Genomic DNA, 57,671 nt, shown 5'->3' with positions numbered 1-57,671 from the left:
CGGAGTCAAGCTCTGGACCGACGGTGCGGTGTGGGTGGGCAGCGCGGCGACGTCGTTTCCCTACCTCGACACCGAGGCCACGCGGCGCGCCGGGATCGACCCGGCGACCGCGGGCGGCGCCGGTTCGCTGAACTACACCCGATCCCAGCTCGACGAGATCCTGGACAGGGCGGCGCCCGCGGGCTGGCAGATGTCGTTCCATTCCAACGGCGACCTCGCCGTCGAGTTGGCGCTGGACGCCTACGAGGCGGCATTGCGGCGCCACGGACTGACCGGTACCGACCATCGGTGGCGGATCGAGCACCTGGGCGGGGCGACACGAGCGCACTTCGACCGCGCCGCGACACTGGGCGTGCACGTGTCGCTCTCGCCGTTCCAGTACTACTTCTGGGGCGAGTTGCTCGACGGCGACATCTTCGACCACGAACACGGCAGCCGATGGCAGCCGACCGCCGACGCGCTGGCGTCGGGGGCGTGCGTGTCCCTGCACAACGACGGGCCGGTCTCGCCACCGTCGCCGCTGATCAACATCCAGACCGTCGCCTCCCGACGCACCCGTGCGGGCACCGTGCACGGCGCCGATCAGGCGATACCGCTGGATGCCGCGATCCGCGCGCAGACGATCGACGCCGCCCGCACCCTGCGCCGAGACCACCTGATCGGGTCCATCCAGGTGGGGAAGCTGGCCGACTTCGTCGAGCTGTCCGATGACCCCTACGAGGTGGACCCGGCTCGACTAGGCGAGACGGTCCAGGTCCAGGGCACCTGGGTGGGTGGGCGACGGATCGACCTCGACGCGTTCCTGGCCGCCGTACCCCACGGGGACCCCACCACGAACCCGCAGCTCGGGCGGTGCTGCTGAGCGTCAACCTGTGATCGACCGCATTGTCGCGACCCCACCCACGGCCCCACTGGCCCCGCAATCGAAACGGTTGGCTTGATCCGGCGTCGGCGCGAACACGCTTCGACAACACCGAGGACACGGCCATGGCCCTGCGGGCGATCGGGGGAATGATCGAACATGACCGGCACTTCCCGGCCATCGGCACTACGTGGAGGTTCGTGCGATGTGGAACGCGATTGTTCAGATCTGTGGATTCTTGTTCATCGGCGCGGTGGTCGGCGTGCTCGCCAGAATGCTCAAACCGGGTAAGGAGAACATGAGCATGGGCATGACCCTGGTGCTCGGCATGGTCGCGGCCCTGATCGCGGGCGTGATCGCCAGCCTGATCGGGGTCGGCTCCATCACCGAACTCAACTTCTGGGGCTTCGTCCTCGCGGTCATCGCCGCGGTGGTGCTGCTGTTCGCGGCCGAGTCGATGGGTGCCCGCAAACACCCGCCGGTGGCCTGAGCCGACTACCTCAGCGCTGGTTCGTCGCCCGCCGTCGCGGTCGGGCGACGAGTTCCAGCGCGAGCAACACGACCACGGTGACCACGGCGATCAGCACCGCCACCAGCACCGTCGGGTAGTCCCAGAACAGCAGAACCGCCGCGGCGACGATCAGCACCACACCGCGCACAGCGTTGCGGTTCGACGCGAGAAACCCCGATACCGGCCCGAGTTCGCCACGGCGCAACCGCTCCCCCAGCCGATCGGCGGTGGCGCGTACCCAGGTCGCCGGCGCCGACGGACCGACCAGGAAGGCACCGAGTCCCACCACCACGGCCAGCACCGCGAGCACCCGCATACGCACCCGCAACGGCCCGACGACGGTATCGAAGACCGCACGGGCCGCGTCCGGTGAGGCCGTTCGGACATGGTCGAGATAGATGCCGCGCCCGATCAGCAACGCCACCGCCAGCACGACCATCGACACCAGCACGCTCGCCGCGACGGCGAGGATCGCCCGCCGTCGGGAACCTCTGCCCGCCACCAGGATCGCGAGCGCCGCGCAGATCGGGGCGGCGATCGCCAGCACGATCGCCGACCGATCGAGCAGACGCACGACCCGCTGCGCCCGCGCCAATTCGTCCGACTCGAGGACCACGAATTCGGTCGGCGCGGCGGCGACCTTGTCGGCGAGGACGAAACCTCGGCTGTCCAGTTCGTCGACGACCCGATCCAGCATCTGGTCGAGCGAGATCGACACCACGCCGGTGGTGTCCACCTGGATCGCACCCTCGTCGACTCCGGTGACCGCCGCGACCAGTAGGCGGTGCGCCTGCCGGTTCGCGGCGGTCCACAGTGCGGAGAAACCGTCGCTGCGCACCAGGGTGGTCGCCGCGTCCCGGACCAGGTCCTCGGACTGGGCCGCGAGCAGCGCGGGGACACTGCGCACCGCGGCAGTCGCCAGCGGCCCGCGATCCTCGGCGTCGCCGACGCGTTGCAGGAGCTCGGTGGCGGCCTGCTCGACATCGACGCGGGCCATGACCGCCCTGGTCAGCGCGTCCGCGACCGACGTCTGGATCGCCGGGTCCGCGGCCAGCGGGGCGACGGTGTCCACATAGTGGTCGGTGTCGAGAACCTCCGCACGGAGGAACCCGGCGACAACCGCGGCCAGTGTGAGCAATCCTGTGGCGCACACCAGCAAGATGACGGCTATCCGTCGCATCCACCCACTTGAACCAGCTGCCATCTGCCCGGCTTTCTCGCTGACATCGAGTCAGATCATCGTATCCCCACCATGATGGCGAGAGCCGCAATCACACAGCGATCGATCCCGAGCGTTCTCCGTAACGACAGGCCCCGCGGCGGCCGTCGAGCAGCGCTCGCGGCCACCGCGGGGTCATGTCGACACGGCGCGGTCAGGTGGTCCGGCGCGCGAACTCCCGATCGGGGGCGTTCGCGAACGACTCGGCCGGATCGCTACCGACGATCGCGTCCTCGAACTCGCCGACGGTTCCGGGCCACGCGTTGGTGATCGTGCCGTCCGCGCGTTTCCACCACGCTCTCGCCACACCGTCGCACCAGACGGTCCGGGCCAGCCCGTGATCCAGCCGATCGAGGTAGCGCGCCATCGCCGATTCGGTCACCTCCACCGGGGCACCCCGGTCGGCGCTCAGCGCCAGACACCGCATGATGTAGCGGGCTTGGTGATGTTTGACCGAGGGGTTGCTGTTGGACGGGGTGAACGAGTGCGGCCCGGCGATCATGAACAGATTCGGGAAGCCGGGCACCGCGAGCCCGTAGAAGGCGGTCGGTCGTCCCGCATCCCGCCACCGCTCGTGCAGATCCACCCCGCCACGGCCACGGATGCGCACCCCGGCAAGGAACTCCGACGCCCGGAAACCCGTGGCCCACACGATCACATCGGCGCGACGTTCGGTGCCGTCGACCGTACGGATCCCCTCCGGGCCGAGCCCGTCGATGCGGTCGGTGACCAGTTCGACGTGCGGCTGGGTCAATGCCGGATAGAAACCACTGTCGAGCAGGATCCGCTTCTCCCCGATCCGGTAGTCCGGGGTGAGCGCGGCACGCAGCGCGCGATCGCGCACCTGGCGCCGGAGGTGGGCCCGCGCCACGAGTTCGGCCGGTCTCGCCGACCACCCCGCGCGCATGATCGGGGCCAGAACCAGATCGGCGGCATGGTGGATCCCCGCCCGGTACAGCTCGTGCAGACCGGGCACCCGCGCGAGCGCCCGCCGCGACAGCGGACCGAACGACGCGGCGGGCTTGGGCAGCACCCACGACGGGGAACGCTGATACACGGTGACACCGGCCGCGACGCGCGCCAGCTCGGGAATCATCTGCGCCGCCGAGGAACCGGTGCCGACGACCGCGATCTGCCCGCTCAGGTCCGCGCTGTGATCCCACCGCGCGGAGTGGAACGCACGGCCACCGAAGGTCTCCGATCCCGGCAACCGGGGAACCGAGGGTCGATGCAGCTGCCCGAGCGCCCACACGACCGCTTCGGCGCGGATCAGCTCCCCGGTGCTCGTGGTCAGTGTCCAGGTGCGGTCGGTGTCGCTGTAGTCGGCGGCCACCACCGCGGAATCGCAGCGTAGGTGCGCACGCAAACCGTTGCGGTCGGTGACCTCCCGCATATAGGTCAGGATCTCGCGCTGATCCGGATAACGCACGCGCGCGTCTCGATAGGGGTCGAAGGCGAAGCAGTACAGGTGCGCGGGCACATCGCAGGAACAACCCGGATAGGTGTTCTCCCGCCATACCCCACCGACTTCGGGCCCTTCTTCGAGAATCAGGAAGTCGCGCACCCCGGCCTGCTTCAGCTGCGCGGCCATGGTGAGCCCCCCGAATCCCGCCCCGACGATCACCACGTCGTGAGTGATCACCGGCCTGGACACGGGCGCGGCGTCATTGGGGCCCGCGAAACCGGCGGGTACATCTACTGTTGTCATCGCAGAGTTCTCCAATTTTCTGCATCTGCTCTGTGGGCGGTGGCGACCGCCGTACAGAGCTGTTTTCGGGTGTCTCCCCGTGCTCGCGGGGGGACACCCGATCCGGTGTTCCGGGAGAATGCGCGCTCAACGCAGCGGCACGACCCCGGGTGATATTCGCGGCGCCGCGGTCGATCGCGACCTTTGCGCCTCGACCGCCACGGTGGCCCACGACCGAGGGCCGGGTGGGCCGTGGTCGACCACGAATTCACCACCCGGACAATCGAATTACGCCAGGACAAACCGATAACTCCTTCCACGCTCGGGAAACCGCCACACACGATTCGCTTGCGTCCGGGCTCGGGAGCTCTCTCCGACACGGGGTACACGCGACGTATCCCCGCCCATCAGCAACGGCAATCATCCGGCAATCGCCTCGTCAGACAGGCGGTCTCGGTCGAGGCGGGGTGTCGTCAGGCTTCGGTACAGGCGATGAATGGCATCCCGCCCGCACCGCTGGCACATCGCTGTATTAAGAGGAAGGCATCCGGTAAACTCGCGGCGTATCGATATCGACGGATCGTGGGCGATCGAACCCGGTCGCGAGCAATACCTTGATCGGCGCTACGTGGATTCTTCCCGCGTAATCCGCCATCCCGACCGTAATGCGTGACCGCACCGTTATCGCGGCCCCTCGATGCGAAACCTGGAATTAGGCGAGAGAGTGTCGACGGGTCCGCATGCCGGAGTTTCACCGCAGCAAGGGGCTGACATGACCGAGCGCAATCCTTCCGCCTATCAACCCGTTCCCGACGACGAAACTTTCGCGCGGCAAGCCGCTGCCGGGGGAATCTCCATGCTGGCGGCGATCATGCTGTTCATCACCGCGGCGGCCTCCATTCTCGAGGGCATCGCCGCGATCGCCGAAGACGAGTTCTATGTCGCCGGTATCAGCTACATCTACGAATTCGACGCGACCACGTGGGGCTGGGTCCATGTCGTCCTCGGCGTGATCGCCATCATCTGCTCGATCGGCCTGATGTCGGGTGCCGCGTGGGCGCGCTACACAGCAGTGGGCATCGCGGCGCTGGTGATCATCGCGAATTTCCTGTCCCTGCCCTACTATCCGGCATGGTCCATCCTGATCATCGTGATGAGCGTCGTGGTCATCTGGGCCGTCACCGCCTGGCAGCCGACGCACCGCCACGGCCGAACATGACGCCGAAGACGTTTACCGATGCGCTCCGTCGCCGAACGCGCCGTGACGGCCCGCGCCGTCGGCGAAGCGGGTCGCGCCCGCGAGGGTGTCACGGGCGATCGAGAGGATCCCGTGCTCGAATTCGTTGGCCAGCGCGGCTGTTTCGGACAGTCCGTCCTGTTCGAGCAGCGACAGGCGGTCCTGACGTAGACAGGTCTGCGGGAACGCCGCCAGTTCGCGCGCCAGTTCCTGAGCCGCGGCGGTGGCCTGTCCGGTCGGCACGACCCGGTTCACCAGGCCCATCCGCAGCGCCTCCTCGGCCCGCACCGGTCGTCCGGTGAGAACGAGGTCCATGGCGTGGCTCGTCCCGATCAGCCGGGGCAAGCGCACGGTGCCGCCGTCGATCAGTGGCACGCCCCAGCGGCGGCAGAACACGCCGAACACCGCGTCCTCGTCGGCGACCCGCAGATCGGCCCAGATGGCCAGTTCGAGACCGCCCGCGACGGCATAGCCGCTCACGGCGGCGATCACCGGCTTGGACAGCCGCAGCCGCGAGACCCCCATCGGCGCGTCGCCTGTCGGCTGGAAACGATTCGGGTCACCCGCGGCCACCGCCTTGAGATCGGCTCCGGCGCAGAAGGTTTCCCCTTCGCCGCGCAAGACCGCGACCGCCGCGTCGGGGTCGGCGTCGAACGCCCGGAACGCGTCGGCGAGCGCCTCTGCCGTCACCCGGTCCACGGCATTGCGGGCCTGCGGCCTGTTGATGCTGACAGTGGTGACGGGTCCGTCGCGTTCGACGGTCACGGTGTGCTCGGTCATGTCGGCCCTCCTCGGCCCCGGGTAGCCGACAAGGTCACGGCTACAGTCACTCTCGATCCACGCATGAATACACTATGCGGGTCGATGGGTCCCGCGAATCGGCGTGTCCGCGAAGGTGCGGTCGGCGAATCGATCATCTGCGGCTATGTTCTCCCCATGAACACCTCAGACCCCGCGTTATCGGCACCACGCGCCGGTCGTCGGCTCTCCTACCCGATGTTCGCGCTGGTCGTGATCGTCTACCTCGCGATCATTCAACTCGGCGGCCTGCTGATGAAGTCACTCACCGGGGCCGAGGACATGTTGTCCACACGGTCGGTGTTCTACGGCATGATCATCCCGCTCGGTGCCGCGCTGGTTTTCACCTACGGCGTGATCGCCTATCTGGGCTGGCTGCGGCCGGTCCTGCACGATGACCACCCGACCCGGTCGTGGGTGCGGATCGTGCCGATCGTGTTCGTCGTCGCGATCATCTTCGGTATCAACTACAGCGCGCTGGCGGACAAGGGTCTGCTGTACGTGCTGGTGCTGCTGATCGCCACCCAGTTCGTCGGCTGGGGCGAGGAGGGCGTATTCCGTGGGATCGGCGTGCTGGTGCTGCGCGATCACGGACTCACCGAGGGCCGGGTCGCACTGTGGTCGAGCATCGTGTTCGGCGCGGTGCACCTGACCAACGGCATCACCCACGGTGTCAGCGCGGTGCCGCAGGCGATCATGGTCAGCCTGGCGGGCTACTTCTTCTACCTGACCCGGCGGGTGAGCCGCGGCAACGCGATCAACTCGGTACTGCACGGCCTGTTCGATTTCACCCTGATCAGCGGGACGATGATCATGGCCGATCCGACGTTCTATCCCGGCACGCTCCTGCCGATTCTGCTGTACCCGGTGCTTGCCATCGTCCTGGTGATCAAACGGCGCAGCATCGAACCCGCCACCCTCGCGACTTCGTGACCGGCATCGTCAGGCCACGACCACGCGCTGCGCCACACCCACGTATTCACTCAGCGGGCGGATCAACGCGTTGGCCGCACCCTGTTCGATGATGTGCGCTGTCCAGCCGGTGATCCGGCTCATCACGAAGATCGGGGTGAACACCTCGATATCGAATCCGAGCAGGTAATAGGCGGGCCCGGTGGGAAAATCGAGATTGGGCTTGATGCCGGTGGCCTCGTCCATCGTGCGTTCGAGGATCTCGTACATCCGCACCCAGTTGCCGCCGTCGGTCGCGGCCGCGATATCGAGAAACGCCTTCTTCATCGTCGGCACCCGGGAGTCACCGAACTTGTAGACCCGGTGCCCGAATCCCATCACCTTTTCCTTGTCGGCGAGCTTGTCGCGCAGCCACCGCTCGGCCAGCGCGGGATCAGCGATCTCGAGCATGTCGTGCATGACGGCCTCGTTCGCGCCTCCGTGCAGCGAGCCCTTCAACGCGCCGATGGCGGCGGTGACGGCGCTGTAGATATCGGACAGGGTCGAGGTGACCACCCTGGCCGCGAAGGTGGAGGCGTTGAAGCTGTGCTCGGCGTAGAGGATCAGCGAGACCTCGAACGCCTTCACCAGCTCCGGCGCGGGCACTTCTCCGAAACACATGTTCAGGAAGTTCTCGGCGTAGCCGAGGTGCGAGTGCGGCTCGATCGGATCGAGGCCGTGGCGACGGCGGTGATCAGCGGCGACGATCGTGGGCAATACCGCCAGCATTCGCAACGATTTGGCCAGGTTGGCCTCGGCCGAGTTGTCGTCCTCCTGCGGGTCCTCGGCGCCCAGATAGCTGATCGCGGTGCGCACCACATCCATCGGATGACAGTTCTCGGGCAGCTTCGCGATCAACGACAGCAGCGACCGATTGGCTCGGCGCGAGGCCCGCTCCCGTTGGGTGAACAACGCGAGCTGGGCGACATCGGGGAGTTCGCCGTGCCAGAGCAGATAGGCCACCTCCTCGAAGCTGCAGTTCGCGGCCAGGTCCTGCACCGCGTACCCGCGATAGGTCAACGAGTTCGTTTCCGGGACCACCTTCGAGATGGCGGTGGTGTCGACGACGACACCGGCGAGTCCTTTGTAGATGGCCGGAACGGCGAGATCCGTCATCACTGGTCCTTTCCCAGGGCGAAATTGAAGATGTCGGAGTCGAATTCGTTGTAGCGCTCGTACTGCAGCAATTCGTAGAGGCGGCTGCGGTGCTGCATTCGGTCGAGCAGACCGGCTTGGGTGCCGTGGTCGAAGATCTCGCGCAGCCCGGCTTCGGCGGCGAACATCGCCAGCCGCAAGGTGGAGACCGGATAGATGACCGCGTTGTACCCGATCTTCTCCAGCACCTGCGCGGAGATCAGCTCCGACTTGCCGAACTCGGTCATATTGGCCAGCAGCGGAATATCGACCGCGGCCCGGAATCTCTCGAAATCGGCCGGGGTGCGCAGTGCCTCGGTGAAGATCAGGTCCGCGCCGGCCTCGGCGTAGGCCTTCGCTCGGTCGATCGCCGCGTCGATGCCTTCGATCCCGGCGGCGTCGGTGCGTGCGCAGATCACGAAGTTCGGGTCGCGTCGTGCCGCTACGGCCGCGCGCAGCCGGCGCACCATCTCCGGCACCGGCACCACGGCTTTGCCGTCGAGGTGCCCGCAGCGCTTCGGATTCACCTGGTCCTCGAAGTGGGCTCCGGCGATCCCGGCGTCCTCGAGCAGGGTGACCGTGCGCGCCGCGCTCATCGGTTCACCGAAACCGGTGTCGGCGTCGATGAGGACCGGCAGGTCGGTGACCCGGGCGATCTGCCTGCCGCGCTCGGCGACCTCGGTCAGTGTGGTCAGCCCGATGTCGGGCAGGGCGAGTTCGGCCGAGACCACCGCACCCGAGACGTACACGCCCTCGAAGCCGATCTCCTGGATCAACCTGGCCACCAACGGATTGAACGCACCGGGCAACCGCTGGATCCGGTCCGAAGTCAGACCGGCCCGCAACGCGATGCGCTTGTCGGCGGCCGAGGTCGACGCGGCGAGCAGCCCGGTCATCAGAACAGCCCCTTCGGCAGCTGCGGCGCGCGGGCGATGACCTCGTCGGAGACGGTGAAGTTCAGCCGGCCGAGTTCGTCGGCGGTCAGCTCCGGCGTGCGCTGGGCGAGGTCGAGGAAGCGATCCTGTTCGGCCTGCTCGATCACGCCCTCGGCCAGGGTGCGGAACTTCGCGATGTACTGCTCGCGGGCGAACGGACGCGCGCCGAGCGGATGCGCGTCGGCGACGGCGAGCTCGTCGACGATCACTTCGCCGCTCTTCAAGGTGATCTCGGCGCGCGCGCCGAAAGCCTTCTCGTTCGGGTCGGTGGAGTGGTAGCGACGAGTCCACTCCGGGTCCTCGGCGGTGGAGATCTTGCGCCACAGCTCGACGGTGTCGGGGCGCTGTGCGCGCTCGGGGGCGTAGGAGCGTTCGTGGTGCCAGGTGCCGTCCTGCAGGGCCACCGCGAAGATGTACATCACCGAGTGGTCGAGGGTCTCGCGGGAGGCGGTCGGGTCGAACTTCTGCGGATCGCCCGAGCCGGTGCCGATCACATAGTGGGTGTGATGGCTGGTGTGCAGGACGATGGTCGCGATCTGGTCGAGATCGCCGACCCGATCACGCATCCGGCGGGCCAGGTCGATCGGCGCCTGACTCTGATACTCGGCCGAATGCTCCTTGGTGTAGGTGTCGAGAATGCCACGTTTGGGCTCGCCGGGGCCGGGCAGCGGCACCGTGTACTCCACCTTCGGCCCACCCAGCAGCCAGGCGATCACACCGTCCTCGCCCTCCCAGATCGGTGCCGGGGCGCCCTCGCCGCGCAGGGCGCGATCGACCGCTTCCACGGCCATCTTCCCGGCGAAGGCCGGTGCGTAGGCCTTCCAGCTCGAGATCTCGCCCTTGCGGGACTGCCGGGTGGCGGTCGTGGTGTGCAGGGCTTGGCCGATCGCCTGGTAGATGGTCTGGGTATCGAGGCCGAGCAGGGTGCCGATGCCGGCGGCGGCCGACGGGCCCAGATGGGCGACGTGATCGATCTTGTGTTCGTGCAGGCAGATCGCGCGAACCAGGTCGACCTGGATCTCGTAGCCGGTGGCCAGACCGCGGATCAGGTCGGCGCCGCTGCGGCCGGTGTGCTGGGCCACGGCCAGGATCGACGGAATATTGTCGCCCGGGTGCGAGTACTCGGCGGCGAGGAAGGTGTCGTGGAAGTCGAGTTCGCGCACCGCGACACCGTTGGCCCAGGCCGCCCATTCCGGCGAGAACCGCCCGGGCACCCCGAATACGGCGGCGCCGGGGCCGTAGGGATGGGCCAGGGCCTGGGCGCGGGCGTTGGCCACCGGGCGGCGGGTGATCGAAGCCGCGGCGACCGACGCGTTGTCGATGATCCGGTTGACGATCATCTCTTCGGTCCGGTCGAGCACCTCCACCGGATCGGCGGCAACCTCGGCGATGTGCCAAGCCAGGTGCTCCTCGCGGGGGAAGTCCTCGGCGGAGCGGTGCGTTCGGACGAGATGGTGCTTCACTGCGGGGGCCTCCAGGCGTCGAGTATTCACCAGTACTTTTCGCACGTTACACAGATCTACGAGCAGGCAAAATGGCTTACAGATGCCGAAATTTGTGGAAGCGACTCTGCGAAGTTGTAAAAATTGCGAAAGGCGTAGGTGCTAGATTCGGGTCATGCAGAAGACGTATGTGGGCGCACGGCTGCGCACGCTGCGCGACCGACGCGGCCTCTCGCAGACCGCGATGGCGAAACTGCTGGAGCTATCGGTGAGCTATATCAATCAGCTCGAGAACGATCAGCGCCCGCTCACCGTGCCCGTACTGCTCAAGCTGAACGCCACCTTCGACCTGGACGTGGGATTCTTCGCCACCGACACCGACGCGCGGCTGCTGGCCGATCTGCACGAGGTGTTCGTCGAAGATCCCGACACCTCCGCCATCAGCAATGCCGAACTCGAGGACCTCATGGCGCGGGTGCCCGCCGCCGCGCACCTGCTGGTGAATCTGCACCGCAAGCTGCGCGGCGCGACACAGCAGCTCGAGCAGATCTCCGCCGGTCTGGAGGGACCGGTCACGGGCACAGCGGCCGCCACTCCCTATGAGGACGTGCGCGATTTCTTCTACGATCGCCGCAACCACATTCCCGAGCTGGATCTCGCCGCCGAATCCCTGTTCGCCGAGAACCGGCTCAGCATCGGCGGATTGGACCTGCAACTGACCCGACTGCTGCACGAGCGGTACGACGTCACCGTCACGATCCGCTCGGACGCACCGACCGAGCCCGGCTCCAAGCGCGTGTTCGATCCCGCCGCACGCCATCTCACCCTCGCGCGCAGACTCTCGGCCGGTCAGCGCGCCTTCCAGCTCGCCACCCAGCTGGCCTTCCTGACCCACGGCGACACGATCGAGGCCATCACCGCCACCGTGCGCATGCCGGCCGAATCCCGTGACCTGTTGCGGGTCGGTCTGGCCAACTACTTCGCCGGAGCGCTGATCCTGCCCTACACCCGGTTCCGCGACGCGGCCGAAGAGTTGCGCTACGACATCGAGCTGTTGTCGTCGATGTTCGAAGTCGGTTTCGAGACCGTCTGTCACCGGTTGTCCACGATGCAGCGCGCCGGTCAGCGGGGTGTGCCGTTCTTCTTCGTGCGCACCGACCGAGCGGGCAATATCTCGAAACGACAGTCCGCCACAGCTTTTCACTTCTCCCGCGTCGGCGGCAGCTGCCCGCTGTGGGTGGTCCACGACGCGTTCGCCACACCGGGGCGTATCCGTACCCAGATCGCCCAGATGCCCGATGGCCGAAAATATCTGTGGCTGGCCCGCACCACCGACGAGAGCACACCGGGATTCCTTTCCGCCACAAGAGATTTCGCGATCGGTCTCGGGTGCGATATCGCCTACGCCGAGAAACTCGTGTATTCGCACGGGTTGCCGTTGCACGACGACGCCACCGCGGTCCCGATCGGCGCCGGCTGCAAGGTGTGCGAACGCTCCCGCTGCGCACAGCGGGCGTTCCCGCAGCTCGGCCGCGCTATCCACGTCGACGGCAACCGCGCCGCCAATACCCCCTACACACCCGCCGACCTTCCTACCGCCGAGCGGAGTTGAGCGAGCGCACCTTCGGCCGCTGCCCGTGGCCACCACCGTGCGGGCAGCAGTGGCCACAGAGCACGCGTCCCCACACGCGCGAGGTGGACCCCGATCACCGCCCGGGCAACGGCGCCGCTCCCACGCCGTACCCCAGATCGGTCAGCACCTCACTGGTCGCCTTGGCGAAGTTGAGTGTGATGAAGTGCAGGCACGGCGCCCCTTCGACGATCAGACGTTGTGCCATCTCGGTGGCGATCGCGATGCCCTCGGCCCGCACTGCCGCCCGATCAGGTTGCGAGCCGGTTCCCGCGGCCCGGCGCAGGCGTGCCATAACCGGCTCGGGCAGCCCGCGACCGCACAGTTCCTCGGCACGAGCCACCGTCCGCAACGACGTGATCGGCATCAGCTCGGGAATGATCGGCTTGGCGCCCTGCTCCGGGTCGAGGGCGGCGACCCGATCCCGCAACCGCAGATAGTGCTCGACGTCGAAGAACATCTGCGTGATCGAATACTCCGCACCCGCGCGGAGTTTGGCCACCAGGAACCGCGTGTCGTGGTCCAGATCCGGCGACCGGTGATGGCCCTGCGGAAACGAGGCGACCCCGACGTGGAAATCACCCAGGTCCCGGACGATCCGCACCAGTTCCTCGGCGTAGTCCACGCCTTCGGGATGGCGCGACCACGGACCGAGCGGGTCTCCGGGCGGATCACCGCGCAGTACCAGCAGATTCCGGATCCCGGAATCGGCGTAGGAACCGACCAGCGACCTCAACTCGGCCACACTGTGCCCCACCGCGGTCAGGTGCGCCACCGGCAGCAACGTCGTCTCCCGAGCCAGGTCGCCGGTGATGCGGACCGTGCGGTCCTTCGTCGAACCGCCCGCCCCGTAGGTCATCGACACGAACGCGGGATGCATACGCTCGAACTCACGCACCGCCCGCCACAACCGGGACTCGCCGGCAGCATCACGTGGCGGATTGAACTCCACCGAGAACGGCACACCCGCACCCCCACCGACGTGAGTGAGCAGGCTCTGTGCCACCGAATGGCTTGGGCCGCCGTCGGTTTCGCGACAGTCGGGTCGCCTGGAATCAGTTGTTGTCATCGCTTGCTCTCCTCGTCCCGCGTCGAACCCGCCGAGACAGGGCGCTCAGGCCGACTTCCCATCCTCGAGGCCCTGATACAGCGGGACACTCCGAGCCGACTCGGACACGTGGTGGATGCGACCACAGCGGAACTCCATTGGCTTGCAGGCGAACAGCCGTCACCCATCGCGCGCACGCTACCGGTCGCCCCCGTGTCGACACGGGGGACAGCGCGGCGGTACGCCCGGTCCACGAGGCGACGACCGCCGGACACGGCGTGTCCGGCACAGCGGCAGGTCTTCGGACTCGCAGGCGCCGACCTATCCGGTCGATCTACCGGCCGTCGCTTCCCGGACACAGGTCCAGTGCTGATGACGGCTTTCGTTCCTGCTCACCGCTGCGGGACAGTCCCGGATTCCCACCGGGTTCCCTCTTCACCGCACAACGGTCCGTTGCGCGAAATGTCGACACCGGCGGCGGCGCGGGGGCTCCCGTCGTCCTCGCCACCGGCGAACCAGCTGCCGATCCAGCATACGGTCCCACCGACCGCTGTGGTGCCCCGGCCCGGCTACCGCGCCACGCACATCGCGACCACGACTATCATGATCGGGCAGCTGGTTCACGTTCACCGTGCCGAGTCGGAGCCCCGACTCGCGGCGATCGTGTCGAACCGGACGCCGGACCCTCGGCGACCGGTGAGAGGGAACCCGGTGGAATTCCGGGACTGTCCCGCAGCGGTGAGTGGGAACGACCGCCGTCATCACGCACTGGGTGAACACCCGGGAAGCGACGGCCACTAGGTCGGCCGAACCAGGCCGGTGCCCGCGAGTCCGAAGACCTGCCACTGTGCCGGACACGCCGTGTCCGGCGGCCACCGCCTCGTGGACCGGGCGCGCGGACCGACCTCTCCGACCTGCCGGGAATCCCGGCACCGGTGCCGCGACGCGCCACCCGGGTCGACGGTCGACGCTCCCCCGGGTAAGTCGGCGGCCGTCCGCACCGCACTGGAGACGATGACCGTGGCAGTCCCACACACTCCTTTCACCGCGACCGTTCTCGGTCTCCCCCGGATCGGGCCGAATCGGGAACTCGAACGCGCCGTCGAGGACTACTGGGCCGGAACCATCGATGCGGACCGGCTCCACGCCGCCGGCCACGAACTGCGACTGGCTCACCTGAGCGTGCTGGCCGCGGCGGGCCTCGACTCGATTCCCGTCGGCACCTTCTCCTACTACGACCAGATGCTCGACACCGCGGTCATGCTCGGCGCACTGCCGTCACGGGTTCACGACATCGCGGATCCCCTCGACCGCTACTTCGCCGCCGCGCGTGGTACCGACGCCATCGCCCCGCTCGCGATGACCAAGTGGTTCGACACGAACTACCACTACCTCGTGCCCGAGATCGACCGCGAGACACGGTTCTCGCTGCATCCGGAGAAGCTGCTCAGCGAACTGGCCGAAGCCGTCGAACTCGGGATCCCGGCGCGTCCGGTGGTCATCGGGCCGCTCACCTTCCTGCAGCTGGCCGAGCACGCCGACGGTCGGGCGCTGGACCGACTGCCCGAAGTGCTTCCCCTCTACCAGGATCTACTCGGCCGACTCGCCGACGCCGGAGCCACCTGGGTTCAGTTCGACGAACCGGTCCTGGTCACCGACCTCACGGTCGGCGAGCTCGCCGGGCTTCGCACCACCTACGCGGCGCTGTCCAGTACCCAGCACCGGCCCGCCCTCCTCGTCGCCACCTACTTCGGGCACCCCGACAGCGCCCTGGCCGCCCTCGCCGACATGGGAATCGACGGCGTCGCAGTGGATTTCACGGCAGGTACCACCGTCGACGCCATCGCCTCGGTGCCCGCGCTGACCCGTAAGCTGGTGGTGGCCGGCGTCGTCGACGGACGCAACATCTGGCGCACCGACCTGGACGCGGCGCTGAGCACCCTCGGATCGCTGCTCGGCAGCGCCGGCTCCGTCGCGGTATCGAGCTCGTGCTCCCTGTTGCATGTCCCCTACTCGCTCACCCCTGAAACCACCCTCGACGAGCGACTGCGTTCGTGGCTGGCCTTCGGCGCCGAGAAGGTCACCGAGGTCGGCATCCTGGCTGCCGCGATCACGCACGGCACGAACACCGTCGCCGCCGAACTGCGTGCCGCGCGGGCCGCGACCGAGTCCCGGCGCACCGATCCGCGCCTACACGACAACGCGGTCCGGGCCCGGCTGGCAGCGCTCACCCCGGGCGACACAACCCGTGCTCCAGCAGCCGAACGGCTGGTGAAACAGCGTGCGCACCTGAACCTTCCGCTGCTGCCGACCACCACCATCGGTTCCTTTCCGCAGACCTCGGCGATCCGCTCGGCCCGCGCGGCGCTGCACTCGGGCGAGATCGACGACGCCGAGTACGTGCGCCGGATGCGGTCCGAGATCGATGACGTCATCGCGTTGCAGGAACGTCTCGGCCTGGACGCCCTGGTACACGGGGAACCCGAACGCAACGACATGGTCCAGTACTTCGCCGAACTCCTCGACGGATTCGCCGTCACCGAGCACGGCTGGGTCCAGTCCTCCGGAACCCGCTGTGTGCGCCCGCCGATCATGTACGGCGACGTCGCCCGGCCCGCGCCCATGACCACCGACTGGATCGGATACGCCCAGTCGCGCACCGACAAGCCGGTCAAGGGGATGCTCACCGGGCCGGTCACGATCCTGGCCTGGTCCTTCGTCCGCGACGACCAGCCCATGGCCGACTCCGCCCGCCAGGTGGCCCTGGCCATCCGCGACGAGGTGGCAGATCTCGAGACCGGCGGCGCGCGCATCATCCAGGTCGACGAACCCGCGCTGCGCGAGCTGCTCCCGCTGCGCGCCGCCGAACAGTCGCGGTATCTGGCCTGGTCGGTCCAGGCCTTCCGGCTGGCCACCTCCGGTGTCGCCGACACCACCCAGATCCACACTCACCTGTGCTGTTCGGAGTTCGGCGAGGTGATCGGCGCCATCGCCGAACTCGACGCCGATGTCACCTCGATCGAGGCGGCGCGCTCGCGCATGGAGGTGCTCGACGACCTCGACGCCGCGGGGTTCGATCTCGGTGTGGGGCCCGGCGTCTACGACATCCACTCACCCCGGGTCCCCTCGGTCGAGGAGATCACCGATGCTTTGCGGGCAGCGCTGAAAGCTGTCCCCCGCGAACGTCTCTGGGTCAATCCCGATTGCGGTCTCGAGACTCGCCGGCCCGCCGAGGTGGAAGCCGCGCTGCGCAACCTCGTCGCCGCCGCGGCCGCGTTGCGCTGACCGTGGACTCCCACCACCGATCACCCTAGTGCTCAACATGATTCGATCGGCGCGCAAGCGGCGGATCGACGGCGACGCGCTGGCCACGAAAATCGCCTTCCTCGAGTCGAATCCGGCTGGCGACCGGCCTCAGCGCAGCACGCTGACGCTCGCGGCGGACCGGTTGGGGCCGGTTCGGGATATCATCAGCGCGGCGATCGTCGAGGGAACACCGGTGTGAATCCGGGGCTGACGCGCAACGGTAACGGCCTGACCAGGCCCGAGCCCGACCACTCGGCGACTGTCGCACCATTTTTTCAGGCTCCGCGATCGAGCCCTGACGAAGGAGTTCACGCGCGATGCGCCTGGCCTTACGGCACTTCTGTGTCTTCTTATCGCTCACTTCGACCCTGGCTGTCGCCGGGTGCGCGACCAGCGAGACCGATCCCGCGCAGGGTTCGAACGCCGGTTTTCCGCTCACGATCCAGAACTGCGGGCACGCGGTCACCATCGCCGCACCGCCACAGCGTGCGGTGTCGTTGAATCAGGGATCGACCGAGATCCTGCTGTCGCTCGGGCTCGCCGATCGCCTGGCCGGTACCGCGACCTGGACCGACCCCGTGCGCGCCGACCTGGCCGAAGCGAACGCCACAGTGCCTCGGCTCGCCGACAACAAACCCTCCTTCGAGGTGGTGCTCGGTGCCGAACCCGACTTCGTCTCCGCGTCCTTCGGCGGCACCCTCGGTCCCGGCGGCGTCGCCGAGCGCGACCGCTTCACCCAGCTCGGCGTCCCCACCTACCTCTCGCCCACCGACTGCGACGGCAAGTCCGCGGTGAGTGTGAACTCCGACGGAGCACGCACCGAACCCCTGCGCATCGACTCGGTGTATACCGAGATCCGGCAATTGGCAGCGATCTTCGATGTCGAAGAGCGGGGCGAGGCGCTGATCGCCTCGCTGCGGCAGCGCCTCGAGGCGGCGACCGCCACCGCCGGCGCGCATGCCGCGTCGACCATCGCGTTCTGGTTCTCCGACCTGCGCACCCCGTACATGGCCGGGTGCTGCGGGTCCTCGGGGATCATCACGAACTCGGTCGGCGCGAAGAACGTCTTCGCCGATACCACCGACGAATGGCCACAGGTCAGCTGGGAAACCGTCGCCGACCGCGACCCCGCGGTGCTGGTGCTGGCCGACCTGAGCCGGCGGACCATCGAGGGCGACGCGCTCGAGAGCAAGATCGCCTTCCTGCGGTCGCATCCGGTGACCTCGCGGATGACAGCGGTGCGCGAACAGCGATTCGTCGTCGTCAACGGCGCCGACCTGAATCCGTCACTGCGCACGGTCGACGGCGTGGAGAAACTCGCCGCGGCGCTGGCGCAGTGGGGACCGGTCCGCTGAGCGGGCTCGCGCCAGGGCGAAGTACCGCCGTCATGGCGATCGGGCTGGTCGCGGGCTGCGCCGTGTTGGCGATCTCGATCGCCCTCGCCCTGACCATCGGCCCCGCCGACCTCTCGGTGGGCGAGGTCTACGCGGTCGTGGGCGAACATCTCGGATTCGGCCGAGCCGGGGTGAGCCGGATCAAGGACGGCATCGTGTGGGAACTGCGCCTGCCCAGGACCCTGCTCGCCGCCGTGTGCGGGGCGGGACTGGCCCTGTGCGGGACGATCCTGCAGTCGGTGCTGCGTAACCCGCTCGCCGATCCGTTCGTGCTCGGCATCTCCTCCGGCGCGTCGACCGGCGCGGTGCTGGTGGCGGTACTCGGGCTCGGCGCCGGCTCGATCTCGTTGGCGGCGGGCGCCTTCGGCGGGGCCGTGGTCGCCTTCGCGCTGGTTCTGATCCTGGCGGCGGCGGCAGGCGGCGGTACCGCGCGGATCGTTCTCGCCGGTGTGGCGGGCACCCAGTTGTTCTCCGCTCTCACCTCGTTCATCGTGGTCTCCAGCGCCGACGCGGAGCAGACCCGCGGGATCCTGTTCTGGTTGCTCGGCTCGCTCGCGGGCGCGGACTGGGCCGATGTGGTGGTGTGCGCCACGGTGACCGGCGTCGGTCTGGTGATCTGTCTGAGCCGTGCTCGCGCCCTGGACGCGTTCACCTTCGGTGCGGCCTCCGCTGCCGCGCTCGGCATACCGGTGCGGGCGACCAGGGCACTGCTGCTGGGGGTCACCGCGTTGACGACGGCGGCGCTGGTGAGCGCGGCCGGTGCGATCGGGTTCGTCGGGCTCGTGCTCCCCCACGCGGCCCGCTTCGTGGTCGGGCCGCGCCACAGCAGACTGCTGCCCACCGCGGTTGTCGCCGGTGCGGTGTTCACCGTCTGGGTCGATGTCGTCGCGCGAACCGTCTTCGCGCCCACCGAGATTCCCGTCGGCGTCGCCACCGCGTTGATCGGCGTGCCCGCGTTCATCGCGCTGCTGCTGCGGAATCGAGCGATGGCATGACCTTGCGCGCGCAGGAGCTGCGCTGGACCCGCGGCGGTCATCTGATCCTCGACGGCGTCACCGTCGAGCCGGTCGAGGGCGAGACCATCGGCTTGCTGGGACCCAATGGATCGGGCAAGTCCTCGTTGTTGCGGCTGCTCAGTGGTATCGGACATCCCGACAGTGGCCGGGTGCTGCTCGACGACACCGACATCGCGAGACTGCGCCGGCATCGGATCGCTCGCCGCATCGCGGTCGTCGACCAGCATGCCGACACCGAGGTCGATATCACCGTCGAGGACGTCGTCTCCCTCGGGCGCATCCCCCATCGTGGTGTGTTCGGTGGTGATGCCGCCGCGGACGCCGCCGCGATCCGGGAATCGCTGTCCCACACCGGGATGACCGACAAGGCCGGCGATCGCTGGCACACCCTGTCCGGCGGTGAGCGCCAACGCACCCAGATCGCCCGCGCCCTCGCCCAGCGACCCCACGAACTCCTGCTCGACGAACCGACGAACCATCTCGACATCCGCCATCAGCTCGACATCCTGGCCCTGGTGGCCGCACTCCCGATCACCAGCTACATCGCGTTGCACGACCTCAACCTCGCCGCGATGTTCTGCGACCGGGTCCTGATCCTGGACGAGGGGCGCGTGGTCGCGATGGGGCGTCCCGCCGAGGTGATCACCGCCGAACTGATCGAGCAGGTGTATCGGGTGCGGGCACAGGTCAGCACCGATCCGGACCACGGCTACCCCGTCGTCTCGTTTCGGCCCCGGCGACCGGGACCGTCGACCCGAACCGACTTCACGCCCTGATCACCGGCACGAATCCAGTATTAAAATATTGATCTACATCTGATATATTCTTGGCAGGATTCACGTCGAAGGGAACTATTCGCAGTGACGACACGCCCCACCCGGCCCCGCCGCACCACGCTGGCCGTGCCCGGATCCAGCCAGAAGATGATCGACAAGGCACGCGATCTCACCGCCGATTCCCTGTTCCTCGATCTGGAGGACGCGTGCGCGCCCGCCGCGAAGGCCGACGGTCGCAAGATCATCGCGACCTCGCTCAACGAGGGCGGCTTCGGCGCGAAGACCCGCACGGTCCGGGTCAACGACTGGACGACACCGTGGACCTACGCCGACGTTGTCGAAGTCGTCGGTAACGCGGGTGCGAATCTGGACTGCCTGATGCTGCCGAAGACGCGCAACGCCGGCGATGTCATCGCGCTGGATCTGCTGCTCACCCAGGTCGAGAAGGCCGAGGGCCTCGAGGTCGGCAGAATCGGCCTGGAGATCCAGATCGAGAACGCGCAGGGCCTGCTCGCGCTCGAGGCCATCGCCCTCGCCAGCCCACGGATCGAGACCATCGTCTTCGGCCCGGCCGACTTCATGGCGTCGATTCAGATGAAGACGCTCGTCGTCGGTGAGCAGCCGCCCGGCTACGACGTCGGCGACGCCTACCACCACATTCTGATGAGCATTCTGATGGTGGCCCGCGCGCACGATCTGCAAGCCATCGACGGCCCGTACCTCGCCATCAAGGATCTCGACGGACTGCGCCGCGTCGCACAGCGTTCGGCCGCACTGGGATTCGACGGGAAATGGGCACTGCACCCGAACCAGATCGACGCGCTCAACGAGATCTACAGTCCGCGTCAGAGCGACTACGACCACGCCGAGAACATCCTCGACGCCTACGCCTGGCACACCTCGGGCGCGGGCGGTCATCGCGGCGCGGCCATGCTCGGCGACGAGATGATCGACGAAGCGTCGCGGAAGATGGCACTGGTCGTATCGGCGAAGGGCAGGGCGGCCGGGATGGCGCGCACCGAGATCTGGCAGCCCGCCGAATGAACTGTGTGCGTTGTCCACCGAGTAGATCCGGGGCCGAAGATGACCACCTCATCCGCTGAACACGACGAAGCTCACCACATCTCGACAGAGCAGTTCCGCACCGCGTTCCGCGGTCATCCGGGTGGGGTGTCGGTGATCACCGCCGACGCGGGCCACGGCCCGGTGGCGTTGACGGCGACTTCGGTCGCCTCCGTCAGCGTCGATCCACCCGCGCTGATGTTCTCGGTGTCGGAGAAGTCCTCGAGCGCGCCCACCCTGCGGGCGGCGGACACGGTCGTGGTGCACCTGCTCGGGGCGGACCAACTCGCGCTCGCCGAACTCGGAGCCACCAGCGGCATAGACCGATTCGCCGACCGGTCGATCTGGAAGCGGCTCCCCACCGGCGAACCCTATTTCCCGGCCGCGCGCGCCTGGGTGCGCGGCCGGATCACCGCACGCTTGGATATCGGCAGCCCACGCAGTTCGAGTGTGCTCGTGGTGGCGGCCCTACAGGTCGACAGGAGCGGGCCGCCGCACGCCCACGATCCCGCGCTCGTCTATCACGATCGTGTCTGGCACCAACTCGGATCGCACTCCCGGATCGCCGGGTAGGCGTTCGCTATCCGGACGAGATCCCGAGTTCGGTGTCGGCCAGTCGCGCGCTGAGCAGTTCGGCGGCGGCGCGGAAGTGCTCCTCGGTGACGGTGCGCGCGGCGATCGCGTCACCTTTGGCCAGGGCGGATACGAGTTGTTCGTGGTCTTCCACCGAGCACGGTACCTGTTCCGGGAAGAGCTCGAAGAAGCGTCGCGGGACCATCCGTCCGGCATCGCCGAGCATCCCCTGCAATCGGGGAGATCCGCAGGCGCGGTTGATCTCTCGATGGAACAGCCAGTTCAGCGTGGCGACATCGTCGCCCGCCTGGGCGGCGATCCGGATCTCGCGGTGCAGTTCACGCACCCGCAGCAGTTGGCGCGGCGTGATCTTCTGCGCCGCCCATTGCGCGGCCACACCGGACAGGGCCGCCATGAGGGTGAAGTTCTCGAGCGTCGTTTCGGCGGATACCCCGATCACGATCACACCGCTGCGTTGCGCGACCCGCACCAGGCCCTCTTGCGCCAGCACGAGACACGCTTCGCGCACAGGCGTGCGGCTGGTGCCGAACTCGGCCGCGGTGGCGTCGAGATCGATGCGGGCGTCGCGAGCGAGTTCTCCCGCCAGGATGCGTTCGCGTAGCGCGTCGGCCAGCCGTTCGCGTTCGGTGCGCCGGGTCCGGTCGACCTCATCGACCTCACCGACCGCCCACGGCCCCTGCCCAAGCTCGGTCATCGGTCACTCCTGTCTCGAGTCACGCAGAATATCGCGTTTCGGGCCTGCCCGGCCCGGCCGCCGCGGCACACCACCACACCACGGCCCACTCTCGGAGCCACACAGCGCACTCGACAACCTCGCCGATGAGGGGTTGACAATCTCCTCCTACGGCTTAAATATATCAGTCACACACTGATATATTTATTGAGAGGCTCCCGATGTCCACACCGAGATCCGACCGTATGACGCTGGTGGCCTTCATGCAGGCATCGAACGTGTCAGTCTTCTCCGGTTCGTGGCGCTACCCGAGCACGGCGCCCGACTACCTGGATCTGCGCTACTACCAGCGCATCGCACGCACGCTCGAAGACGGCTGTTTCGATCTGATGTTCTTCGACGACCGACTCGCGATACCCGCGATCTACGGCGACTCGGTGGCCGATGCCGTCAAATACGGCGCCCGCCCGATCAAGCTGGATCTCACCGCGATCCTCGGCGCGGCGGCCGCCGCGACCGACCGTCTCGGCCTCGGCGCCACCTACTCCACGACCTATTACGAGCCGTTCCACGTCGCCCGCACCTTCGCCACGCTCGATCACCTCAGCGGAGGCCGTGCCGCCTGGAACGTCGTCACCTCGGTCAACGACGCGGAAGCCCAGAACTTCAGCGTCGACGCCCATTCCGAGCACGACCGGCGATATGACCGGGCCGAGGAATTCATCGACGTGGTCACCAAGCTCTGGGACTCGTGGGAAGACGACGCCATCACCGGCGACAAGGAATCCGGCATCTTCGCCGACCCCGAAAAGGTCCACGCACTGCACCACCGGGGCGAGTTCTTCACCGTCCGCGGGCCGCTGACCGTGCCGCGCACCCCGCAGGGCCGTCCGGTCATCATCCAGGCAGGCCAGTCCGGGCGCGGACGCGACTTCGCCGCGAAGTGGGCCGATCTCATCTTCACCGGTGATCCGAGCCAGAAGGCCGCCGCCGAGCACTACCGCGAGCAGAAGGAACTGGTCGCGGCGGCGGGACGCGAACCCGATTCGGTGCGCCTGCTGCCCATGGTCTACGTGATCGTCGGCGAGACCGAGCAGATCGCCAAGGAGAAAGAGGCGATCTTCCTCAACGAGCTCGTTCATCCACTGGCGTCGCTGACGCTGCTGTCGGAGGTCACCAACCACGACTTCGCCGGCCACTCCCTCGACGATGTCGTCACCGACGAACTCATCGATTCGGTGTCGGGCATCCGCGGCCTCGTCCAGGGAGTCAAACGCCACCTCGGCGATCAACCGCTGACCCTGCGCGTACTGGCCAACCATCGCGCCACGCTGTTGCAGGGGCCGCGCTTCGTCGGCACCGGCGCGCAGATCGCCGAACAGATGGGGCAGTGGTTCGAATCCCGTTCCTGCGACGGATTCGTCGTCGCCGCGACGCACTTCCCCGGATCATTCGAGGACTTCGTGCGGATGGTCATCCCCGAGCTCCAGCAACGCGGACTCGCCCGGTCCGAATACAGCGGCACCACCCTGCGCGAGAACCTCGGCCTCGAACGACCGGCCTGCGCGTTCACCGCCGCGACCCACGAAGTGCCCGCCGGTGTCTAGCGCGACTCCCGCACCGCGCAGCCGGATGCTCGAGGGCATCCGGGTCCTCGACATGGCGACCCTGGCCGCGGCGCCCTTGGCCGCCACCTATCTCGGTGAGTTCGGCGCCGAGGTGATCAAGATCGAACAACCGCGCGGCGGCGACGCGATCCGGGGCTGGGGCGCGCAGAAGGACGGAGTCGGCCTGATGTGGAAGAGCATCGGCCGCAACAAAAAGTCGGTGACCATCGACCTGCGCACCCCCGAGGGCCAAGACCTGGTCCGCGATCTGGCGCGCGGCTGCGATGTCATCGTCGCCAACACCCGCCCGCACACGCTCGCGCGGTGGGGCTTGGACTACGCCACCCTGCGCGGCGTGAACAGCCGCATCGTCATGCTGCATGTCACCGGCTACGGCCTCACCGGCCCGAAATCGACACGACCGGGCTTCGGCACCCTGGGCGAGGCCATGAGCGGATTCGCCCACACCACAGGAGAATCCGACGGGCCGCCCACGCTGCCCTCGTTCATGCTCGCCGACGGCGTCGCGTCGCTGAACGCCGCCTATGCGGTGATGATGGCGCTCTACCACCGAGACGTGCACGGCGCCGAGGGCCAGCTGATCGATATCAACCTCATCGATCCACTGGCCCGATTGCTCGAGCAGTCCGTGGTCGCCTACGACCAGACCAGCGCGATTCCCCGGCGGGCGGGCAACAAATGGGATATCTCCGCCCCCCGCAACACCTACCGCACCGAGGACGACCGGTGGCTGGCCATGTCGGGCAGCGCGCCGACCATCGCGCTTCGCGTCTTCCGCGCGATCGGGCGGGCCGACCTCGCCGAGGATCCCGACTTCGCCGATCCGCAACGTCGCCTGGCCCGCTCCGCCGAAGTGGACGACGTTGTCGCCGAATGGGTCTCCCAGCGCACCCTCGCCGATGCCATGGCGGTGTTCGAGGATTTCGAGATCGCCGCGGCGCCGGTGTACGACGTCTCGGAACTGATCGACGACGAGCAGATGCGCTATCGCGAGGTCTTCGTGCGCGTCGAGGACGCGCAACTCGACACCATGCTCGTCCAGGCCCCCGTGCCCCGCTTCTCCGACAACGCGGGCATCATCGACGGGCTCGGTCCCGAGCTCGGCGCCCACACGGCCTCGGTACTGCGCGAACTACTCGGCCTGTCCGACAACGAGATCGACACGTTGCGCGCACGCGACATCATCTGACCAGCCGCCGTTCAGGAGAGAAAGACATGATTACCTTCCGTAGACGTTCGGAATTGGCCACGCCGGCAACCAACGACCGGATGTTCGCCAAAGCGGCGGCCTCCGATGCCGACCTCGTCTTCCTCGATCTCGAAGATGCCGTCGCCCCGGCGCTGCGCGAACAGGCCAGGGCCAAAGCCGTCACCGCGCTCAACGACCAGGACTGGGGATCGACCGCACGCGCGGTGCGCATCAACGGCATCGACACCAGATGGGCCTACGCCGACATCATCGAGCTCGTCACCGGAGCGCGCGACAACCTCGACACCATCATCGTGCCCAAAGTGACTGCCGCGCGCGATGTCTGGTGGGTCGATGTCCTGCTCACCCAGATCGAGGCCACCATCGGCCTCACCGAACCGATCCGCCTCGAGGTTCTCATCGAGGACGTGGCCGGCGTCGCCAACGCCCAGGCCATCGCGACCGCGAGCCCGCGACTCGACGCGCTGATCTTCGGAGCCGGCGACCTCTCGGTGTCCCAGCGCGCGCGGGTCGACACCAACTTCAAACCCCGCGTCAGCTACCCCGGCGATTTCTGGCACTACGCCAGGATGCAGGTGCTCACCGCCGCGCGCGTCGGCGGAGTCCTCGCCATCGACGCGCCCTACCCGGACTTCAAGGACGAAAGGGGATATGCCGAGGAGGCCGAACACGCCGCCGCGCTCGGCTTCGACGGCAAATGGGCCATCCACCCGGCGCAGATCGCCATCGCCAACGAAGTCTTCGCCCCCACCCAGGCGGAAATCGAACGGGCACAACGCAACCTGGACGCTTACCGCACAGCAGAGGCGCAGGGACTCGGCGCGACCAGCGTCGACGGCCAACTCGTCGACGCCGCGCACGTCAAGCTCGCCATGGCGGTTCTCGCACAGTCGCCTCGGGCCTAGGGCTCGCATTGTCTACGGACGCGGCAATTGTCATGCGAACACAGACCCCTGTGGTCGGACTGCTCGACAGCGACCCCACCGATCACCTCGTGACCTGGGTTGTCGGCGCCCCGGACACCGTCGCACTCGAACACGCTGTCCGGATAAACGCCACGGACCTTCGCGACGCGCAGCAACAGTCGATCCGCGCTCGCGCGGCATCCGACCCCGGGCCCCCGCTGGTCCTCCTCGATATCGAGGTCCTCATCGATATCTCCGCCGAAGCCGCGCGAGGTCACCTTCACTGCGCACACCACACCGTTTCCACACCGGGTACCACCGATCCATCGATCACCAGCTACGTCGGGACGGTGCGGGGACTATACGACCTGATCCGCGACCTACACGCGCTGGCGATCGCGGACGGGGTTGTCCTGATCCCCCTCGCCCCGGACCCGACTGTCGATCTTGTGACCAGCCGCCTGCCACTACTGTTCACCGCAGCCTGATATCGCTGAACTCCGTTGCGGCCCAACGGAATCACGCTGGACTCGACAGGGAAGAGTCGCCGAACCCGGGGCTCAGCGGCAGGCCGATCAGCCCGGCCCGGACACAGCCATCGGGCAGCTGGTTCCGGGCCGAGAGTTGCGTCGCGGCGGCGAAAGGGAGGCCAGTGTGCGGGCTGGACGCCGCGGTTCCCGTCCACGATCAGGCAATGCGGCGACGGCGCGGCGCGTCGGCCTCGGCGAGCAGCGCGGCGTGGCTCAACTCGATGATCCTGGATAGTGCAGACGAATGGACCCGGCGCATTCGACCGTGATAGAGACTCGTCATGTCGTTGTCACCGTCAGTACTTCTTCTCGCCGCGTTGCCTTCGCCTGATGTGAGCTCGCCTGGGTGTTCACGACGGTGACCGATATCGACGCCGATTCGACGCACTCGACCGAGCAGACTCGCCTCACCACCACACCTCGCCGTCGGGTGGAGTATCGCTCCGATCTGGATGGGTTACGGGGGCTCGCGATCGCGTTGGTCGTCGTCTTCCATGTGTGGTTCGGGCGTGTTTCCGGTGGTGTAGACGTCTTTCTGGTCCTGTCGGGGTTCTTCTTCACGGGCTTGCTGCTGCGTCGGGCGGAGTCGGCGGAGCAGGCCTGGGCATGGTCGGTCGTGCGCCGCACGCTGCGACGACTCGTCCCGGCTATGGCGGTGGTGCTGGCGGCGGTCGTCGTCGCGACAGTGGTCTTGCTGCCGTATACGCAATGGTCGACGGTGGCGGCGCAAATCCTGTCGTCGCTGTTCTACTACCAGAACTGGCAGCTGGCGCTGACCTGGTCGGACTACCTGGCCGCCGATCCTTCGGTCAGTCCGCTGCAACACCTGTGGTCGATGTCGGTGCAGGGGCAGTTCTACCTGGCCGCGCTGCTGACGGTCGCGGCGGCCGCATGGCTGTGCGCGCGACTCGCACAGCCCGCTCGAACTCGCGCGGCCGTCGGCGTGGTCGTGGTCGCCGTGTCGGTGGCCTCCTTCGTCTACGCCGCCGATGGCGTCGCCACGAATCAGGGATGGAACTACTACGACAGCTTCGCCCGCGGGTGGGAGTTGCTGGCCGGTGCCGGGCTCGCCGTCGTGGCGCCTTCGCTGGTGTTGTGGCGGCCGGCGCGCGTCGTGCTCTCGGTGTTCGGTGTTCTCGGTGTCGTGCTGTGCGGGTGGCTCGTGATCGACGGCGCCAACCGGTTCCCCGGCCCCACCGCCCTGCTGCCGGTCTGCGCGACAGTCGCGGTGATCCTCTCGGCGACGCGACTGCGGTTCGCCGACTGGCCGTGGCCGAACCGGCTCCTGGCGCACCCGATCATGGTGTGGCTCAGCGATATCGCCTATCCCCTGTACCTGTGGCATTGGCCGATCCTGATCTTCTTCCTCACCGAACGCGGAAACACCCACGCCGGTCTGGTGGGCGGCATCGGGGTGATCGGGTTGTCCGTCGTGCTGGCCTGGGGGACGCACCGCTGGATCGAGCAGCCACTGCGCTCTTCGCCGGGCGGCAGCGACGACGCCGGGGACACACGAGCGCGAAACCTCGTCGTGTGCGCGGTCGCGGTGTTGCTGGCGGCGACTCTGACCGTCACCGCCGGATGGCAGTTCGCGGTGATCCAGGTCAAGCCACCGGTCGCGGACGGACAGCTCGATCCGGAGAAGTACCCGGGCGCGGAGGCGTTGGCCTCCGGCGCCGCGACGCCCGACGAACCGATGCGACCCACCGTTTTCGCGGCGCCCACCGAAGTCCCCCCGCCCACCGGGGACGGCTGTATCGCGGACTGGGACACCCGCGAGGTCGTCACCTGTACCTATGGCGACGTGGATGCCGATCGAACCCTGGCACTGGTCGGGAGCTCCCATGCCGAACACTGGCTACCCGCACTCCAGGTACTCGCCGCCGAACACTCGTTCCGCATCCAGGTGTACTTGAAGATGGGCTGCCCGCTCACTCTCGCCGAAGAACCGACGTACAAGGGCGAGCCCATCCCCGATTGCCGGGATTGGTCGGCCGAGGTGATCGACCGCCTCGATGCCGACCGGCCCGACTGGGTGTTCACCACCGGCACCCGGCCCCGAGACCAGGGCGGCGACGAGACGCCCGCCGACTATCTCCACGTCTGGGCGGCACTGTCGGACCGCGGTCTCAACCTGCTCGCCATCCGCGACACCCCGTGGTTGCGCCGCGGAACCATCCGATACAAAGCCACCGATTGTCTGGCCGGCGGCGGGAACCGCACCAGCTGCGGCATGCGCCGCGAGGACGCGCTCGACCCGATCAACCCTGGGCTGGCACCTGCGTCGACCTTTCCCAACGTCTTCCCGATCGACCTGACAGACGCGGTGTGCGAACCCACACTCTGCGCGGTAGCCGAAGGCAATATCCTGATCTACCACGACGAACACCACCTGACCGCGAGCTACTCCCGATCCCTGGCCGGACCACTCGGACGGGAGCTGCAACCGATCCTCGGGTGGTGGTGAGACGATCGAGAGGAGATCCACCGGTGGCACGTGACGGACAACGTCGCCTTGCCTGGCTCGGCGTGCTCGCGGTGTCCATCCTCGCCCTCGGGTATCTCGCTGCGGAACTCTCGGCGCCGGCCGAGACGGTGGCAGTGGAGGCCGCGGCGATTCCGCGAACCCCGATGCGCATCAGTTACGGCAACTCACCGGAGACTTTCGGCGACCTCTATCTGCCACCGACATCGAACACCCGGCTGCCCGTGGTGGTTCTGATCCACGGCGGCGGATGGGCGCACAACCGCACCCTCGCACAATTCGACGCCCATGCCCGAGCGCTGGCAGACGACGGCGTCGCCGTGTGGAACATCGAATATCGCCGGGTGAACGCCGGCGGCGGATGGCCGACCACGCTCACCGATGTCGATGCCGCCGTCAACGCGCTGGCCACTGTTGTCGCACCACGCCTGGGCAACCTGCTCGACCTACAGCGGGTTCACCTCGCTGGGCACTCGGCCGGCGGCCACCTCGTCGCCTGGACAGCCGGACACCGCTCCACCGAACCACCCCGACATCCCGCGATCCGCATCCGCAGCCTCACCCTCATGGCCGCGGTCCTCGACATGGAGCTGGCCGTCACCGAGAGTCGGGATTCCTTCGTCCCGAAACTCCTCGGCGGCACACCCGCGGAGGTGCCCGACCGCTACCGCGACGCCTCCCCTATTCACCACCTCCCACCGAAAGACGTTCGGATCACGGCATTGCACGGCGCGAACGACCGAGTCGTGGCACCGTCGCAAAGCCACCGCTACGGCGAAGCCGTCACCCGCGCCGACGGCACCGCCGAGGTAAGAATCCTGCTCGGTATCGGGCACGGTGAATTCGCTGACGCCGGGTCTACCGCATGGAGCGCAGCGCACGACGCCATCATCGGCCACGTCACCGCCATCGGCTGACAACTCGGCTCGCCAACGGATAGCCGTGCACCCTGGCCGAATAGATTCACCATCGACGCTCCGATGCGCCCCGACCTGACCGGAAGTGGATCCTGCCGAGCGCCTCGATTCCGGATCAGCCGAGTTTGTACACGGTGGTGCAGTATTCGCGCACCAAGTCGACGTCATGGCTGATGAACACCACTGCCAGCGGCCGGCTGTCCATGATGCGCAGCAAGAGTTCGAGCACGGCGTGGCCGGTCTCTCGATCCAGCGCGGAAGTGATCTCGTCGCAGACCAGTACCGATGGCTCCGCGGCCAGTGCTCGGGCGATCGCGACCCGCTGACGCTGTCCCCCGGAGATCTGGCGTGGATACCGGTGGGTGAAATCGGTCGGCAGTCCGACTTCCAGCAGCAATTCCTGGGTGCGAGCCCGCCGGGTCGCCGCGTCGGAGATACCCCGCAACCGCAGCGGCCGTTCGATCGCCTCTCCCACCGTCCGTACCGGATTGAGGGTGGACAGCGGATCCTGGGGAACCAATTGGATCGCACGCCGGTCCGCCACTTTCCGATTGCCGGCACGCAGTGGCAGGACACGACCTTCGAGGTGCAAGGTCCCCGATGCCGTCCGTTCCGCTGCCTCGGAATGCAGGCCGGTCAGCACGCGGGCCACCGTGGTCTTGCCGACACCGGACGGACCGGTCAGTGCCGTCACCACGCCAGGGCTCAGGTCCAGGTCGAGGTCGGCGAACACCACCCGCTTCCCGATCGAGGCGCGCAGACCTCGCGCGATCAACGTCGCCGCCGAATCAGGCGTGCCCGCGCGGATCTCCTGGCGCTCGGACGAGGCCGCCGGTACCGCACCGACGTCGATCACCTTGTCGCAGAAGGACTCCAAGAACGACACGTTGTGCCCGGTCAACACAATCGTCACGTCGCGATCGGTAGCCCAATCCCGCAGCCGCGCGGCGACCTGATCCCGTCGGTCTTCGTCGAGCCCGGCGAACGGCTCGTCGAGCAGCAGGACGCCGGTGCCGCGGAACATGCCGCGCACGAGCGCAACCCGCCGCTGCTCTCCGCCGGACAGCTGACCAGCACGACGCCCGAGGTAGTGCGCGGGAAGGCCGAGGCGCTCGAGCATCGCGATGGCGGCCGGGTGATCGGCTCGCGGCGTCATCTGGGTGACGAGCCGGTTGACCTTCATGGTCGCGGGCAAGGCCGCGCCCGGATCCTGACCGACGAAGGTGATCTTGTTCCGGCGGAACTCGCGCAACGCTTCGGGTTCGAGCGTGAGCGCCTGCTCGCCGAACACGCTCGCCGTGCCCGCGGCGTGGGTGACACCGGGCGGGAGGTAGCCCAACAGCGCCCACATCATCAGTGTCTTGCCCGACCCCGATGGTCCGGTGACAGCGGTGATGCCGCCGGCGGCGGCGGTCAGGGAAATGCCGTCGACGAGTGCGGTTCCGCCGGGGTCTCGCAATACCAACCCGTCGACCCGTGTCGCGGGAGTTGCCGCTACCGCTGCTTCACTCATTCGTTCGCCCGCTTCCCGGCCGCGGTCCAGACACCGATCATCCGCTGCATCCCGAAGGCGAGGGCGATGATGCCCAAGCTCGGCGCCAGCACCGACCACGGATTCAATTGCATACCCGGGCCCACACATTCGCGCACCATCGTCGCCCAGTTGCTCTCGCTCAGCGTGGTCGGAAGCTGCAGGAAGGCCGCGGTGCCGACCAGATAGATCGACTCGACGAACCGCAATCCGAACTGGGTGGCGACGGTCGAGCGGAGGTTGGGCAGCGTCTCACGCAGGATCAGGCTGGGCAGCCGTTCACCGTTGGCTACCGCGACTTCGACGAAACCGGTCGCCGCGAACGGCGCGGCCGCCGCAGCGAAAACCCTTGCGCTGTAGGGGGTTCCCAGTACGAGCGCGATGACGACGAGCCCGTAGGCGCCGAGCTGGGGCCAGGTCAGCATGAGGATCAGCGTCGCCAGCACCGGCGGCAGCAGAATCAGCAGATCGGCACTGCGTTCGATCCACTCGCCCAGCCCAGTGCGCAACGCGGCCGCACATCCGATCAACGCTGCCAGCGCGGTGACCAGCACCGCCATCACCACGGCGAGTAGCAGCAGGTCCCACCCGCCGTTGAGGAAGCGGCTGAGCACGTCCCGGCCCAGCTGGTCACCACCGAGCAGCGCTTCACCGCTGGGCCCCGCGAACGGGAAGGTCACCGGCCGATCGACCGGATGCGGCGCCACCCACGGCCCGACCACGGCCGCGACGACGACAACGAGCGCGGGGGCGACTCGCGCCGACACACGGAGCCGGTTCATCTGCGCCCCTGGATCACCCAGGCGCGCAGCAGATCCGCGACCAGCAACATCACCATGATGCTGGTCGCGGCGAGCGCGACGATCGTCAGTGCCAGCGTGGCGTCTCGATCGGCGACCGAGCCCGCCAGCACCGATCCGATGCCCGGGTAGTTGAAGATCGTCTCCACGACCAGCGTTCCCGCCAGCAGCGGGCCGATGGTGGTCGCCAACGACATCGCGATGGCAGGCAGCGCGGAGGGCAGGACGTTGTGCCACAGGACCGACCGCTTGCTGAGCCCGTCGAGTTCGGCGGCATGCACCTGCGGAGTCGATCCGGCATCGACCAGGGCCGAATGGACCACGCGGATATTCCATCCCGCCTGCGGGATCGCCAAGGCGATCGTGGGCAGGATCAGCATGCTCAGGCTCTCCGGTCTGCCCGCCGCGTCGGGAATCGTGACGGCGGGCAGCCACCCGAGCCAGACCGCGAACACGACTGCGAAGACCGCGGCCAGGACGAACTCGGGGACTGCGATCATCACCGTCGACCCCGAGGCCAACCCACGCGCGAACGAACTGCGCGGACGCAGCGCCCACATCGAGCCGAACGCGATCGCCGCGGTCGCGGTCACGATCAGGGCGAGGCTCCCCAGCAACAGCGTGTTGAGGAACTTCGACCCGAGGACATCGACCACCGGCGTACCGCGCAGCGTCGTGCCCAGCTCGCCCCCGGCCAGGTTCCGCAGCCACTCCACGTAGCGCACCGGCCACGGGCGATCCAGCCCGAGTTGATGTTCGGTCGCCGCGATCTGCTCCGCGGTGGCCTCTTTGCCCAGGAGCGCGCGAACCCCGTTGCCCGGCAGGAAGGCGACCGCGGCGTGCACCAGCGCGAGCAGCACCAGCAGCATGAGTACGCGCTTGGCCACGATCGTCGCGACCAGTCCGGTGGTGCGCACCATCTACGGCGTCATCCAGGTCCGCTCGAGCTGGACCCGCCCGTAGCCCGAGGCCGTCGGCGCGTCCTTGACACGGGAGGACGCGATATCGATGCCGTCGGCGGTGCCCCACACGACATAGCCGCCCCGGTCGTACTGGATCCGCTGCATCGCATCCAGCGATTCCTTCTGCGCGGAGCCGTTCGGGGTCGCCAAGGTCTTGATGTACGCCGCGTCGAACGCCGCGTCGTTGAAGGCGGTCTCGTTGGCCGAGGTTCCCGAGCGCAAGACCTTGCTGCCGTAGAACATCAGCGAGTCATTGGTCGCCCAGCTGACAGTCGTCATCGGCGCGGCGGCCTTCACCCACGACTGGTCGTAGAACGCGGTCGGGTCCTGCACGACCACCTCGATCTTCAGACCGATGTCGCTGAGCTGGGTCGCGATCAGCCGGGCGGAGTCGACCTCGCCGATCGCTTCCTCCTTGGTGTAGAGGCGATGCGCGATCGCGGCATCGAACTTGGCGTCGCTGAGCAGCTGCTTGGCGCGAGCCACGTCCCGTTTGCGCTGTGGGAGGTTGCGGTCATAGGCCGGATCGCCCACACCGAGAACGTCGTTGCCGACGGTGCCGTAGTCCGAGAGCACCTGCTTGACCATCGCGGGTCGATCGACACCGAGCCGGATCGCTTCGCGCACACGGGGATCGGCGAAGGGGCCGTCGGAGGTACGCAACGCCAGACAGACCGCCAGGTCGTTCGGCCGACGGATCACGGTCAGATCCGACCGCGAAGCCGAGGTACGGGCGGCCAGCGCACCGACGTTGGACGCCAGGTCGACCTGCCCGGCGGCCACCGCGGTCGCCAGCGCCTGCGAGCTCTCGAAGCGGGTGATCTCGATGCCGTCGAGCATCGCCGGTCCGCCGTACCACTTCTCGTGACGGCGCAGGCGCGCGTTGCCGTCGGAGTAGGACTCCAGCACGAACGGGCCCGACCCGGTGGCCTTGGTGATATCGAGTGGGCTGTCGGCCTTCATGACGAAGGTCATCAAGCGCAGCAGCAGTGGAAGCTGTGAGTTGGGCGTATCGCTGACCAGCCGCACCCGGCGAGCATCGACGGCCGTGATCGCCTCCAGCGGCACCGGCACCTTCCAGTCACCGTTGGGCCGCGACCGTAGCGTCTTCAACGACCAGACCACATCGGCGGCGGTGACCGGCGAGCCGTCGTGGAACGTGGCGTTCTCGGCGATGGTGAAGGTCCACGCCTTCTGCTCGGGATCGGCCTCCCACGAGGCGGCCAAGCGCGCACCGACATTGGACGCGGCATCCTTGACGACATTGGGCACCGTCAGCGGGTCCAACAGTAGTGACAGCAGCAGCATGTCGCTGTCATTGCCGATCAGCGAGTACGGATTGGTCGTGACAGCCGAGGGCTTACCCAACGCACCGATTCGTAGGACTCCCCCACGCCGCGGCGGCCCGGAATACGAATCCCCTTCTCCCGGACTGGAACCGCAGGCCGCGATCAGGGCGATCGACCCAGCCGCAGCACTACTCGCGAAGAACCCACGCCTCGAGATGCTCACTCGTCCACACCCTCATCCGTAGCACACAATTCTATGCGTACCCTAACCTAACTCCCTGCCCCGAGTGGGCGACTCTGTCCGATCCGGCGGCGCTCGGTGATCTCGCCGATGCATTGGGCGGCAGACAGTTTCACGTGCTGTCCGCCGGGAAATCTTCGCCGAAATCCACGCGGCGCTACATCGGCTCGGCGACGTGCCCTCCGGCGGCACGATCGTCACCACCGTGTGCGATGGTTGGGAAAGTATCCGATGCCATCGTCGCCGAGGAGAGGTCCTACAGTTGCCGGACGGCTGCGCCCGCGAGATCGACGATTCGACGAATTCCCGTCCGACGGTGGGATCGACGACGGCATGAGGGTCGCGAACAGTGTGCGCGAGAGTCGCCCGCTCATCGCCCTCGCGGCCCCGATCGCCGGAATCCAGCTCGCGCAGGTGGCCCTGACCACCACCGACCTGGCCATGATGGGACTGCTGGGCGTGCAGGCGATCGCTGCCGGCGGTCTGGCGATCACGCTGTACAACCAGGTCCGGACCATGTGTGTCGGCGTCGTGACCGCGGTCGGGAATATGGTGGCCGCCGCCGTCGGCCGCGGCGAGTCACGCGTCGGCACCGATCGCCTCGACGAACAGGCCGACGACGAGATCCGCCAGGTCGTGCGGGCGGCCTTTCTGGTCGCGACCATCATCGGCCTGCTCGCCGGCGGCGCGTTGGTGGGCCTGAGCTACTCGCTGGTCTGGTTCGGCCAGGACTCCCGGATCCTCGAGTTGGCGCGACCGATGATGATCGCGTTGTCGTTCGGCCTGGTGCCGATGCTGTGGCTGAATGTCTTGCGTCAGTTCGCCGTCGGCATGCGCCGACCGGGCTCGCTGCTGTGGGTCACCATCGGATCGGTCGGGGTCAACGCCCTACTCAACGGCGCGTTCATCTACGGATGGATGGGATTGCCCACCCTGGGGCTGACCGGGATCGGCTGCGCCACCTCGTTCGTGAATCTACTGACCTGCACGGCGTTCTTCCTGATCGTGCGGCGCGATTCCCACCTCGGCCCGCTGCTCTCGATCCGAGGCCGGCGAGCCGATCTGGCGAAGGTTCGTGAGATCCTGCGCCTCGGCATCCCGATCAGCGCGACGTACGGGTCAGAAGCCGGATTGTTCTCCGTCGCGGCCCTGATCATGGGCAGCTTCGGGCCCGCCGCCCTGGCCGCGCACAACGTCGTCATCCAGCTGACCTACATCATCTTCCAGGTGACGATCGGCCTGTCGCACGGCTCGTCGATCCTGGTCAGCCGGGTCATCAGCAAGGGCGAGGTCGATGCGGCCAAGCAGATCGCCCGCACCGCCCTGACACTGGGAGCCCTGGTGATGGGCGTGACCGGCGTGATCTATCTGGTGGCCCCGAAGCTGGTCCTGCTGCCGTTCCTCGATCCGAACGAAGCGGCCGAAGTACTGCCCATCGCGAAGACGCTGCTACTCATCGCGATCGTGCAGCAATTCATGGACTGCGCGCAGAACATCGGTGTCGGGTTGCTCCGCGGACTCGGCAATACCAAGAGCGGATTCACGATCACACTCATCGGATACTGGGCGGTCGGCTTACCGGTCCTGGTGGTGTTCGCCTACGGATTCGGACTACGTGGAACCGGTGTCTGGCTCGGCCTGTGCGCGGGACTGGCCGTGACGGCAACATTGCTCCTGCGCCGATTCCACCACGACCTGTCGCTGATCACGCCTGCTCGTACCGCCGCGCTGATCTAGCCGTCGTGCGAAATCAGTCGAACAGCGTGGACCCCCAATAGGATTGGGCATCCACGCCGGGAGGCACAGCGAAAACACCGGATCCGACATGCTTGATGTACTCGTTGAGCGCGTCGTTGCGCGCGAGATTGTTCTGCATCGGCACGAACTGGGTGATCGGATCGCGGCAGTAGGCGATGAAGAACAAGCCGGCGTCGAGGTGCCCGAAACCGTCCGAACCGTCGGTGAAGTTGTAGCCCCGGCGCATGATCTGGATACCGCCGAGTTCCTCGGCCGAGGCCAGCCGGACGTGGGCATCAGCCTCGACCAACGGCCCCGACGGCCCCGCGGACTGCAGATCCAGTTCGTCGAACTCCTCGCGCCCGCCCATCGGCGCACCGGTGCCCTTGGTACGACCGATCACCCGTTCCTGTTCGTGCAGGGTGGTGCGATCCCACGGCTCGATCAGCATGCGGATCCGGCGCGTCACCAGATACGACCCACCGGCCATCCACCCCTGATCGTCGCCGCGGTCGACCCACACGAACTTGTCGACCAGATCGCGATCCTCAGCCTTGATATTGCGGGTTCCGTCCTTGAAGCCCAACAGGTTCCGTGGCGTCACCTGACTGGTCGACGTCGACGAGGTACGACCGAACCCGAGCTGTGACCAGCGGACCGACACCACACCGAACCCGGCACGCGCGAGGTTGCGAATCGCGTGCACGGCCACCTGCGGGTCGTCGGCGCAGGCTTGGACGGCGATGTCCCCACCGCAGCGGGCCGGTTCCAAGGCGTCGCCGGTGAACTTGGGCAGGTCGACCAGCGCGGCGGGTTTGCGTGCCGCCAGGCCGAACCGGTCGGTGCCGTCGGCACGGGTGAACAGCGACGGACCGAATCCGATCGTCAACGTCAGCTTCGACGCGTGCAGATCGAGCGCTTCGCCGGTGTCGGTGGGTGGCGCGTACTGCTCTCCGCCGATAGCGCCGTCGGGTGTCGCCTCGTGGCCCGCGGTCATCCGCTCGGCCATCACCGTCCAGGTCTTCAGCAGCTCGATCAGCTCGGCCCGCGAGGTGGTCTGTACGTCGAATGTCGCGAAGTGCAGCCGATCCTGAGCCGGGGTGACGATGCCCGCCTGATGCTGCCCACGAAACGGCACTGTGGGCGAGACGGTTCCCGCGCCGGCCGGACTCGACATCCGACCGGCCAGGACTCCGGCGCCCGCCGCCGCGACACCGACACCGGCCGAGCCGATCAGGCCGCGGCGCGAGATGACGCCACGGCCGCGCCCGTTTCTAGGATCCGGCGACGACACCCTGCACCTGACTCACGACCGCGGACAACGCATCGATACGGCGGGCGAGCTCGACTCGCTGCTGCTCGGTCACGGTGTCGTAGCTGACCTGCCCGTCGCCGCGCCGGTACTCGGCCAGCTCGGCGTCGAGTTCGGCGAAACGGCGGTCGATCTGCTTGCCCAGCTCGGCGTTGCGCTCATCGAGGATCGGTCGCACCGACGCGATAGCGGCCTGGGAGCCGTCGACGTTGGCTTGGAAGTCCCACAGATCGGTGTGGGAGAAGAGATCCTCTTCGCCGGTGATCTTGGTCCGGGCGATTTCGTCGAGCAGTGTCTGCGCGCCACCGGCGACCTGGAGCGGGTCGACGGCGAAGTCCGCGGCGTTGATCCCCGCGACCAGCTCGGCGATGTCGGCGAGCAACTGGTCGGCGATCTGGTTGGTGTCGGGCTTGACGCCCTGAGCCCACAGATCCTTCTCCAAGCGGTGGAACCCGGTCCACTTGTCACCGGCGGCGAGGTCTGCTTCGCGCAGGTCAAGGCGGGGATCGAGGTCGTTGGGGAAGCTCTCGGCGACCGGCTCGATCCGCTCGTAGTAGGTGCGGGTGCGCGGGTACTGTGCCTTCGCTCCGTCGATGTCGCCGGACTTGATCGAGGCCACGAAGATCTTCGCGGTGTCCTGCAACGCCGTGACCTGGCTGGTGAGGTAGCGCTTGTATCCGGCGGCCGCGTCGGCGAGTTTGCCTGTCTCGTCGCGGGTCTGAGCCGTACCGGTCACGGTGAAGTCCTTGCGGATACCGTCGCCGATCATGCCCGGCTTGCACGCGGCCTGGTACGCGCCCGGATCGGACACCGGCACGATCAGCTTCCGGGTCAACCCGGGCCCGATGTTCTCGACTTCGCCGATGACCCGGTCACCGATTCCGTAGACATAGAATTCGGTCACCTTGGTGCCGTTGTTGGTCACCTGGAAGGTCACGGTCCCGGTTGCGGCCGAGTCGCGCGAGAGCGAGCACGTCGAGTCGTCGGTGGTGACGTTGATATCGCCGGCATCGCTGTCGGACTTGCTGGTACACGAGGCGAGCAATAGCGAGGCCGTCATGACGGCAGCGATCGAGACTACTGGGTAACGCACGAGGACTCGGCCTTTCATTATTGCGGGATATCCGCGGAATCAGTCGGCTCGCGGCGACGCCCGCCGGAAGATGTGAGCGGCGCAATCGGCCGCAGGAACAACGTCAACACCACGATCACGTACGCCGACCAGGCCGCCACCTGCAGGACGGTCGGTTCGGGGCGGAAGTTGAAAATGCCCTGGGCCAAGGTGCCGTACCAACTCGACAGGGAGAACCACGACGAGATGTCGAACGCCCGCGATGCCAGCCCGGGTAACCAATCCGCGGTCTGCAAGGCCCGGATTCCGTAGGCGAGGATTCCGGCGGCGACCACGATCAGCAACACGCCGGTGTACTTGAAGAACAGCGCGAAATTGATCCGTACGGCGCCGAAGTACATCGCGACCGTCATTACCACCGCGATCAGAATGCCGAGCAGCAGGCCGATCAGCGGCCATTGGCTACCCGCGGTGTTCTCCGCGTATCCGACCATCAACAGCGCCGTCTCCACCCCTTCACGTCCCACCGCGAAGAAGGCCAGGGCGAGCACGGCGGACGGGCCGATGGCCAGCGCCTTCGACATCCCCTCCCGAAGTTCCCCGGAAATGGACCGCGACGCCGTTCTCATCCACAGCACCATCCACGTCACGATCACCACCGCGACCAGCGACGCGAGACCCGAGATCAGCTCGGCGGCGACACCGGTCACCGTCGAGGTGCCGAAGCGGACCCCGACGAAGATCGCCGCGACCATGACGATCGCGGCGCCCACTCCCCCGGCAACCCATTTCAACGACTCACGTCGCTGCGACTTCACCAGAAACGCCACCAGGATCATGATCACGATCCCGGTCTCGAGTCCTTCCCGTACACCGATCAATCCACTACCGACCAGTTGCGCCGCGACCGATGGCGCCTCGGACGCGACTACTCGCTCGATCACATCCACTCCCGGCCGATCCTCGATCCGACCCCACCGCGCTTTGGTAAGGCAAACCTAGTCTGGCATATCGCTGGTCGACGCGGGAGCCGATCCCCCACTGCGGTGCCGGCTACCCAGCCCGCGCGACCACCTTGCGGGCAACGAGCTCCAGTGTCACCGCGACGGCGCAGGCCTGCGACAACATCAATCCGATCAGCACCAGGATCTGCACCGCACCGGCCTGTACGGCCGAGCCGCTGGTCAGGAGCACGCCGATGAAAGCCCCGGGCAGCGTCACCAGACCCACCGTCCGAGCCTGGTCGACGCCGGGGATCAACGCGTCGGTGGACGCGCCGGTCAGCACCATCATGCGGGCCGGGCGATCGGTGAAGCCGAGACTCAGCGCGGCTTCGACCTCACCCCAGCGTTGGCTGATCGCGTCGAGTCCGCGCCGGGCGGCGAGCGAGGTCGCGGTCATGGTGCCGCCGAGCAAGATGCCCCCGATCGACACCAGCGTCACCCCGTGAATCGGGACGACACCGCTGAGCAGCGTCACCGGCATCACCGCGATGATCCCGGTGGCGATGGCCAGGCCGAGCCAGATCCCCGATCGCCCGGCCTCGGCTCGGCGCGCCGAAGTGAACATCGCGGCTCCGAACATGATCAGCAGGATCACCGCCGCCGACCAGAGGTGGCGCACGGCGGCGGCGAGAATCAGCGCGATCGCACCGAGCTGCAGCACCGCGCGGATCGAGGCCCTCGGCACGACCAGGGCCGAGCCCAGTCCGGCGACCCGATAGACCGCCGCCGCGGCGAGCGCCATCGCCACGCACAGCACGATCAGCGCGACGCTCGGCGTCACAATCACCTTCGGCTCCTCGCCACGACTGCCGATCTTCGACGCATAGCGCGGTATTGCGCGTCATACTCCGACAATGCGTCATTCTCGGACAATGTAGGGCGCGATCGACGCGAGCTTCTCGCAGGTTTCCTCGAATTCACGCTCGGGGTCGGAATCGGCGACGATGCCCGCGCCCGCGCGCAGCCACGCACCGTCGGCCGCCTGATACACCGCCCGCAGGACGAGCGCGGCATCGAGTGAGCCATCGTGCGAGATCCGCAGGACGGCACCGGAGTACAGGCCACGGGGTTCGTCCATCCGAGCGATCGCGTCGAGCGACTCCCGTTTGGGAATGCCGGAGGCGGTCACCGCGGGGAACAGCGCTTCCAGTGCGTCCCACGCGGTTCGGTCATCGGCGAGCACTCCCTGGACGAGCGAGGCCAGATGCTGGACGCTTCCGCGTTCGCGCACGCCCATGAACTCCTCGACTCCGACGGAAGTCGGCGCGCAGATCGGTCGCATCTCCTCGACCGCGGTCCGCACCGACACCGCGTGTTCGTAGATCTCCTTCGGATCGGTTTCCAGTTCGGCGCGGGCGGCGGCGTCGGCTTGCGCGCCGCGGCCGAACGCGCGCGTTCCGGCCAGTGGCTGGGTCGCCACCCGGCGGTCCTCGTCGACGGTGACGATCACCTCGGGGCTGAAACCGGCCGCCGCGGCGCCGTCGAGCCGGAGCAGGAACGAGCGAGCGGGGGTGTTCGCCCGCCTGCCGAGCTCGTAGGTCGCAGGCAGATCGACCGGGAAGGGCAGCCGCACCGACCGGGACAGAATCACCTTCTGATACTGACCCTGTCGAATCTCCTTGACCGCCTGCGCAACCCGAGTTCGGTAGGCCGAACCCTCCGCTTGGACATCGATCCGGACCGCGGCGTGAGCACCCGGCCGCGCAGGGGTGGCGAGGTGGGCCCGGACGCGGTCCCGGTCCGCTGCCGCCACACTGCGGATCGACACACGGTGACCGTCGAGTCGCACCTCTACGCGGGGGACGATGAGTCGAACCAGCGTTCCGCTCGGCGGCGCGGCGCCTCGGCGGCGCACATGTGGAAGCAGTTCCGCGAATCCGAAATTCACCTGGCCGTAGGCGTGCCAATCCTCGATCGGCAGGCTCGCCAGCGCGGTATGCAAGGCCACGCTCGGCGACCCGGACCATTCTTGGACGTGTTCGGTGCCATCACAACGGGAGTGGATCCGCCGCGCATCCATGGTGACCGTCGCGAGTTCCCCTGCGGCGAAACACCATTCACCACCGGACTCGTAGAGCACGTAGTCGCCGACGGCGTCACGGGCCAGACCGACCGCCGAGGCGATCGGATCGTGGGCGAAGACAAAGGACTCGAAGTCGTATTCGATCATCGGTTCGCCTCGTTCCGCGCACCGTCGACGGCGCTGTCACCGCGGCGCTGGGCGTCGACGTCGCGCCGGTCCAGGATCGAACGCAGGATCTCACCCGCGCGGACAGCGGTGGCCGACAGCAAGGACGCGGTGATGCCGTGCGAGTGCTCGGTCCCGCCCTGCAGATACACCCCGCCGATCGAATCGGGCAGGGACAGGCGGTAATCGCGTTCGATCCGCCAGCGTCCTTGTTCATCGGTGTGGCAGTGCTGGGCCAAGTCCCCCAGCAGCGGCGCCGGGTCGGCGGGCAGGTAGCCGGTGGAGTAGACCACCACATCGGCGTCAAGGACGGTCTTCTCACCGCTGGTCAAGGATTCCACGACGACCCGAACCCCGTCGCCGCTGTCGACCACCTCGGTGATCCGCGACGCGTTGAAGATCCGTAGCCGCTGCTCGCCGCCCACCTTCTCCCGGTAGCAGCGGTGGTAGAGATCGTCGATGAGGTCGAGGTCAACGACCGAATAGTTGGTGTTGCCGTGGTAGTCCATCAGCTGCCGCTTGACCTGCGTCGGCGCGGAGTAGAAGGCATCGACCCCGTCCGGGTCGAATATCCGGTTGGCGAACGGACTGTCATCCGAGGGGCTGTAGCCGTAGCGCGTGAAGACCGAGCAGACGTCGGCGGCGGGGAATCGGTCGTGCAGGAACGCGGTCACCTCGGCGGCGCTCTGCCCCGATCCGACGACCACGCACCGGGCAGGGTCGGTCAGCTCTTCGATGCGGTGCAGCAGCTCGTGGTTGTGCCAGATGCGATCGGTGCAGGCGATCCCCTCCGGCAGGCGTGGCCGCAGGCCGGTAGCGAGAACGACATTGCGGCCGTGGAAGACCCGACCGTCGGCCAGGCGCACGTGGAACAGGTCGGCCACCGGCGTCACCGCCACGACCTCGCTGCCATAGGACACCAGGTGATCGACGCCCGCGGCGGCCCACTCCAGATAGTCGTGGAACTCGACGCGAAGGGGGAACAGCCGCTTGTGGTTGATGAAGTCGACCAGCCGTCCCCGCTCGTGCAGGTATGCGAGAAAGCTGAACTCGCTCACCGGATTTCGCATCGTGACCAGGTCCTTCAAGAACGACACCTGCATGGTGGCGTCCTCGATCAGCATCCCGCGATGCCACCCGAATCGCGGCTGACGCTCGAGGAAGTGGGCCGACACCGCGGCGTCGGTCCGATCATCGAGCTCACTGACGGCGATGGCCAGCGCCAGGTTCGAGGGGCCGAATCCGACCCCGATCAGATCATGAACCGGAACATCGTGACATACCGGCATTTTTGCCCCATCCACTCGATGAAAACGCAAAGCTAGCCTAACCTAATTTAGGTCAGGATTGGCTTAATGCGTTGGCGGACATTGTGTTCCGGCGCGAGGAGGAAGCATGCGAGTCGCGATGTTCGGGTACCAGACCTGGGGCCACCGCACCTTGAAGGCACTGCTGAACGCGGGCCACGAGGTGGCGCTGGTCGTCACACACCCCAAGAGCGAGCACGTGTACGAACGGATCTGGGCCGACTCCGTCGCCGACCTCGCCACCGAGAACGGCGTACCGGTCGTGATCGCCAACCGGCCGGACGACGACATGGCCAGAGCGGTCAAAGAGGCCGAGCCCGACATCATCGTCGCCAACAACTGGCGCACCTGGCTGCCGCCCGAGATCTTCGCGCTGCCGCGATACGGCACCCTCAATGTGCACGATTCCCTGCTGCCCGCCTACGCGGGCTTCTCGCCGGTGATCTGGGCACTCATCAACGGGGAGAAGGAAGTCGGCGTCACCGCGCACATGATGAACGAGGACCTCGACGCCGGCGCCATCGTGGTGCAACACGCGGTCCCCGTCGGCCCGCGAGACACCGGGGCGGACCTGTTCCACAAGACCGTCGATCTCATCGAACCGGTCGTCACCGAAGCCCTTGCCCTGATCGCCGGCGGCGAACTCGCGCCGACCACGCAGAATCCGGCCGAAGCCAGCTTCTTCCACAAGCGGTCCCTCGAGGACAGCCGGATCGATTGGACCTGGCCCGCCGAGGACATCGAGCGACTGATTCGCGCCCAATCCGATCCCTACCCCAACGCTTTCACGCTGCACCGAGGACGGCCGTTGCGGATCGTGCGCGCCTCGGTCTCCCAGCGCGCCTACGGCGGCACGCCGGGGCGCATCTTCATCCCCGAAGGCGACGGCGTGGTGATCGTCGCCGGCGCGGACGCCCGGCGCGGACGCAGCCACGGGCTGGTCATCGAACGCGTCCGCACCGAGGACGGCACCGAGGTCGCCGCCCGTGATCACTTCACCACCATGGGCGGCTACCTCGGACGGTAGCGCTCAGCCACCGTTCGACGCCTCCGACATGGCGACGGCGATCCTGCGCGGCCCGGTGAACGGCTCGCGACCGTGCGCCGTCGCCATGTTGTCGACGATCAGCAGATCGTCGCGCCGGTAGTCGAATCGCGTCGACGCATCGCGGTAGCACTGTCGCAGGTGGGCGACGACCTCATCGGGAATCGGCGCACCGTCGCCGTAGTAGGTGTTGTTCGGCAGACCGTCGCACCCGTAGATATCGAGCAACCCTTCGCGCACCGTCGGCGCGAGGCTGCTCTCGTGGAAGAGCACGATGTGGTTGAACCACAACGGCACGCCGGTCTTCGGATGACGGTGAACGACATCACGAACAGCTGTGGTGCGCAGGGCATTACCCTCACGCCATTCGGGTTCGACGCCGCCCGCCGCGCACAGCCGTTCCACCTCGCGACGATCCTCGGTACCGAACGCGGTCCACCATCGCAGCCCGATGTCCTCGCCGTAGTTGCGCACGACCATCCAGCGTCGGCGCTCGAACTCGGCCCGGACGGCCGGGTCGATCAGTTCGTACACCCTCCGCGTCGAGGACAGCGGCGTCGCACCCTGGGTCTGCGGCGGTTCGACGCAATGGAAGAACAGCGTCAGCGGCCAGATCGCCTGGTAGGACATCTCGTTGTGCAGCGGGATCTCGGCGTGCTGGGGATACTCGGTGGAGGTGTAGACATTGCCCTTGATGCGCGTCCGGGGGGAGGACTGTTCGACATAGGTCAGCAATTCCCCCGATATCGCGCGCACGCAGCTCTCGAATCCGTCGGTTCCCCCGACATCGAAACCGCGCAGCAGCACCGCGCCGTGCTCGGTGAGCCGGTCACGGAGCGCGGTGCGGTCGGCGCGAAGCCGGTCGAGGGCGGGGCCCGCTCCGTCGACGACGAACGGGATTGCCAGTGGTGCCGATGGCGTATCGATGGTCATCCATTCTCCAGACCTCTGAACGATTAGGTTAGCCTATGCTATTTTTATGCTCGGTTTTCGGCGATTTCGACGAAAACTGTTGAACCCCTTATCAACTGCCGCGGCGTCCGCGCCGAGACCAGTCGAGCAGCCCCGCGAAGGAGCACTCATCCATGAATCAACACCCCGTTCCGCGCCGAACCTGGAACCGTCGCCAGTTCTTCGGGTTCGGCGCCGCGACCGTCGGGTCGGTTGCCCTGCTCGCGGCCTGCGGCACCAGCGATGGAACCGAAAACGGTGCACCGCGGCCTGATTCGGCGGACTCCTTCCCGGTGACCGTCACCGACAAATTCGGCCCCGTCACCATCGATCGGGCGCCCGCGACGATCGCGTCCGTCGGCCGCACCGACCACGATGTGCTGCTCGCCCTCGGCATCACCCCGGCCACGGTGTATCGCTTCGTCCCACCCATGACGAAGGGCGTCGGCGTCTGGGCCGAGTCGAAGCTCGGCGCGGCGAATCCGACGATCCTGACCAACCCGATCAACATCGAACAGGTACTGGCCGCGCGGCCCGACCTCATCCTCGATGTGCAGTCCACCGGCGACGAGACCGAGTACCGGGCGCTGAGCAAGATCGCACCCACCCTCGGGCTGCCGCCGAACACCGCGCCGAATACGGTGACCTGGCAGGACTCCACCCGGATCATCGCCACCGCGGTCGGGCGCAAGGCGGACGGCGAGAAACTGATCACCGACACCCAGGCCGCGCTCGACCGGGCGAAGGCCGCGAATCCGGCCTTCCACGGTAAGACCGTGTCGATCCTGCTCGGCAGCGCGCGGCAACTGGGCGTGTACACCGTCAACGACACCCGGATGAAGGTCGCCGCGGCGCTGGGGCTGGTGCCGACGGCATACGTGGCCGGGCTCGATTCCTCGAAGTTCTTCGTGGAACTGTCGGCGGAGCTGGTGAACCAGGCCGACGCCGATGTCGTCGTGGTGTTGACCAGGGAGGGACTCAGCCGCGCGGACACCCTCGCGCAGTACCCGGCGCTGGCGGCCTCGCGGGCCGCGCAGGAGAACCGACTGGTCGTCGTCGAGGACTTCAACATCTCGTTGGCGCTGTCGGCCGGTTCGGTGCTGAGCGTGCCCTACGCCGTCGACGGCCTGGTACCGCTGCTGGCGCGCCGGTTCGCCTGATCCAGCGGCGTCTTTCGTCTGCCCGGCCGCGCGTCGCGGCCGGGCCCTGCGTCGTCATCTCCCACGCAGATGGTCCGCGACGATCGGACCGATCTGCGCCAGGGAATGCGGAGCCATCAGATCGTCGTGATCGAAGTTCACCGGGTAGTCGTCGATTCGGCCGGACAGGTAGGGGCGCCAGCCGGCCAGTGCCGCGCCTTCGCCGTCTTCGGCCGCGAAGAACACCACGTCACCGGCGAATCTCGACGGCGGCTCGGTGCGGTCGATCCGGGTGATCGCGAGCAAGCTGTCGACCAACTGCCCGATCTCGTCCTCCGCCAGACCACCGAAGACGCCACCGAATTCGGCGGCGTAGCCGCGCACGGTCGCCGCGGTGACCGTCACCGGGTCCAACCCGCTCACGTCGTAGCCCGCTCGTTCGAGCCAGCGGTAGTACAGGGTCGACACCTCCGGTGGTGGATCACCCGCGGCCCCGGGCGGATCCACGTCCGCGTAGGCGTCCAACAGCACGAGCAACGGCACCTCGTGCCCCCAGCTCTCGAGCACTGTGCCCACCATCTGGGCGATCCGTCCGCCCAACGACCAACCCAGCAGGTAGTACGGCCCGTGTGGTTGCCGCGCGACGATCCTGGCGGCGTAGCTGCGAGCCAGGTAGGGAATGTCGGGGGCGGCCAGGTGGTCGTCGTCGATGGCGGTGGCCTGGAGCCCGTAGACCGGCCGATCCCGGTCCAGATGCGGAAGCAGGCCCGAATACATCCACGCCAGGCCCAGTTTGGGGTGCACGCAGAACAGGGCGGGCTTGTCGCCGGTTCGGCGGATCGGCAGCAGCGGCGCGAACGCCCCCTCGTCCCGGCTGCCCGCCGGCAGGGCGGCCACATCGCCGATATCGACGATGCGGGCCAGCGCGGCGACGGTCGGGGCGTCGAAAACGGTCCGCAGCGCTACCTCCACACCGAGTTCGGCCTGCACCCGGGCCACCAGCTTGGTCGCCAGCAGGGAATAGCCGCCGAGCTCGAAGAAGGAATCGTCCGCGCCGACTCGTTCGACGCCGAGAACCTCGGTGAACAGCGCGCACAGCGTCTTCTCGGTCGAGGTCGTCGGCGGGCGGTGCGACGTGGACGCGCCGAGCTCGGGTATCGGCAGCGCCCGGCGGTCCACCTTGCCCGAAAGACGAAGCGGTAGTTCGCGAAGGCAGACGATCGCGGCGGGAATCATGTGCTCGGGCAGCCTGCCACGCAGGAACCCGCGCAGTTCCTCGCCGGTGATCGGGTCGTCCGCATCGGTGGCGCAGTAGCCGACGAGCACCGCGACCTCGGTCGTGGACCTCGTCGTGATGACCACCGCGTTGCGGACCGACCGGTGTTCGGCCAGCACCGATTCGATCTCCTGCAATTCGACCCGCATCCCACGGATCTTGACCTGGTCGTCGGCTCGGCCACGGAACTCGAGGGTGCCCTGCGGAGTCCAGTAGCCGAGGTCGCCGGTCCGGTACATGCGCTCGCCCGGCGGACCGAAAGGATCGGTGACGAACCGCGCCGCCGTCGCACCGGGATCGTTGACGTAGCCGCGGCCCAGCGGCAGTCCCGCCACGTACAGCTCGCCCTGGACGCCGATCGGGACCGGCCCGAGCAGCTCGTCGAGCACATAGATCCGGGTGTTGGGATTGGGCCTGCCGATGCTCACCGACCCACGTTCGACGCCGGGCTGGTAGATCAGATGGCTGACCCCGATCGTCGCCTCCGCCGGACCGTAGCCGTGATACATGATCGAATCGCCGAGCTTGTCCCGGAACCGGGTGAACAGCTCGGGCGTGAGCGCCTCACCACCGCACCACACATGCGTGAGAGTGTCGGCCACCTCCTCGATACCGGGCAGCCCGAGCATCACGTCCAGCACCGAGGACACCAGATAGGCGAAGCTGACCCGGTGTTCGGCGATGATCTCGAGCAGCCTCGCGGAGTCCCGTTCGGCGCCGGGTTCGGCGATCACCAGCCTGGCCCCGGTGACCAGTGGCAGGAATATCTCGTTGATGGAGATGTCGAAGCCGAGTGGCGCCTTGAACAGGGTCGCGTCACCGGGGCCGAATCCGAGCAGGCCTGCCTGCCAGAGCAGGCGGAAACAGATCGGCCGGTGCCGGATCATCGCGCCCTTCGGACGGCCGGTCGTGCCCGAGGTGTAGATGACGTAGGCGAGGCTGTCGCCGGTGAGCACCGGTGGGGTGCTCGCGGGCGTCGCCGACGGCAACGGGGTGGAAACGGGAGTCACGACCAGCACATCGACATCGGCCAGATCCGGGAGATCGGCGCGAGTGCTCGCGGTGGTCAGCACCAGGCGCGCGGCCGAGCTCCGGCAGATCTCGGCGACGCGGGCAGCGGGCAGCGACGGTTCGGCGGGCGCGAACGCCGCGCCGCAGCGCAACACAGCCAGCAGCGCGACAATGAGTTCGGCGCCGCGGTCGAGATGGATCGCCACGATCTGCTCGGGCCCGATCCCGTGCGCGGCGATCTCGGTGGCCAACGCGGCTGCCCGGCAGTCGAGTTCGCCGTAGGTGAGCCGGGCCCCGGCGCCGACCACCGCGACGGCGTCCGGCGCCCGCCGAACCTGCGCGGCGAACAGTTCGGGCAGGGTGAGCTCCGGTTCGGGCGCCGCGGTGTCGTTGAACTCGGAGAGCACTCGTCGGCGCTCGGCGGCGTCGAGCACGTCCAATTCGGCGAGCCGCGTTCCCGGCGCGGCGGCCATGACATCGAGCACCCGTAGCAGCTTGGCCAGCATCGATGTCACTGTTGTCGTGTCGAACAGATCTGTGCTGTAACCGATTTCGAGGTCGAGTCCCCCACGGTCCGGTGTCACGGTGAATCGGAACGACAGGTCGAACTTCGCGACCGGCAGTTCCGGCACGATCAGCCGGGTTCGCACACCGTCGAGGTCGATCCCGCCCGGTGCCTCGTCGTAGGTCACCATCGCCTGGAACAACGGATGCCGGGCCGGTGCGCGTTGCGGATTCAGCGCCTCGACCAGTCGCTCGAACGGCACATCCTGGTGTTCGAGGCCGCCGAGGACCGCGTCCCTGCTGCGGGCGGCGATCTCGCGCAGGGTCGGGTTGCCCGCGACATCGGTGCGCACCACCAGGGTGTTGACGAAGAAGCCGACCAGACCGGACAGCGCGTCGTCGGTGCGGCCCGCGATCGGCGTGCCCAGCGGAATATCGCTTCCCGCACCGAGTTTGGACAGTGTCACCGCCACCGCCGCTTGGACGATCATGAACTCGCTCGCGCCCAGATCACGCGCGAGTTCCCGCACGCCACTCGCTGTGCGCGCCGACACCGATTCGCGCACAGCGTGTCCGCGGTAGGACGGCTGCCGCGGCCGCGGCCGGTCGGTGGGCAGGGCGAGTTCCTCGCCGAGGCCGCCGAGGGTTTCCTGCCAATAGCTGATCTGGGTGGCGGCGAGACTGTCGGGATCGTCGTCGTCGCCGAGGAGTTCGCGTTGCCACAGGGTGTAGTCGGCGTACTGCACCGGCAACTTCGTCCATCGTGGCGCATCGCCCGCGCGGCGAGCGCGATAGGCGGTGCCGATGTCGTCGAGCAGCACACCGGTCGACCATCCGTCGCCGGCGATGTGGTGCAGGACCACCGACAGCACGTGTTCGTCCTCGACGTCGTCGGTACCGCAGCGCCACAACCGGAAACGGATGGGCAGGTGACGGTCCAGCTCGAACGAGTGCTCGGCCGCCTCACGCAGTTCGATGTCCAACCGATCCGCGGTGATGTCGTGCACCGTGAGATCGGGCAGGCACTGCTCCGCCGCCAGCACCTGCTGCCGGGCGCCGTCGGCGTCGGCGCCGATGACGGTGCGCAGACTGTCGTGGCGCGCGAGCGTGTCGGCGAGGGCCGCACGCAGTGCCGCCACGTCGAGTGGACCGGTGATGCGCACGGCGAAGGGGATGTTGTAGTGCGGTGTGGGGCCTTCGAAGCAATACAGGAACCACAGCCGCTGCTGTGCGAACGAGAGAGGGACGCGGGCCCGGGGTGCCGGAGCCGGTCGCGGTGCGGGCCGGGTTCCGGTCGCGGTGTGTTCGATCGTGGCGGCGAGGCCGGCCACCGTCGGATGGTCGAAGATCGTCCGCGCGCTGATCTCGCGCCCCAATCGGGTCCGCACCCGTGAGACGAGTCGCGTGGCCAGCAGGGAATGCCCGCCCAGCGCGAAGAACGAGTCCTCGGCGCCGATCCGGGACGGGTCGTGGCCGAGGACCTCGGCGAACAGCGCGGCCAGTGCGCGTTCGGTGTCGGTGGCCGGAGCCCGGCCGCCGGAGCCGTCGCCGAACTCGGGAGCGGGCAACGCGCGTCGGTCGAGCTTGCCGTTGCCGGTCAGCGGGAGCCGGTCCAGGTCGACGAACGTCGCGGGAATCATGTACTCGGGCAGCCGGTCACGCAGATAGGCGCGCAACGCGGCCGGGTCGGGGAAGCTGCCGACGACATACCCGACGAGGTAGGTTCCACCGGGTCGGTCGTCGCGGACCGCCACCGCGCAGTGCGTCACTTCCGGGTGGGTGGCCAGCGCCGAGGTGACCTCACCGAGCTCGATGCGGAAACCACGGATCTTCACTTGGTCGTCGGCGCGGCCGCGGTATTCGAGCCCGCCGTCCGGGGTCCGCCGAGCCAGGTCACCGGATCGGTACAGGCGTTGTCCCGGCGCGCCGAACGGATTCGCCACGAACCTGGCCGCGGTGAGGCCGGGGCGCCCCAGATAGCCACGGCCGAGTTGGGTTCCGGCGAGGTAGATCTCGCCTTCGACGCCGTCCGGGACCGGGCGCAGCGCGCTGTCGAGCACGTACACGTCCAGCCCGGGCAGTCCCCTGCCGATCGCGCTCGCCGCCGTCTGCGCGTGCGCGACGCCGAGAGTCAAATGGGTGACATGCACCGTGGTTTCGGTGATGCCGTACATATTGACCAGGCGCGGCGAGTCGTCGGCGTGTGCGTGGTACCACTCGGCCAGACGAGCCGGTTCGAGGGCTTCGCCGCCGAAAACGATGAGGCGCAGGGCAAGCGGGGTACCGATCCGTTCCGCGTCGGCTCGCGCGAGCTCCGCGAAGGCCGACGGGGTCTGGCTGAGCACGGTGACCCGATGCTCGGCCAGCAGGTCGAGGAACTGCGCGGGCGAGCGGGTCACCGCCTGCGGGACGACGATCAAACGCCCGCCGTGCAACAGCGGCCCCCACAGTTCCCACACCGAGAAATCGAATGCCGAGGAATGGAACAGCGTCCACACGTCCTCGGAGCCGAAACCCAGCAGTGGCCGCGTCGCGGCGAACAACGCCACCACACTGCGATGGGAGACCACCACGCCCTTCGGCACGCCGGTGGAACCGGAGGTGTAGATCACGTGCGCGGGGTGATCAGGGCGAAGTCCCGTGATCGGCTCGACCCGATCGGCCTCCGGCGCGGCATCTCCGGTGACGGTGAAGCATCGCAGCCCGAGATCTCGAACGGCCGTGTCACTGTCGTCGCAGATCACGGCCGCGGGCGCGCAGTCGCCGAGGACGAAGCGGATACGGTCGGCCGGGTAGTCGGGGTCGATCGGCACGTACGCCGCGCCGGACCGGACGACGCCGAGGATCGCCACAATCAGGTCGACCTCACGGCCGAGCAGGATCGCCACCCGGTCCTCCGGACCGATGCCGGCCCGGCTCAGCCTGCCCGCCAGCCGCCGCGTCCTGGCATCGAGTTCGCCGTAGGTCAGTTCCACCGAGCCGCACACCACCGCGACCGCGTCCGGTGTGCGGCGCGCTCGCGCGACGAACAGCTCCGGCAGGGTCGTCTCGGGGACGGCTTCGCGCTCGCTGTGTCCGGCGCGCAGGAACGCGGCGACCTCGACGTCGGTGAACGGATCGATCGACGCCACAGGGACTTTCGGATCGGCGACGAAGTCGGTGAGGATCGCCGTGAGCCGGTCGAGCAGGGTTCGCGCCGCGTCGGCATCGAACGCGTCCGCCCGATACCGGAGGCTGAGTTCGAGTGCCCCCCGGGTCGGCAGCGCCATGAGCGTCAACGGATAGTGCGTCGCGATGGGGCGATCGATGGCGGTGCATCGCAGCCCGGCGTCGGTCTGCACGCGGCTGATGGCCTCGTCGTCGAACGGGAACGACTCGAAGACCACCAGGGAGTCGAACAGCTCCCCCACACCGGTGCCGAGTTCCTGCTGGATGTCGGCGAGCCCGACATGGTGGTGGTCGAGCAACGCCACCTGTTCGGACTGCATCCGGGTCAGCAGATCGGTGAGGCGTTCACCGGCGGGGAGGCGGACCCGGACCGGCACGGTGTTGATGAACAGCCCGATCATCGATTCGACGCCGGGCAGGTCGGCGGGCCGACCCGAGACGGTCGCACCGAACACCACGTCGTCGCGCCCGGTGAGCCGCCCCGCGAGCAGGCCCCACGCGGTTTGGAGCACGGTGTTGACGGTGACGCCGAGACCCTGGCCCAACTGGTTGAGCTCGCCCACCAACTCCGGCTCCAGGGTCCGACCCACGATGTCCGGCAACGACATCGGCGTCCCACGCAGCTGGGGTGCGAGCAGCGTCGGTTCCCGAATGCCGTCCAAGGCGGCGGCCCACACCGCCTTCGACGCGGCATTGTCGCGTTGTCGCAGCCAGGCGAGGTAGTCCCGGTACGGCCGCGGCGCTGCACCGGTGCCCGCGTTGCCTCCGGTGGCGTAGAGCGTGAAGAGCTCGCGCATCAGCAGCGGTGTGGACCACCCGTCGCTGATGATGTGGTGGTTGGCCAGCACCATGCGGTGCGAGCGCTCCCCCAGACGGATCACCAGCAACCGCAGCAGCGGCGGGAGCTCCAGGTCGAAACGGGTGCGACGGTCCTGTTCGACCAGGCGCTGTGCCTCGGTGTCGGCCTCGGGGTGATCGCTCAGATCGATGAGGGTGAAGGGAACGTCGACAGCGCGCAGCACCACCTGCATCGGCTCGTCGAAATCCCGGACGACGGCAGCGCGCAGCACGGTGTGCCGTGCGGTCAACGCCGCCAGCGCCGCCCGCATCCGATCCTGGTCGAACGGCCCTTCCAGGTCCATGACCAGTTGCGCGATGTAGACGTCGATGGCGTCGGCATTGTGCTCGTCCCAGGTCGCGTGGAACAGCAGTCCCTGTTGCAGCGGGGACAGCGGCAGGATGTCCTCGATTCCCGATCCGGGAGCGGTCACGACTTCCTCCATTTGGCCTCGAGCGCGTCGAGCTGGGACTGGTCCAGCGACACGAGGGACAGATCCGATGGTGTGTGGCCGCCTGCTCCGGGCCCGGCCGCATGTCGGATGAGCGCGTCCAGCGCGGCGCGCCACCGTTCGGTGAGAGGGAGCACTTCGGCGTCGGCGAGAATTCCCCCCGCGTACATCCAGTGCGCGGTCAACCGGGCGCCCGCCGGTCCGACTTCGGTCACCGCGTTGACCACCAGGGTGGTCGGCATCGGCATGGCCGGGTCGTAGGCCGCACCGAGCCCACCGGGGCTGATCGACCACGCGCCGGAACCGGCGTCCACCCTGCCCAGATAGTTGAAACCCATTTGTGGACAGTCGAATTCGCGAAGTATCGACGCGGCACCGGGGTCCAGATAGCGGAGGATCCCGTACCCGACACCATGATCGGGTATCGCGCGCAGATACTCCTTCACCCGTTTGAGGACAACGCCGGCCGCGGGCCCGGCCGCGAACGCGTCGTCGAGGTCGGTGCCCGCCAGATCGAGCCGCACCGGGTACTGCGTGGTGAACCAGCCGACCGTGCGCGACAGATCAGCGCCCGCCACCGCGGACTCCTCGCGCCCGTGACCCTCCATGAGCACCAGGACCGATTGTGCGTCGGTGCCGCGATCGCGACGCCAGTCGGAGACGGCGAGCGCGAAAGCGGCGAGCAACGTGTCTTCGACGGTGCCGAAGAAGGCCTGCGGCACCGTGGTGTACAGGGCCTCGGTCGTCGCCGCGTCCAGTTCCACGGTCACCGACTCGACGGTCGACCAGGTATCCCGAACCGGGTCCGGTCGACGCGTTCCGAGCAGATCGTCGGGTCCGCGCAGCACCTCACGCCAATAGTCGGTTTCCTTCGCCCGTGCCCCGGCGTGCTCGACCAGGCCCCGCGACCACGCCCGCACCGAACTACCCACGGCCGGCGGTGTCGGGTCCGCACCGGCCTCGACCGCGCGCCACGCACCCGCCAGATCCTCCACGAGCATGCGCAGCGACACCCCGTCGACCACCAGGTGGTGTGCGACCAGGAGCACCTGTCCAGCGCCCGCACCCGCGTCGAACCAGACCACCTGCGCCATCACCCCGTGCACGGGATCGAGGCGGTCGGCGGCGGACTCCAGTTCTACCGAGACGATGTCGGCGGTCACCACCTCGCCGACCTCGACTCGGCGCACCAACGCGTCCGCGCGGATCGCGCCCCGCGGGCGCACATCCAGGTACGGCTGCTCCGCGCGGACCAGCCGGGCCCGCAGGACATCGTGCGTGTCGAGCACCGCGTCGAGCGCCTGCGCGAGGGTGCTGGCAGTCGAGGAGGGAACGTCGACGAGCACCCACATGCGGTGCCGGTCGCCGAGTAGGCCACGCTCGGCGAAGGACCGCATGATCGGTGACGGGTCGACCGACCCCACGGGATCGTCGGGCGCCCTCGTCGGCTCCGGTTCGTCGTCCCGGGTCGCGTAGGCGGCCAGTGCTTCGATCGTGCGGTGCTCGAACACGTCCTTGGGCAGGATCTTCAGGCCCGCCTTGCGCGCGCGGCTGACCAGACCGATCGCGAGGATGCTGTCGCCGCCGATCTCGAGGAATGCCTCGGTGACGCCGACGGTGTCGCGGTGCAGAACCTCGGCGAAGATTCGCGCCAGTGTTTCCTCCGCGGCGCCCGACGGCGCGCGGGAGGTGTCCGGGCCGCTCGCGAATTCCGGTGCGGGCAGTGCGCGCCGGTCGGTTTTGCCCGACGGCGACAGCGGCAGCTCGTCGAGCACGACGACCGCTGCCGGGACGAGGTGTTCGGGCAGCTCGCGGGCGAGATACGCGCGCAGCGTTGCGCCGTCGACGACAGCGCGGGAGCCCGCGTGGTCGGCGGGAGTCGCGTAGGCCGCGAGGTAGATTCCGCCGGGTCCGTCCGAGCGGCCGACCACGACGGCGCGGGTGACGAGTGGGTGTCGCCCCAGCACCGCCTCGATCTCCCCCGGTTCCACCCGGAAACCGCGGATCTTCACCTGTTCGTCGACTCGGCCCACGAATTCGAGTGCGCCACTGGGATTCCAGCGTGCCTGGTCACCGGTGCGGTAGAGGCGTCCACCAGCGGCGGGGGCGAAGGGATCGGCGATGAACCGCGCTGCCGTCAGCCCCGGCCGCCGCAGATAGCCGCGGGCCAGCTGAACCCCGCCGACATAGAGTTCCCCGGTGGTGCCGACCGGAACCGGACGCAGGGATCGGTCCAGGACGTAGCACCGGGTGTTGGCGACCGGGCGGCCGATCGGGATCGAGCTCGCAACCCGCGCATCGTCATCGGCGGTGACGACGTCGTACAGCGTGGCACCCACTGTCGTCTCGGTCGGCCCGTACTCGTTGATCACCTCGATCGCGCGGGTCACCGAGAGCGGCAATCCGGCCAGCGCTTGCGCGCGGAGTGCTTCGCCGGCGATCACGAGGGTGCGTGGGCCGTTCGTGGCGAAGTTCACCGACGACACCAGCGGGAGATGGCTCGGGGTGACCTTGAGGAAAGTCGCGGGGCCGGTGGCCGTCGCGATCGCGTCCGGCGCCTCGTCGCACAGCTCGAGCACGCCGCCACACAGCAGCGTGCCGAACAGGGGGGTCACGGTGAAGTCGAAGGAGATGGAGGAGTGCAGCAGTGTGCGTCCGGCCAGTCCGGTGAATCGGCGTATCGCCCAATCCAGATGGTTGCCCACCGCTCGGTGCGAGACGACGACCCCCTTGGGTACGCCGGTCGACCCGGAGGTGTAGATGACGTAGGCGGGATTGTCCGGGTGCAGTGGGGTCGTCCGGTCGCGGTCCGACATCGACGCGCCCGACAGCGCCGCCAGCGACGCCGCGACCTCGGGCTCGTCCAGCACCAGTCGCCGCACGCCCGTGTCGGGCAGGTTCGCGGCCACCGCGCTCGTCGTGACGACCAGATCCGCGCGCGAGTCGTCGAGCATCAGGCGCACCCGGTCGGCGGGATAGGACGGATCGACCGGGACATAGGCCGCGCCCGCCGCGAGGGTTGCCAGCGCCGCCACCACCATGGCGGCAGATCGGGGGACGGCCAGCGCGACGATGTTCTCGGGGCCGATGCCGTGCCCTGCCAGCTGTCGAGCGAGCTGATTGGACCGGGCATCGAGCTCGGCGTAGGTGCATTCGGCGGTGGCCGAACCACTTCCGGACTCGATGACCGCCGTCGCATCCGGCGTCACGGCGACTCGAGCGGCGAAGCGTTCGGACAGCGTGCGGGTATCGGCCGGGGTCGCGGTGTCATTCCACGCGCGCACCACCCGCTCGCGCTCGCCGGGGGTGAGCAGGACCAGATCGGCGAGCGGGGCGGTGGGGTCGGCCAGCACGACGCCGAGTAGCTGATCGAGCTGGGTGAGCAACCGCCCCACCTGGTCGTCGGCGCCCGCTTTCGCTGGATAGTTGGCCTCGACCGACATCTCGTCGCCGTCGGTTTCGATCGCGAGGGTCAGGTCGAAACGGGCGTCACTGCCGGGCACGTGTCGCCGACGCACGCGCAGACCCGCGGCGCGAAACGGTTCCAGCATCGGCGAGCGCAGCGACAACACGATGTTGAACAGGCGCCCGTCACCGCGCAGCCGCTGCGCGTCGGCGGACCTGGCGATGTCGTCGAGTTCGATGTGCTGATGGATGTAGCCGTCGAGGCAGGTGTCGCGGCACCGGGCCAGCAGGGTGGCGAAATCGTCGGCCGGATCGACCTCGGCGAGCAACGGGATCGTGTTGCCCAGATAGCCGATGACCGACTCCGAACCGGCGAAGTCGCGGTTGACAACCGGCGCGCCGATCAGAAACTCGCGTGCGCCGGTGTAGCCGTGCACCAGGGCCGACACCGCGGCGAACAGCACCATGAAGGTCGACACGCCTTCGCGCC

General features: G+C 67.9%; 43 protein-coding genes and 2 riboswitches (2 of these 45 cut by a window edge). Of the genes, 21 read left to right on the top strand and 22 right to left on the bottom strand.

The features are described from left to right. Positions 1 to 862, top strand: partial view of an amidohydrolase gene (locus tag NA12_RS17635; RefSeq protein ID WP_084472854.1) — the 3' portion only. Its footprint begins 836 nt before the window's first position; only the last 862 of its 1,698 coding nucleotides appear in the window; its start codon lies off the left edge, out of view; its stop codon occupies positions 860 to 862. A 205-nt stretch (positions 863 to 1,067) separates the two neighbouring features. Further along, positions 1,068 to 1,352 carry a GlsB/YeaQ/YmgE family stress response membrane protein gene (locus NA12_RS17630; RefSeq protein ID WP_207905626.1) on the top strand — a complete coding sequence of 95 codons (285 nt, stop codon included), beginning with the start codon at positions 1,068 to 1,070 and terminating at the stop codon, positions 1,350 to 1,352. Between the two features lie 10 nt (positions 1,353 to 1,362). On the opposite strand, the gene NA12_RS17625 is transcribed toward NA12_RS17630, so the two are convergent. Together NA12_RS17625 and NA12_RS17620 are read right to left on the bottom strand one after the other, a co-directional pair. After that, complete coding sequence (locus NA12_RS17625; protein WP_132369985.1) at positions 1,363 to 2,553, bottom strand: hypothetical protein; 1,191 nt, start codon at positions 2,551 to 2,553, stop codon at positions 1,363 to 1,365. Between the two features lie 193 nt (positions 2,554 to 2,746). After that, entirely contained in the window at positions 2,747 to 4,300 is a 1,554-nt protein-coding gene (locus NA12_RS17620; protein ID WP_243654968.1) for a flavin-containing monooxygenase, read from the bottom strand. 751 nt (positions 4,301 to 5,051) lie between these two features. On the opposite strand from NA12_RS17620, the gene NA12_RS17615 reads away from it, so the two are divergent. Beyond that, entirely contained in the window at positions 5,052 to 5,498 is a 447-nt protein-coding gene (locus NA12_RS17615; protein ID WP_067451941.1) for a DUF7144 family membrane protein, read from the top strand. Positions 5,499 to 5,510: 12 nt separating this feature from the next. On the opposite strand, the gene NA12_RS17610 is transcribed toward NA12_RS17615, so the two are convergent. After that, the gene (locus NA12_RS17610) at positions 5,511 to 6,296 is read right to left on the bottom strand and encodes a crotonase/enoyl-CoA hydratase family protein (protein ID WP_067451939.1); all 786 of its coding nucleotides are present in this window, start codon (positions 6,294 to 6,296) and stop codon (positions 5,511 to 5,513) included. A gap of 156 nt (positions 6,297 to 6,452) precedes the next feature. Between NA12_RS17610 and NA12_RS17605 the strand changes: the two genes are divergently transcribed. Further along, a complete protein-coding gene (locus NA12_RS17605) occupies positions 6,453 to 7,247 on the top strand; it encodes a CPBP family intramembrane glutamic endopeptidase (protein ID WP_067452062.1) in 795 nt (264 codons plus the stop codon). 9 nt (positions 7,248 to 7,256) lie between these two features. Here the strand turns inward: NA12_RS17605 and NA12_RS17600 are convergent, their stop codons facing one another. Genes NA12_RS17600 through prpD form a run of 3 tightly spaced genes read right to left on the bottom strand, consistent with a single transcriptional unit; the run spans position 7,257 to position 10,797 of the window. After that, entirely contained in the window at positions 7,257 to 8,381 is a 1,125-nt protein-coding gene (locus NA12_RS17600) for a bifunctional 2-methylcitrate synthase/citrate synthase (protein ID WP_067451937.1), read from the bottom strand. After that, positions 8,381 to 9,295 carry a methylisocitrate lyase gene (gene prpB / locus NA12_RS17595; protein ID WP_067451934.1) on the bottom strand — a complete coding sequence of 305 codons (915 nt, stop codon included), beginning with the start codon at positions 9,293 to 9,295 and terminating at the stop codon, positions 8,381 to 8,383. Before prpB ends, NA12_RS17600 begins: the two co-directional genes overlap by 1 nt. Continuing rightward, on the bottom strand, positions 9,295 to 10,797 hold the full coding sequence (gene prpD, locus NA12_RS17590) for a 2-methylcitrate dehydratase PrpD (protein ID WP_067451931.1): 1,503 nt from the start codon (positions 10,795 to 10,797) through the stop codon (positions 9,295 to 9,297). Before prpD ends, prpB begins: the two co-directional genes overlap by 1 nt. 154 nt (positions 10,798 to 10,951) lie before the next feature. On the opposite strand from prpD, the gene NA12_RS17585 reads away from it, so the two are divergent. Next, positions 10,952 to 12,388 (top strand): short-chain fatty acyl-CoA regulator family protein, encoded by a 1,437-nt coding sequence (locus NA12_RS17585; RefSeq protein ID WP_067451929.1) that lies wholly within the window; start codon positions 10,952 to 10,954, stop codon positions 12,386 to 12,388. Positions 12,389 to 12,482: 94 nt separating this feature from the next. Here the strand turns inward: NA12_RS17585 and NA12_RS17580 are convergent, their stop codons facing one another. Next, entirely contained in the window at positions 12,483 to 13,475 is a 993-nt protein-coding gene (locus tag NA12_RS17580; protein WP_084472853.1) for a methylenetetrahydrofolate reductase, read from the bottom strand. Between the two features lie 254 nt (positions 13,476 to 13,729). Further along, positions 13,730 to 13,924, bottom strand: a riboswitch (cobalamin riboswitch). A gap of 231 nt (positions 13,925 to 14,155) precedes the next feature. Next, positions 14,156 to 14,295, top strand: a riboswitch (cobalamin riboswitch). A gap of 173 nt (positions 14,296 to 14,468) precedes the next feature. Between NA12_RS17580 and metE the strand changes: the two genes are divergently transcribed. The 7 genes from metE to NA12_RS17550 all read left to right on the top strand — a co-directional run bounded on the left by metE (position 14,469) and on the right by NA12_RS17550 (position 21,581). Then, entirely contained in the window at positions 14,469 to 16,739 is a 2,271-nt protein-coding gene (gene metE, locus NA12_RS17575; protein WP_067451925.1) for a 5-methyltetrahydropteroyltriglutamate--homocysteine S-methyltransferase, read from the top strand. A 37-nt stretch (positions 16,740 to 16,776) separates the two neighbouring features. Next, positions 16,777 to 16,959, top strand: a complete 183-nt coding sequence (locus tag NA12_RS35135; protein WP_424453538.1) for a hypothetical protein — start codon at positions 16,777 to 16,779, stop codon at positions 16,957 to 16,959. 118 nt (positions 16,960 to 17,077) lie between these two features. Continuing rightward, positions 17,078 to 18,115 (top strand): ABC transporter substrate-binding protein, encoded by a 1,038-nt coding sequence (locus NA12_RS34425; RefSeq protein ID WP_067451923.1) that lies wholly within the window; start codon positions 17,078 to 17,080, stop codon positions 18,113 to 18,115. Between the two features lie 32 nt (positions 18,116 to 18,147). After that, on the top strand, positions 18,148 to 19,149 hold the full coding sequence (locus tag NA12_RS17565; protein ID WP_067452058.1) for a FecCD family ABC transporter permease: 1,002 nt from the start codon (positions 18,148 to 18,150) through the stop codon (positions 19,147 to 19,149). Next, positions 19,146 to 19,946 carry an ABC transporter ATP-binding protein gene (locus NA12_RS17560; protein WP_067451920.1) on the top strand — a complete coding sequence of 267 codons (801 nt, stop codon included), beginning with the start codon at positions 19,146 to 19,148 and terminating at the stop codon, positions 19,944 to 19,946. The genes NA12_RS17565 and NA12_RS17560 overlap by 4 nt, the downstream gene beginning before the upstream one ends. 84 nt (positions 19,947 to 20,030) lie before the next feature. Further along, a complete protein-coding gene (locus NA12_RS17555; protein ID WP_084472852.1) occupies positions 20,031 to 20,990 on the top strand; it encodes an HpcH/HpaI aldolase/citrate lyase family protein in 960 nt (319 codons plus the stop codon). A gap of 39 nt (positions 20,991 to 21,029) precedes the next feature. Continuing rightward, positions 21,030 to 21,581: a flavin reductase family protein gene (locus NA12_RS17550; protein WP_067451917.1), complete on the top strand. Its 552-nt coding sequence runs from the start codon at positions 21,030 to 21,032 to the stop codon at positions 21,579 to 21,581. A gap of 7 nt (positions 21,582 to 21,588) precedes the next feature. On the opposite strand, the gene NA12_RS17545 is transcribed toward NA12_RS17550, so the two are convergent. Then, positions 21,589 to 22,296, bottom strand: a complete 708-nt coding sequence (locus tag NA12_RS17545) for a GntR family transcriptional regulator (RefSeq protein ID WP_067451915.1) — start codon at positions 22,294 to 22,296, stop codon at positions 21,589 to 21,591. 200 nt (positions 22,297 to 22,496) lie between these two features. On the opposite strand from NA12_RS17545, the gene NA12_RS17540 reads away from it, so the two are divergent. Genes NA12_RS17540 through NA12_RS17525 form a run of 4 tightly spaced genes read left to right on the top strand, consistent with a single transcriptional unit; the run spans position 22,497 to position 26,506 of the window. Further along, entirely contained in the window at positions 22,497 to 23,882 is a 1,386-nt protein-coding gene (locus NA12_RS17540; protein ID WP_067451912.1) for an LLM class flavin-dependent oxidoreductase, read from the top strand. Positions 23,883 to 23,907: 25 nt separating this feature from the next. After that, positions 23,908 to 25,092, top strand: coding sequence for a CaiB/BaiF CoA transferase family protein (locus tag NA12_RS17535; RefSeq protein ID WP_067451910.1), 1,185 nt, complete (start codon positions 23,908 to 23,910; stop codon positions 25,090 to 25,092). A gap of 26 nt (positions 25,093 to 25,118) precedes the next feature. Continuing rightward, positions 25,119 to 26,018 (top strand): HpcH/HpaI aldolase/citrate lyase family protein, encoded by a 900-nt coding sequence (locus NA12_RS17530; RefSeq protein WP_067451907.1) that lies wholly within the window; start codon positions 25,119 to 25,121, stop codon positions 26,016 to 26,018. Positions 26,019 to 26,050: 32 nt separating this feature from the next. After that, positions 26,051 to 26,506 carry a hypothetical protein gene (locus tag NA12_RS17525; protein ID WP_132369981.1) on the top strand — a complete coding sequence of 152 codons (456 nt, stop codon included), beginning with the start codon at positions 26,051 to 26,053 and terminating at the stop codon, positions 26,504 to 26,506. 199 nt (positions 26,507 to 26,705) lie between these two features. On the opposite strand, the gene NA12_RS34665 is transcribed toward NA12_RS17525, so the two are convergent. Beyond that, positions 26,706 to 26,831 (bottom strand): hypothetical protein, encoded by a 126-nt coding sequence (locus NA12_RS34665; RefSeq protein WP_255284089.1) that lies wholly within the window; start codon positions 26,829 to 26,831, stop codon positions 26,706 to 26,708. A 63-nt stretch (positions 26,832 to 26,894) separates the two neighbouring features. Between NA12_RS34665 and NA12_RS17520 the strand changes: the two genes are divergently transcribed. Beyond that, positions 26,895 to 29,015, top strand: coding sequence for an acyltransferase family protein (locus tag NA12_RS17520; protein WP_307188352.1), 2,121 nt, complete (start codon positions 26,895 to 26,897; stop codon positions 29,013 to 29,015). A 23-nt stretch (positions 29,016 to 29,038) separates the two neighbouring features. Further along, a complete protein-coding gene (locus NA12_RS17515; RefSeq protein WP_067451901.1) occupies positions 29,039 to 29,950 on the top strand; it encodes an alpha/beta hydrolase in 912 nt (303 codons plus the stop codon). A gap of 115 nt (positions 29,951 to 30,065) precedes the next feature. Here the strand turns inward: NA12_RS17515 and NA12_RS17510 are convergent, their stop codons facing one another. From NA12_RS17510 to NA12_RS17495, 4 genes are read right to left on the bottom strand one after another with little or no spacing between them, the layout of a single operon-like run. After that, a complete protein-coding gene (locus NA12_RS17510) occupies positions 30,066 to 31,463 on the bottom strand; it encodes an ABC transporter ATP-binding protein (protein WP_067451898.1) in 1,398 nt (465 codons plus the stop codon). Beyond that, complete coding sequence (locus NA12_RS17505) at positions 31,460 to 32,263, bottom strand: ABC transporter permease subunit (protein ID WP_067451895.1); 804 nt, start codon at positions 32,261 to 32,263, stop codon at positions 31,460 to 31,462. Before NA12_RS17505 ends, NA12_RS17510 begins: the two co-directional genes overlap by 4 nt. Next, positions 32,260 to 33,201 carry an ABC transporter permease gene (locus tag NA12_RS17500; protein ID WP_243654967.1) on the bottom strand — a complete coding sequence of 314 codons (942 nt, stop codon included), beginning with the start codon at positions 33,199 to 33,201 and terminating at the stop codon, positions 32,260 to 32,262. Before NA12_RS17500 ends, NA12_RS17505 begins: the two co-directional genes overlap by 4 nt. Further along, positions 33,202 to 34,755, bottom strand: coding sequence for an ABC transporter substrate-binding protein (locus tag NA12_RS17495; RefSeq protein ID WP_067451890.1), 1,554 nt, complete (start codon positions 34,753 to 34,755; stop codon positions 33,202 to 33,204). A gap of 351 nt (positions 34,756 to 35,106) precedes the next feature. Between NA12_RS17495 and NA12_RS17490 the strand changes: the two genes are divergently transcribed. Then, positions 35,107 to 36,510, top strand: coding sequence for an MATE family efflux transporter (locus tag NA12_RS17490; RefSeq protein WP_067451888.1), 1,404 nt, complete (start codon positions 35,107 to 35,109; stop codon positions 36,508 to 36,510). A 13-nt stretch (positions 36,511 to 36,523) separates the two neighbouring features. On the opposite strand, the gene efeB is transcribed toward NA12_RS17490, so the two are convergent. The 6 genes from efeB to NA12_RS17460 form a co-directional block, all read right to left on the bottom strand. Next, the gene (gene efeB, locus NA12_RS17485) at positions 36,524 to 37,804 is read right to left on the bottom strand and encodes an iron uptake transporter deferrochelatase/peroxidase subunit (protein WP_067451886.1); all 1,281 of its coding nucleotides are present in this window, start codon (positions 37,802 to 37,804) and stop codon (positions 36,524 to 36,526) included. Then, positions 37,785 to 38,933 carry an iron uptake system protein EfeO gene (gene efeO, locus NA12_RS17480; RefSeq protein WP_067451883.1) on the bottom strand — a complete coding sequence of 383 codons (1,149 nt, stop codon included), beginning with the start codon at positions 38,931 to 38,933 and terminating at the stop codon, positions 37,785 to 37,787. Before efeO ends, efeB begins: the two co-directional genes overlap by 20 nt. Further along, a complete protein-coding gene (efeU, locus tag NA12_RS17475; protein WP_132370083.1) occupies positions 38,933 to 39,835 on the bottom strand; it encodes an iron uptake transporter permease EfeU in 903 nt (300 codons plus the stop codon). Before efeU ends, efeO begins: the two co-directional genes overlap by 1 nt. Positions 39,836 to 39,947: 112 nt before the next feature. Further along, positions 39,948 to 40,682: an ABC transporter permease gene (locus NA12_RS17470; protein ID WP_132370081.1), complete on the bottom strand. Its 735-nt coding sequence runs from the start codon at positions 40,680 to 40,682 to the stop codon at positions 39,948 to 39,950. A gap of 75 nt (positions 40,683 to 40,757) precedes the next feature. Beyond that, the gene (locus NA12_RS17465; protein ID WP_067451880.1) at positions 40,758 to 42,068 is read right to left on the bottom strand and encodes a salicylate synthase; all 1,311 of its coding nucleotides are present in this window, start codon (positions 42,066 to 42,068) and stop codon (positions 40,758 to 40,760) included. Beyond that, positions 42,065 to 43,375 carry a lysine N(6)-hydroxylase/L-ornithine N(5)-oxygenase family protein gene (locus tag NA12_RS17460; RefSeq protein WP_067451877.1) on the bottom strand — a complete coding sequence of 437 codons (1,311 nt, stop codon included), beginning with the start codon at positions 43,373 to 43,375 and terminating at the stop codon, positions 42,065 to 42,067. The genes NA12_RS17465 and NA12_RS17460 overlap by 4 nt, the downstream gene beginning before the upstream one ends. A 106-nt stretch (positions 43,376 to 43,481) precedes the next feature. Between NA12_RS17460 and NA12_RS17455 the strand changes: the two genes are divergently transcribed. Beyond that, positions 43,482 to 44,420 (top strand): methionyl-tRNA formyltransferase, encoded by a 939-nt coding sequence (locus tag NA12_RS17455; protein ID WP_067451875.1) that lies wholly within the window; start codon positions 43,482 to 43,484, stop codon positions 44,418 to 44,420. A gap of 3 nt (positions 44,421 to 44,423) precedes the next feature. Here NA12_RS17455 and NA12_RS17450 read toward each other — a convergent pair whose 3' ends face one another. Further along, positions 44,424 to 45,371 carry a TauD/TfdA family dioxygenase gene (locus tag NA12_RS17450; RefSeq protein WP_067451873.1) on the bottom strand — a complete coding sequence of 316 codons (948 nt, stop codon included), beginning with the start codon at positions 45,369 to 45,371 and terminating at the stop codon, positions 44,424 to 44,426. A 152-nt stretch (positions 45,372 to 45,523) separates the two neighbouring features. On the opposite strand from NA12_RS17450, the gene NA12_RS17445 reads away from it, so the two are divergent. Then, positions 45,524 to 46,549: an ABC transporter substrate-binding protein gene (locus tag NA12_RS17445; protein WP_207905625.1), complete on the top strand. Its 1,026-nt coding sequence runs from the start codon at positions 45,524 to 45,526 to the stop codon at positions 46,547 to 46,549. A gap of 54 nt (positions 46,550 to 46,603) precedes the next feature. Here the strand turns inward: NA12_RS17445 and NA12_RS17440 are convergent, their stop codons facing one another. Both NA12_RS17440 and NA12_RS17435 read right to left on the bottom strand, forming a co-directional pair. Next, positions 46,604 to 53,758 carry a non-ribosomal peptide synthetase gene (locus NA12_RS17440; protein ID WP_165914826.1) on the bottom strand — a complete coding sequence of 2,385 codons (7,155 nt, stop codon included), beginning with the start codon at positions 53,756 to 53,758 and terminating at the stop codon, positions 46,604 to 46,606. After that, a protein-coding gene (locus NA12_RS17435) for a non-ribosomal peptide synthetase (RefSeq protein ID WP_067451868.1) crosses the window boundary here: on the bottom strand, positions 53,755 to 57,671 show its 3' portion. Its footprint extends 826 nt past the window's final position; 3,917 of the gene's 4,743 nt are visible here — the last part of the coding sequence; its start codon lies off the right edge, out of view; it ends in the stop codon at positions 53,755 to 53,757. The genes NA12_RS17440 and NA12_RS17435 overlap by 4 nt, the downstream gene beginning before the upstream one ends.

Origin of the sequence: Nocardia alba NBRC 108234 (assembly GCF_001612665.1) — a bacterium.
In the GTDB taxonomy this organism is placed as follows: Bacteria; Actinomycetota; Actinomycetes; order Mycobacteriales; family Mycobacteriaceae; genus Nocardia; species Nocardia alba.
The sequence above is the reverse complement of the archived record's forward strand: the minus strand, read 5'-3'. Positions and strand labels throughout refer to the sequence as shown.

Excerpts from the sequence above, each read along its gene's own strand:
- NA12_RS17620 (WP_243654968.1), bottom strand. The coding sequence starts at position 4,300 with ATGACAACAGTAGATGTACCCGCCGGTTTCGCGGGCCCCAATGACGCC.
- efeO (WP_067451883.1), bottom strand. The coding sequence starts at position 38,933 with ATGAAAGGCCGAGTCCTCGTGCGTTACCCAGTAGTCTCGATCGCTGCC.
- NA12_RS17535 (WP_067451910.1), top strand. The coding sequence starts at position 23,908 with ATGCTCGAGGGCATCCGGGTCCTCGACATGGCGACCCTGGCCGCGGCG.
- NA12_RS17500 (WP_243654967.1), bottom strand. The coding sequence starts at position 33,201 with ATGGTGCGCACCACCGGACTGGTCGCGACGATCGTGGCCAAGCGCGTA.
- NA12_RS17460 (WP_067451877.1), bottom strand. The coding sequence starts at position 43,375 with ATGCCGGTATGTCACGATGTTCCGGTTCATGATCTGATCGGGGTCGGA.
- NA12_RS17455 (WP_067451875.1), top strand. The coding sequence starts at position 43,482 with ATGCGAGTCGCGATGTTCGGGTACCAGACCTGGGGCCACCGCACCTTG.
- NA12_RS17565 (WP_067452058.1), top strand. The coding sequence starts at position 18,148 with ATGGCGATCGGGCTGGTCGCGGGCTGCGCCGTGTTGGCGATCTCGATC.
- NA12_RS17600 (WP_067451937.1), bottom strand. The coding sequence starts at position 8,381 with ATGACGGATCTCGCCGTTCCGGCCATCTACAAAGGACTCGCCGGTGTC.
- NA12_RS17510 (WP_067451898.1), bottom strand. The coding sequence starts at position 31,463 with ATGAGTGAAGCAGCGGTAGCGGCAACTCCCGCGACACGGGTCGACGGG.
- NA12_RS17545 (WP_067451915.1), bottom strand. The coding sequence starts at position 22,296 with ATGACCGAGCTTGGGCAGGGGCCGTGGGCGGTCGGTGAGGTCGATGAG.
- prpB (WP_067451934.1), bottom strand. The coding sequence starts at position 9,295 with ATGACCGGGCTGCTCGCCGCGTCGACCTCGGCCGCCGACAAGCGCATC.
- NA12_RS17615 (WP_067451941.1), top strand. The coding sequence starts at position 5,052 with ATGACCGAGCGCAATCCTTCCGCCTATCAACCCGTTCCCGACGACGAA.
- NA12_RS17585 (WP_067451929.1), top strand. The coding sequence starts at position 10,952 with ATGCAGAAGACGTATGTGGGCGCACGGCTGCGCACGCTGCGCGACCGA.
- NA12_RS17450 (WP_067451873.1), bottom strand. The coding sequence starts at position 45,371 with ATGACCATCGATACGCCATCGGCACCACTGGCAATCCCGTTCGTCGTC.
- NA12_RS34665 (WP_255284089.1), bottom strand. The coding sequence starts at position 26,831 with ATGACGAGTCTCTATCACGGTCGAATGCGCCGGGTCCATTCGTCTGCA.
- NA12_RS34425 (WP_067451923.1), top strand. The coding sequence starts at position 17,078 with ATGCGCCTGGCCTTACGGCACTTCTGTGTCTTCTTATCGCTCACTTCG.
- NA12_RS35135 (WP_424453538.1), top strand. The coding sequence starts at position 16,777 with ATGATTCGATCGGCGCGCAAGCGGCGGATCGACGGCGACGCGCTGGCC.
- NA12_RS17525 (WP_132369981.1), top strand. The coding sequence starts at position 26,051 with ATGCGAACACAGACCCCTGTGGTCGGACTGCTCGACAGCGACCCCACC.
- NA12_RS17605 (WP_067452062.1), top strand. The coding sequence starts at position 6,453 with ATGAACACCTCAGACCCCGCGTTATCGGCACCACGCGCCGGTCGTCGG.
- NA12_RS17550 (WP_067451917.1), top strand. The coding sequence starts at position 21,030 with ATGACCACCTCATCCGCTGAACACGACGAAGCTCACCACATCTCGACA.
- NA12_RS17445 (WP_207905625.1), top strand. The coding sequence starts at position 45,524 with ATGAATCAACACCCCGTTCCGCGCCGAACCTGGAACCGTCGCCAGTTC.
- NA12_RS17560 (WP_067451920.1), top strand. The coding sequence starts at position 19,146 with ATGACCTTGCGCGCGCAGGAGCTGCGCTGGACCCGCGGCGGTCATCTG.
- metE (WP_067451925.1), top strand. The coding sequence starts at position 14,469 with ATGACCGTGGCAGTCCCACACACTCCTTTCACCGCGACCGTTCTCGGT.
- NA12_RS17625 (WP_132369985.1), bottom strand. The coding sequence starts at position 2,553 with ATGCGACGGATAGCCGTCATCTTGCTGGTGTGCGCCACAGGATTGCTC.
- NA12_RS17490 (WP_067451888.1), top strand. The coding sequence starts at position 35,107 with ATGAGGGTCGCGAACAGTGTGCGCGAGAGTCGCCCGCTCATCGCCCTC.
- NA12_RS17610 (WP_067451939.1), bottom strand. The coding sequence starts at position 6,296 with ATGACCGAGCACACCGTGACCGTCGAACGCGACGGACCCGTCACCACT.
- NA12_RS17530 (WP_067451907.1), top strand. The coding sequence starts at position 25,119 with ATGATTACCTTCCGTAGACGTTCGGAATTGGCCACGCCGGCAACCAAC.
- NA12_RS17540 (WP_067451912.1), top strand. The coding sequence starts at position 22,497 with ATGTCCACACCGAGATCCGACCGTATGACGCTGGTGGCCTTCATGCAG.
- NA12_RS17580 (WP_084472853.1), bottom strand. The coding sequence starts at position 13,475 with ATGACAACAACTGATTCCAGGCGACCCGACTGTCGCGAAACCGACGGC.
- NA12_RS17465 (WP_067451880.1), bottom strand. The coding sequence starts at position 42,068 with ATGATCGAATACGACTTCGAGTCCTTTGTCTTCGCCCACGATCCGATC.
- NA12_RS17630 (WP_207905626.1), top strand. The coding sequence starts at position 1,068 with ATGTGGAACGCGATTGTTCAGATCTGTGGATTCTTGTTCATCGGCGCG.
- NA12_RS17505 (WP_067451895.1), bottom strand. The coding sequence starts at position 32,263 with ATGAACCGGCTCCGTGTGTCGGCGCGAGTCGCCCCCGCGCTCGTTGTC.